This window comes from Saccharopolyspora antiqui (genome assembly GCF_052246905.1).
In the GTDB taxonomy this organism is placed as follows: domain Bacteria; phylum Actinomycetota; class Actinomycetes; order Mycobacteriales; family Pseudonocardiaceae; genus Saccharopolyspora.
Genome location: NZ_JBQQBO010000008.1, coordinates 114035 through 170497, shown reverse-complemented (window position 1 = coordinate 170497; position 56463 = coordinate 114035). Strand labels below are relative to the sequence as shown.

53 protein-coding genes and 1 pseudogene (2 of these 54 only partly in view) are annotated in these 56463 nt (G+C 68.0%); 21 read left to right on the top strand and 33 right to left on the bottom strand.

The window, feature by feature from the left end; all coding sequences use genetic code 11:
* Nucleotides 1-337: the final stretch of an allophanate hydrolase gene (gene atzF, locus ACTWQN_RS15710; RefSeq protein ID WP_443204206.1), read on the top strand. The gene continues 1301 nt to the left of window position 1, outside the view; the window shows 337 of its 1638 coding nt (coding positions 1302-1638); its start codon lies beyond the left edge, outside the window; its stop codon occupies nt 335-337.
* On the opposite strand, the gene ACTWQN_RS15705 is transcribed toward atzF, so the two are convergent.
* Both ACTWQN_RS15705 and ACTWQN_RS15700 read right to left on the bottom strand, forming a co-directional pair.
* Nucleotides 319-864 carry a hypothetical protein gene (locus ACTWQN_RS15705; protein WP_443204205.1) on the bottom strand — a complete coding sequence of 182 codons (546 nt, stop codon included), beginning with the start codon at nt 862-864 and terminating at the stop codon, nt 319-321. The two genes, atzF and ACTWQN_RS15705, sit on opposite strands and share 19 nt — an antisense overlap.
* A 109-nt stretch (nt 865-973) precedes the next feature.
* Entirely contained in the window at nt 974-1549 is a 576-nt protein-coding gene (locus ACTWQN_RS15700; protein ID WP_443204204.1) for an HhH-GPD-type base excision DNA repair protein, read from the bottom strand.
* Between the two features lie 142 nt (nt 1550-1691).
* Between ACTWQN_RS15700 and ACTWQN_RS15695 the strand changes: the two genes are divergently transcribed.
* On the top strand, nt 1692-1994 hold the full coding sequence (locus tag ACTWQN_RS15695; protein WP_443204203.1) for a hypothetical protein: 303 nt from the start codon (nt 1692-1694) through the stop codon (nt 1992-1994).
* On the top strand, nt 1991-2317 hold the full coding sequence (locus tag ACTWQN_RS15690) for a hypothetical protein (protein ID WP_443204202.1): 327 nt from the start codon (nt 1991-1993) through the stop codon (nt 2315-2317). The genes ACTWQN_RS15695 and ACTWQN_RS15690 overlap by 4 nt, the downstream gene beginning before the upstream one ends.
* A 436-nt stretch (nt 2318-2753) precedes the next feature.
* On the opposite strand, the gene ACTWQN_RS15685 is transcribed toward ACTWQN_RS15690, so the two are convergent.
* Together ACTWQN_RS15685 and ACTWQN_RS15680 are read right to left on the bottom strand one after the other, a co-directional pair.
* Nucleotides 2754-3725 (bottom strand): zinc-binding dehydrogenase, encoded by a 972-nt coding sequence (locus ACTWQN_RS15685; protein WP_443204201.1) that lies wholly within the window; start codon nt 3723-3725, stop codon nt 2754-2756.
* 192 nt (nt 3726-3917) lie between these two features.
* Nucleotides 3918-4502, bottom strand: a complete 585-nt coding sequence (locus tag ACTWQN_RS15680; protein WP_443204200.1) for a hypothetical protein — start codon at nt 4500-4502, stop codon at nt 3918-3920.
* 150 nt (nt 4503-4652) lie between these two features.
* On the opposite strand from ACTWQN_RS15680, the gene ACTWQN_RS15675 reads away from it, so the two are divergent.
* The 3 genes from ACTWQN_RS15675 (at nt 4653) to ACTWQN_RS15665 (ending at nt 7921) form a co-directional block, all read left to right on the top strand.
* Complete coding sequence (locus tag ACTWQN_RS15675) at nt 4653-6218, top strand: DUF7782 domain-containing protein (protein WP_443204199.1); 1566 nt, start codon at nt 4653-4655, stop codon at nt 6216-6218.
* Nucleotides 6215-6640 (top strand): D-aminoacyl-tRNA deacylase, encoded by a 426-nt coding sequence (gene dtd, locus ACTWQN_RS15670; protein WP_443204317.1) that lies wholly within the window; start codon nt 6215-6217, stop codon nt 6638-6640. The genes ACTWQN_RS15675 and dtd overlap by 4 nt, the downstream gene beginning before the upstream one ends.
* Before the next feature lie 309 nt (nt 6641-6949).
* Nucleotides 6950-7921 (top strand): sigma-70 family RNA polymerase sigma factor, encoded by a 972-nt coding sequence (locus ACTWQN_RS15665; protein WP_443204198.1) that lies wholly within the window; start codon nt 6950-6952, stop codon nt 7919-7921.
* A 497-nt stretch (nt 7922-8418) separates the two neighbouring features.
* Here the strand turns inward: ACTWQN_RS15665 and ACTWQN_RS15660 are convergent, their stop codons facing one another.
* Nucleotides 8419-9141 (bottom strand): tyrosine-protein phosphatase, encoded by a 723-nt coding sequence (locus ACTWQN_RS15660; RefSeq protein ID WP_443204197.1) that lies wholly within the window; start codon nt 9139-9141, stop codon nt 8419-8421.
* Between the two features lie 290 nt (nt 9142-9431).
* On the opposite strand from ACTWQN_RS15660, the gene ACTWQN_RS15655 reads away from it, so the two are divergent.
* The gene (locus ACTWQN_RS15655) at nt 9432-11084 is read left to right on the top strand and encodes a fumarate hydratase (protein WP_443204196.1); all 1653 of its coding nucleotides are present in this window, start codon (nt 9432-9434) and stop codon (nt 11082-11084) included.
* 312 nt (nt 11085-11396) lie between these two features.
* Here ACTWQN_RS15655 and ACTWQN_RS15650 read toward each other — a convergent pair whose 3' ends face one another.
* Nucleotides 11397-11738 (bottom strand): hypothetical protein, encoded by a 342-nt coding sequence (locus ACTWQN_RS15650; protein ID WP_443204195.1) that lies wholly within the window; start codon nt 11736-11738, stop codon nt 11397-11399.
* Between the two features lie 280 nt (nt 11739-12018).
* Between ACTWQN_RS15650 and ACTWQN_RS15645 the strand changes: the two genes are divergently transcribed.
* Nucleotides 12019-13266 carry a YeeE/YedE family protein gene (locus ACTWQN_RS15645; RefSeq protein ID WP_443204194.1) on the top strand — a complete coding sequence of 416 codons (1248 nt, stop codon included), beginning with the start codon at nt 12019-12021 and terminating at the stop codon, nt 13264-13266.
* Nucleotides 13267-13314: 48 nt separating this feature from the next.
* On the opposite strand, the gene ACTWQN_RS15640 is transcribed toward ACTWQN_RS15645, so the two are convergent.
* From ACTWQN_RS15640 to ACTWQN_RS15625, 4 genes are all read right to left on the bottom strand, one after another.
* Nucleotides 13315-14244: an alpha/beta hydrolase family protein gene (locus ACTWQN_RS15640; RefSeq protein ID WP_443204193.1), complete on the bottom strand. Its 930-nt coding sequence runs from the start codon at nt 14242-14244 to the stop codon at nt 13315-13317.
* A 118-nt stretch (nt 14245-14362) separates the two neighbouring features.
* Nucleotides 14363-17047: a bifunctional acetate--CoA ligase family protein/GNAT family N-acetyltransferase gene (locus ACTWQN_RS15635; RefSeq protein WP_443204192.1), complete on the bottom strand. Its 2685-nt coding sequence runs from the start codon at nt 17045-17047 to the stop codon at nt 14363-14365.
* A 10-nt stretch (nt 17048-17057) separates the two neighbouring features.
* A complete protein-coding gene (locus tag ACTWQN_RS15630) occupies nt 17058-18233 on the bottom strand; it encodes an acetoin utilization protein AcuC (RefSeq protein ID WP_443204191.1) in 1176 nt (391 codons plus the stop codon).
* 154 nt (nt 18234-18387) lie between these two features.
* Nucleotides 18388-19239, bottom strand: a complete 852-nt coding sequence (locus tag ACTWQN_RS15625; protein WP_443204190.1) for a sulfurtransferase — start codon at nt 19237-19239, stop codon at nt 18388-18390.
* Nucleotides 19240-19361: 122 nt separating this feature from the next.
* Between ACTWQN_RS15625 and ACTWQN_RS15620 the strand changes: the two genes are divergently transcribed.
* The 3 genes from ACTWQN_RS15620 (at nt 19362) to galE (ending at nt 22279) form a co-directional block, all read left to right on the top strand.
* Entirely contained in the window at nt 19362-20057 is a 696-nt protein-coding gene (locus ACTWQN_RS15620) for an iron-dependent transcriptional repressor DtxR (RefSeq protein WP_443204189.1), read from the top strand.
* Nucleotides 20054-21232, top strand: a complete 1179-nt coding sequence (galK, locus tag ACTWQN_RS15615; RefSeq protein WP_443204188.1) for a galactokinase — start codon at nt 20054-20056, stop codon at nt 21230-21232. The genes ACTWQN_RS15620 and galK overlap by 4 nt, the downstream gene beginning before the upstream one ends.
* Nucleotides 21233-21316: 84 nt before the next feature.
* A complete protein-coding gene (galE, locus tag ACTWQN_RS15610) occupies nt 21317-22279 on the top strand; it encodes a UDP-glucose 4-epimerase GalE (RefSeq protein WP_443204187.1) in 963 nt (320 codons plus the stop codon).
* 38 nt (nt 22280-22317) lie between these two features.
* On the opposite strand, the gene ACTWQN_RS15605 is transcribed toward galE, so the two are convergent.
* Together ACTWQN_RS15605 and ACTWQN_RS15600 are read right to left on the bottom strand one after the other, a co-directional pair.
* Nucleotides 22318-23433 (bottom strand): DUF4192 domain-containing protein, encoded by a 1116-nt coding sequence (locus ACTWQN_RS15605; RefSeq protein WP_443204186.1) that lies wholly within the window; start codon nt 23431-23433, stop codon nt 22318-22320.
* A gap of 202 nt (nt 23434-23635) precedes the next feature.
* On the bottom strand, nt 23636-25417 hold the full coding sequence (locus ACTWQN_RS15600) for a Xaa-Pro dipeptidyl-peptidase (RefSeq protein WP_443204185.1): 1782 nt from the start codon (nt 25415-25417) through the stop codon (nt 23636-23638).
* Between the two features lie 152 nt (nt 25418-25569).
* On the opposite strand from ACTWQN_RS15600, the gene ACTWQN_RS15595 reads away from it, so the two are divergent.
* On the top strand, nt 25570-25872 hold the full coding sequence (locus ACTWQN_RS15595) for a hypothetical protein (protein WP_443204184.1): 303 nt from the start codon (nt 25570-25572) through the stop codon (nt 25870-25872).
* A 20-nt stretch (nt 25873-25892) separates the two neighbouring features.
* Here the strand turns inward: ACTWQN_RS15595 and ACTWQN_RS15590 are convergent, their stop codons facing one another.
* The 5 genes from ACTWQN_RS15590 to ACTWQN_RS15570 all read right to left on the bottom strand — a co-directional run bounded on the left by ACTWQN_RS15590 (nt 25893) and on the right by ACTWQN_RS15570 (nt 31121).
* Nucleotides 25893-26651 (bottom strand): SDR family oxidoreductase, encoded by a 759-nt coding sequence (locus ACTWQN_RS15590; protein WP_443204183.1) that lies wholly within the window; start codon nt 26649-26651, stop codon nt 25893-25895.
* A gap of 218 nt (nt 26652-26869) precedes the next feature.
* The gene (locus tag ACTWQN_RS15585) at nt 26870-27898 is read right to left on the bottom strand and encodes a methyltransferase (RefSeq protein WP_443204182.1); all 1029 of its coding nucleotides are present in this window, start codon (nt 27896-27898) and stop codon (nt 26870-26872) included.
* Nucleotides 27899-28448: 550 nt separating this feature from the next.
* Nucleotides 28449-29648, bottom strand: a complete 1200-nt coding sequence (locus ACTWQN_RS15580) for an MFS transporter (RefSeq protein ID WP_443204181.1) — start codon at nt 29646-29648, stop codon at nt 28449-28451.
* A gap of 76 nt (nt 29649-29724) precedes the next feature.
* Complete coding sequence (locus ACTWQN_RS15575; RefSeq protein ID WP_443204180.1) at nt 29725-30321, bottom strand: TetR/AcrR family transcriptional regulator; 597 nt, start codon at nt 30319-30321, stop codon at nt 29725-29727.
* Nucleotides 30322-30362: 41 nt separating this feature from the next.
* Entirely contained in the window at nt 30363-31121 is a 759-nt protein-coding gene (locus ACTWQN_RS15570) for a nucleotidyltransferase domain-containing protein (protein ID WP_443204179.1), read from the bottom strand.
* A 157-nt stretch (nt 31122-31278) separates the two neighbouring features.
* Here ACTWQN_RS15570 and ACTWQN_RS15565 point away from each other — a divergent pair, with 157 nt between their 5' ends.
* Nucleotides 31279-32211: an NAD-dependent epimerase/dehydratase family protein gene (locus ACTWQN_RS15565; RefSeq protein ID WP_443204178.1), complete on the top strand. Its 933-nt coding sequence runs from the start codon at nt 31279-31281 to the stop codon at nt 32209-32211.
* Between the two features lie 27 nt (nt 32212-32238).
* On the opposite strand, the pseudogene ACTWQN_RS15560 reads toward ACTWQN_RS15565, so the two are convergent.
* Nucleotides 32239-32974: pseudogene (locus ACTWQN_RS15560) on the bottom strand (helix-turn-helix transcriptional regulator).
* Nucleotides 32975-32980: 6 nt separating this feature from the next.
* Here ACTWQN_RS15560 and ACTWQN_RS15555 point away from each other — a divergent pair.
* Nucleotides 32981-33748 (top strand): saccharopine dehydrogenase family protein, encoded by a 768-nt coding sequence (locus tag ACTWQN_RS15555; protein ID WP_443204177.1) that lies wholly within the window; start codon nt 32981-32983, stop codon nt 33746-33748.
* Between the two features lie 205 nt (nt 33749-33953).
* Nucleotides 33954-34595, top strand: a complete 642-nt coding sequence (locus ACTWQN_RS15550; protein ID WP_443204176.1) for a TetR/AcrR family transcriptional regulator — start codon at nt 33954-33956, stop codon at nt 34593-34595.
* Between the two features lie 434 nt (nt 34596-35029).
* Here ACTWQN_RS15550 and ACTWQN_RS15545 read toward each other — a convergent pair whose 3' ends face one another.
* A complete protein-coding gene (locus tag ACTWQN_RS15545; RefSeq protein WP_443204175.1) occupies nt 35030-36031 on the bottom strand; it encodes a hypothetical protein in 1002 nt (333 codons plus the stop codon).
* A 270-nt stretch (nt 36032-36301) separates the two neighbouring features.
* On the opposite strand from ACTWQN_RS15545, the gene ACTWQN_RS15540 reads away from it, so the two are divergent.
* A complete protein-coding gene (locus ACTWQN_RS15540; RefSeq protein ID WP_443204174.1) occupies nt 36302-36874 on the top strand; it encodes an HNH endonuclease signature motif containing protein in 573 nt (190 codons plus the stop codon).
* A gap of 196 nt (nt 36875-37070) precedes the next feature.
* On the opposite strand, the gene ACTWQN_RS15535 is transcribed toward ACTWQN_RS15540, so the two are convergent.
* Together ACTWQN_RS15535 and ACTWQN_RS15530 are read right to left on the bottom strand one after the other, a co-directional pair.
* Complete coding sequence (locus tag ACTWQN_RS15535) at nt 37071-37259, bottom strand: transposase (RefSeq protein WP_443204173.1); 189 nt, start codon at nt 37257-37259, stop codon at nt 37071-37073.
* A 105-nt stretch (nt 37260-37364) separates the two neighbouring features.
* Nucleotides 37365-37538 carry a hypothetical protein gene (locus ACTWQN_RS15530; RefSeq protein WP_443204172.1) on the bottom strand — a complete coding sequence of 58 codons (174 nt, stop codon included), beginning with the start codon at nt 37536-37538 and terminating at the stop codon, nt 37365-37367.
* Between ACTWQN_RS15530 and ACTWQN_RS15525 the strand changes: the two genes are divergently transcribed.
* The gene (locus ACTWQN_RS15525; RefSeq protein ID WP_443204171.1) at nt 37522-39507 is read left to right on the top strand and encodes a Shedu anti-phage system protein SduA domain-containing protein; all 1986 of its coding nucleotides are present in this window, start codon (nt 37522-37524) and stop codon (nt 39505-39507) included. The two genes, ACTWQN_RS15530 and ACTWQN_RS15525, sit on opposite strands and share 17 nt — an antisense overlap.
* Before the next feature lie 93 nt (nt 39508-39600).
* On the opposite strand, the gene ACTWQN_RS15520 is transcribed toward ACTWQN_RS15525, so the two are convergent.
* The 4 genes from ACTWQN_RS15520 to ACTWQN_RS15505 form a co-directional block, all read right to left on the bottom strand.
* Nucleotides 39601-39879, bottom strand: coding sequence for a hypothetical protein (locus ACTWQN_RS15520; RefSeq protein WP_443204170.1), 279 nt, complete (start codon nt 39877-39879; stop codon nt 39601-39603).
* A 161-nt stretch (nt 39880-40040) separates the two neighbouring features.
* Nucleotides 40041-42860: a vitamin B12-dependent ribonucleotide reductase gene (locus ACTWQN_RS15515; RefSeq protein WP_443204169.1), complete on the bottom strand. Its 2820-nt coding sequence runs from the start codon at nt 42858-42860 to the stop codon at nt 40041-40043.
* Between the two features lie 163 nt (nt 42861-43023).
* Nucleotides 43024-43518 carry a transcriptional regulator NrdR gene (gene nrdR, locus ACTWQN_RS15510; RefSeq protein ID WP_443204168.1) on the bottom strand — a complete coding sequence of 165 codons (495 nt, stop codon included), beginning with the start codon at nt 43516-43518 and terminating at the stop codon, nt 43024-43026.
* A 268-nt stretch (nt 43519-43786) separates the two neighbouring features.
* Nucleotides 43787-44248: a LysM peptidoglycan-binding domain-containing protein gene (locus tag ACTWQN_RS15505; protein WP_443204167.1), complete on the bottom strand. Its 462-nt coding sequence runs from the start codon at nt 44246-44248 to the stop codon at nt 43787-43789.
* A 213-nt stretch (nt 44249-44461) separates the two neighbouring features.
* Here ACTWQN_RS15505 and lexA point away from each other — a divergent pair, with 213 nt between their 5' ends.
* Nucleotides 44462-45184 carry a transcriptional repressor LexA gene (gene lexA / locus ACTWQN_RS15500; RefSeq protein WP_443204166.1) on the top strand — a complete coding sequence of 241 codons (723 nt, stop codon included), beginning with the start codon at nt 44462-44464 and terminating at the stop codon, nt 45182-45184.
* Nucleotides 45185-45287: 103 nt separating this feature from the next.
* Here lexA and ACTWQN_RS15495 read toward each other — a convergent pair whose 3' ends face one another.
* The 5 genes from ACTWQN_RS15495 to ACTWQN_RS15475 all read right to left on the bottom strand — a co-directional run bounded on the left by ACTWQN_RS15495 (nt 45288) and on the right by ACTWQN_RS15475 (nt 50628).
* Nucleotides 45288-46295 carry an NHL repeat-containing protein gene (locus tag ACTWQN_RS15495; RefSeq protein ID WP_443204316.1) on the bottom strand — a complete coding sequence of 336 codons (1008 nt, stop codon included), beginning with the start codon at nt 46293-46295 and terminating at the stop codon, nt 45288-45290.
* A gap of 47 nt (nt 46296-46342) precedes the next feature.
* On the bottom strand, nt 46343-47710 hold the full coding sequence (gene hflX, locus ACTWQN_RS15490; RefSeq protein WP_443204315.1) for a GTPase HflX: 1368 nt from the start codon (nt 47708-47710) through the stop codon (nt 46343-46345).
* A gap of 284 nt (nt 47711-47994) precedes the next feature.
* Nucleotides 47995-48837, bottom strand: coding sequence for a diaminopimelate epimerase (gene dapF / locus ACTWQN_RS15485; protein WP_443204165.1), 843 nt, complete (start codon nt 48835-48837; stop codon nt 47995-47997).
* Nucleotides 48838-48846: 9 nt separating this feature from the next.
* Entirely contained in the window at nt 48847-49761 is a 915-nt protein-coding gene (gene miaA, locus ACTWQN_RS15480) for a tRNA (adenosine(37)-N6)-dimethylallyltransferase MiaA (RefSeq protein WP_443204164.1), read from the bottom strand.
* Between the two features lie 126 nt (nt 49762-49887).
* Entirely contained in the window at nt 49888-50628 is a 741-nt protein-coding gene (locus ACTWQN_RS15475) for a class III extradiol ring-cleavage dioxygenase family protein (protein ID WP_443204163.1), read from the bottom strand.
* A gap of 358 nt (nt 50629-50986) precedes the next feature.
* On the opposite strand from ACTWQN_RS15475, the gene ACTWQN_RS15470 reads away from it, so the two are divergent.
* Nucleotides 50987-52312 carry a DUF349 domain-containing protein gene (locus tag ACTWQN_RS15470; protein WP_443204162.1) on the top strand — a complete coding sequence of 442 codons (1326 nt, stop codon included), beginning with the start codon at nt 50987-50989 and terminating at the stop codon, nt 52310-52312.
* 56 nt (nt 52313-52368) lie between these two features.
* Here ACTWQN_RS15470 and ACTWQN_RS15465 read toward each other — a convergent pair whose 3' ends face one another.
* From ACTWQN_RS15465 to miaB, 3 genes are all read right to left on the bottom strand, one after another.
* Entirely contained in the window at nt 52369-53085 is a 717-nt protein-coding gene (locus ACTWQN_RS15465; protein WP_443204161.1) for a tyrosine-protein phosphatase, read from the bottom strand.
* A gap of 219 nt (nt 53086-53304) precedes the next feature.
* Nucleotides 53305-53766, bottom strand: coding sequence for an Rv2732c family membrane protein (locus tag ACTWQN_RS15460; protein ID WP_443204314.1), 462 nt, complete (start codon nt 53764-53766; stop codon nt 53305-53307).
* Between the two features lie 5 nt (nt 53767-53771).
* On the bottom strand, nt 53772-55247 hold the full coding sequence (gene miaB, locus ACTWQN_RS15455) for a tRNA (N6-isopentenyl adenosine(37)-C2)-methylthiotransferase MiaB (RefSeq protein WP_443204160.1): 1476 nt from the start codon (nt 55245-55247) through the stop codon (nt 53772-53774).
* Nucleotides 55248-55495: 248 nt separating this feature from the next.
* Here miaB and ACTWQN_RS15450 point away from each other — a divergent pair, with 248 nt between their 5' ends.
* Together ACTWQN_RS15450 and ACTWQN_RS15445 are read left to right on the top strand one after the other, a co-directional pair.
* Nucleotides 55496-56224, top strand: a complete 729-nt coding sequence (locus ACTWQN_RS15450; protein ID WP_443204313.1) for an amino acid ABC transporter ATP-binding protein — start codon at nt 55496-55498, stop codon at nt 56222-56224.
* Between the two features lie 29 nt (nt 56225-56253).
* Nucleotides 56254-56463: the 5' portion of a glutamate ABC transporter substrate-binding protein gene (locus ACTWQN_RS15445; RefSeq protein ID WP_443204159.1), read on the top strand. The gene runs 690 nt beyond the window's last position; 210 of the gene's 900 nt are visible here — the first part of the coding sequence; it begins with the start codon at nt 56254-56256; its stop codon lies beyond the right edge, outside the window.

Genomic DNA, 56463 nt, shown 5'->3' with positions numbered 1-56463 from the left:
GCCGCTCAACCACCAGCTCACCGACCGCAACGCCAGGTTCGTGCGCACCACCACGACGGCCCCGACCTACCGGCTGCACGCACTGGACGCGGTGCCCTCGAAGCCGGGCCTGGTGCGGGCGAATTCGGGCGCGGCCATCGAGGTCGAGGTGTGGGAGCTGAGCACGGCCGCATTCGGTTCCTTCGCCGCTACCGTGCCCGCGCCGATGACCATCGGCGTGGTCGAACTCGCCGACGGCAGCACGGTCCGCGGTTTCCTCTGCGAACCGGCCGCGCTCGACGGCGCCCAGGACATCACCGCGCACCGGGGCTGGCGCGCCTACCTGGTGGCCGACTGAGCAGCCGTGGTGGATGGCGGCGAAGAGGAGGTGGTCGGCGAGCCGGACCTCGGCGACGTCGGCGGTGGACTGGTGGGCCGCTGGCTCGTCGATGGCGACGTGGTGGTCGCGGCTGGCGGGCTCGGCGTTTCTTCGCCGGTAGTGCCCACCGGAGGGTCCGGGTAGCTGCTCGTGGCGCCCACCGGCGGGTCCGCCGGGTAGCCGTAGCACTGCTGGGAGGTCCACCCGGCACATGGATCGGTGCTGGTCAGCGAGTCGGGTGGCGGTGCGGCCTCGGGCTGGTCGACGATCTGCCGCTCCCGCGAGCTCGCACTGCCGTGCGCACCGAGACGTCCGGGGCCGACCGCGTCGCGCGGGCGCTCGGTTGCTCGCGGAACCGCCGTTGCGCGCGCGGCCATCTTGGCTGGCAGCGGCATCACCGATTGCGCGACCCGCGGCGGCAGCAGCTTCGGCGGGGCCGGGGCGCCGCACGCCCCGACCGCGAGCGTCAGACCCGACACGACGACGACAACGGCACAACGACTCATGCGCTTCCCCCGGTGCACAGGGCCCGTGCGATGCCACGAGCCGACGCCATGGGTTCCGCGTTGACGTTGCCGCGCGTTATCCGACTACCGCCCGTAGTTCCCGGTTCGGCTAGGCCTTGGCGGCTTTGGCGGCGGCTTTCTGCTGCTTCTTCCAGGCACGCACTTCGTCGAGGGTCTGCTCGTCGACGACGTCTGCGATCGAACGGCGGGCGTCCGCGTCACCGTAGGCACCGGCGGCCTCGCGCCACCCCGCTGGCTGGACGCCCCACTGCTTGCCCAGCAGCGCCAGGAAGATCCGCGCCTTCTGATCGCCGAAGCCGGGCAGCGCTTTCAGGCGCTTCAGCACTTCCTTGCCGTCCGCCTCGGCCCACAGCCGCTCGACGTCACCGTCGTAGTGCTCGACCAGGTACTGGCACAACGCCTGGATGCGCTTGGCCATCGAGCCGGGGAACCGGTGGATCGCCGGCGGCTGGGCGCAGATCGCCGCGAACTCGTCGGGATCCATGACCGCGATCCCGTGCGCATCCAGTTCACCGAGCCGCTCCACCAGCGTCTTGGGACCCGAAAACGCCTTCTCCATGGCGATCTGCTGATCCAGCAGCATGCCCGTGAGCAGGGCGAACGGATCATCGGAGAGCAATTTGTCGGCGTCGGCGTCGCCGGTGAGGTGCAGCGTCTTCGACATGGACACATCGTCGCACGTGCGTCCGTCGGCATCGTCCGGAAGGTGTTGCCCGCCTACACTTCGCCGCTGTGTCTGAGCAACGTCATGCGGCGCCGGTCGACGACGTAGCGCGACCGTGGTGCATTGTTCTACAATGTGCTACATGCTCGATGAGCTGTGGTGGGATGACGAAGACGCCACCCACATCCGCACCCGCTCGGCCCGCTACCCCGGTGCGACCGACATTGAACCCGCGTGGACGTTGGAGGCTGCCACCGACCCGCACTGCATCGTGCGCAACCCTGACCCCAGGAGCCATGTCGGCTACACCCGGATCATCGGGTACTCGGCGAGTGCCGGATGCGTACTGACCGTGATCGTCGACCCCGAGGACAGCTCCGGAGTGACCGCGTGGAAGACCCGCGGAGCCGATCTCCGCGAGTACATCGAAGGCAAGGAGGCATGACCATGACCGACCCCGCCAAGTCGGCCCGCCGTGCACGACACGACGCCATCCGCGCTCAGGTCGCCGACGAAGAAATTGAAGCGACTGAAGCCGAGGTAGCCGAAAACGCCGCTGCCCTCGACGTTTCACTCCACCTGCGCATCAGCCAGTCCCTCGACGCCGAGTTGCGACGCCGGGCGGCCGCCGAGCACATTCCCACATCCGCACTCGTTCGACGGCTCCTCACTCAGGCCGTGCACCGGCACGACTCCGGTGGCCTCACGTCCACTGAGGTCGAAGAGATCGCCCGCCGCGTCGCTCGCGAGGAACTTCAACGAAGCTGAAACCCGCACCGAGAGTCACGTTCGGCATCAAGGCAGCCGCATCAGTCGACCTGACACCGACGAGATCGTCGATGCCTGCGGGGGGGGGAACGCGTCCGTACCGGGGTGATGCTCGATGCCCGACATCGCGATTGTGTTCACGGGGCGGATCCTGTTCCCCTTTGATCCATTCCAGTCATTTACGAGATCGCCGCAAGTCGGCTGTAGCCGAACCCGCCTCCCCACTTACTTCAAGTGTGTCACCCTCTGCTGATCCAGCAGCATGCCCAGCAGCAGGGCGAGCGGATCGCGCGAGAGCAGCGCGTCGGCCTCGACGTCGCCGGTGAGGTTGAGCTTGTTCCGCATAGCAACATCCTGGCACGCGAAGGCATCACCTGCCCCGGCGATGTGCGAGTGCCCCGGAAGGGAGGGCTGGTCGGAGTGGCGCTGGCCAACTTCAGATCAGCAGCAGGGTCTTCCCCACGGCGGTGCGGTTTTCGACCGCGCTGTGCGCGTCGGCTGCCCGCTCCAACGGGAAGGTCTGCCCGATGATCGGCCGGACCAGTCCCGCTGCCGCCTGAGACATCATCCGCTCCGCCCACCTCGACACATTCGCTCCGAAATCGAAGAGCTGCTCGATACCGACCACCTCCACACCCCGGTGGCGCGCCTCCGCGGGATCGATGAGCGTGGCCTCGCCGCTGGCGGCGCCGTGCACCGAGAACCGGCCACCGCGGGCCGTCACCTCGAACGCGGCCTTCCCGATCTCGCCGCCGACACCGTCGAACACCACGTCCGGTCCCGCCCCACCGGTCGCTTCGAGCACCTGCTTGGTCCAGCCGGGTTCGGAGTAGTCGACCACGGCGTCAGCTCCCAATTCCCGGATCACATCGAGCTTCCGCGATCCGCGAGCGGCTCCGATGACCCGCGCGCCCGCCACCCGCGCGAGCTGCACGAGCAGGCTGCCCACTCCACCGGCCGCCGCTTCGACCAGCACCCAACCACCGGGATCGATCCTGGCGTTTTCAACCAGACCCAGGGCCGTGCTGCCGTCGCTGTGGAGGGCCGTGGCCTCCGACATGCCCAAGCCCCCGGGCACCGGGAACAGTTCCCCGACCGCGGCCACCGCCCGCTCGGCGAAACCCCCGGTCTCTCCCGTGCCAGCGACGACACGCCGCCCCAGCCAAGCCGGATCCACCTGCGCACCGACCGCGCTCACGCTCCCGGCCACCAGACCGCCCGGCACGTACGGCAACCGTGGCCGTTCATGCCACCTGTCGGTGCCACGCCGGATCTGCGTCTCGACGAACGTCATGCCCGCCACCGCCACATCGATCACGACCTGGCCGGGACCAGCCACCGGATCCGGCGCCTCGCCTGGAACCAGCACCTCGGGACCCCCGAAACCGATCACCCGGACCACTCGCATACCACTCGCTCCCATCCGTTCGCCGACGCGAACACCCGGAGCGTGCAACCTCAAGCATGGTCGAGGTCAACGGCCCGCACCCTTGGCGAGACCGGGATCTCACGACCCAACCGCACCAGGTCGTCGTCCGAAGTACCACCGGAGGTCCGCTCAATCGATCGGACTGCCGGTGCGCGCTGGGGCGAGAGTCGATCAGTCGCGGCTGTTCCGGAGCCAGTCGTCGATCAGTTCGGTGATGTGCGCCGCAGCGGTTCCTGCCTTGATCAGCGAGCTCATCCGCTGCGCCTGCGGGGCGCTGGGCAAGAATCCCACCAGCAGGGCGGGCAGCAGCAGGCGGCGGGCCAGCAGCTCGTTCGCCGAGGTCACCTGCGGTCGGCGCAGCACCGAGACGTTGACGCGGATCGCGTGTTCGTTGCCCGGCGGGACGCCCGGTCGATCGATTTCGATGGCGGCGTACCGGAAGCCGTGGGCGCGATCGCACGCCGCACAGCCCATCGGGCCACGGCCGAGACGATTGGCACAATCTCCGCAGGTCAACCGGTCCATGGCAGCGTCAACAACCCGCCAGTCGTGCTGGTCCGGCTCCGCCACCACGAGCCCGGCGACCTCGGCCTCCGACTCCCCCGTCCACCGGTCGCGGTGCCAGCGGCGCTGCCATTCCGCTTCGACGATGCCGTCCACCAGTTCTCGGCATCGGCGGCAGTCGGGCGCACCGCCGTACTCGTACTCGCCGCAGGCATCGCAGCGGTGCAAGGCCGCGCCGACCTCGGGTCTCATCGCCTCATGGTCTCCCGGACACGACGATCAGCGCGAGCGATTTTGAAGGCGCAGATCGGGCTCGGCGGCACGTGCTCGGTTCTTACCGCGACGACCACTCGCGAGTGCCAGGCGCCAAGCACACCAATCCGCTGGCTGTTGCGTCGGTCGATGGCTGTGCGCGGTGGGTGCGGGTTTCGGCGGTCGTGTGAGGATCGAGGTGTGATTCCAGATCTGTCCCAGGACCGCATCGACCGACTTCGCGACGCCTTCCAAAAGGCGGGCTACCACGCCGACGGGGTGGTCGAACTCCTCGGCGCCGAGGCGCACGCCGCGTTGGGGCGGGGCGAACCCGTGCCCGCGCTGCGTGCCACCGCCGACGCAGGTTCCCTCGGCACCCTGGTCCGGCTTTTCCTGCTGGGCCGAGCCGAACCGCAAGCGGCCGTCGAGGCCGCGCTGGACCCGCTGCCGGTGCCCGAAGCGGTCGCCGCCGGAGTGCTCGTCGCCGACGGCGACCAGTTGCGCGCCGGGCTCGACGTCCGCCCGCACGGCGCCGACGACGACTCGTGGTGGGTGGTCTCGGACCTGGACTCGGATCTGCGCGGCGGCCGACCGGTGGACGCCGATCACGTGCTCGGTGTCGGGCACGCGTCGCTGAGCCTCGTTCGCGCGACCTCTCGGCGCCCGGTTGGCTCGGTTCTCGACCTGGGCACCGGCTGCGGCGTGCAGGCGCTGCACGCGAGCACGCACGCGCAGCGGATCACCGCGACCGACGTGTCCAAGCGGGCGCTGGCGCTGGCCGAGGCGACCTTCCGGCTCAACCGCGTCGACGTCGAACTCGCCGAGGGCGAGTGGTTCGACCCGGTGCGGGGCCGCAGGTTCGACCTGGTGGTGTGCAACCCGCCGTTCGTGGTCGGCCCGCCGCGCACCGACTTCACCTACCGCGACTCGGGGCTGGCCGGTGACGACGCGAGTGCCCTGGTGGTGCGCCAGCTGCCCGGCTTCCTGGCCGAGGGCGGTACCGGGCAGCTGTTGGCGTCCTGGGTGCACCGCGACGGCGAGGACTGGCAGGACCGGGTGTCCCGGTGGCTGCCACCGGGCGCCGGGGTGGACGCCTGGTTCGTGCAGCGAGACGTCGCCGACCCGGCCCTGTACGTGGGCACCTGGCTGCGCGACGCCGGGTACGACCTCCGCAGTCGGGAAGGCCTGCGGAAAGCGACCGAGTGGCTGGACTGGTTCGAGGCCAATGACGTGATCGGCGTCGGTTTCGGCTTCGTCACCCTGCGCCGCACCGACGCCCGCGGCGAGGTCGTTTGCGAGGACCTCCGGCACGCCTTCGACGACCCGCTCGGCCCGGAGTCCGACCAGTGGCTGCGTCGGATCGACTGGCTGCGCGCGCACGACTCCGCCGCGCAGCTGCTGGCGGCCCGACTGGTCACCGCGGACAGCACCGTGCTGGAAGAGGTCTCCGAACCCGGCGACGAGGGCTGGCACACGCTGGTTCGCCGACTGCACCGCACCGACGGGCCGGGCTGGCAGCACGAGATCGACGAGCTCGGGGTGCGGCTGCTCGCCGGATGCCGTGGCGCGCTCCCGCTCGGCGAACTGCTCGAATTGCTCGCCATGGGCTACGGCGAAGACGTCGAAGAACTGACCCGCGCGGCGATCCCGATGGTGCGCGAACTCATCCGGCACGCAATGGTGTTGCCGGTGGAATGGGCGGGCGGCGACCAATGAGAGCAATCGTCGCCCGGGTCACGCGTGCCTCAGTAACTGTCGATGGTGTCGTCACCGGCAAGATCGAAGAACCCGGACTGTTAGTGCTATTGGGTGTGACGCATTCCGATGGGCCGGAAGAAGTCAGCAAAATGGCGCGCAAACTGCACGAGATTCGGGCACTGCGCGACGAGGAGTCCTGCGCCACCACCGGGGCGCCGCTGCTGGTCGTCAGCCAGTTCACGCTCTACGGTTCGACGAAGAAGGGACGCCGCCCGTCTTGGACCGAGGCGGCCCGGCCGGAGCAGGCCGAACCGCTGGTGGACGCCGTCGTGGCGGCGTTGCGCGAGCGGGGCGCGCGGGTGGCCACCGGGGTGTTCGGCGCGATGATGTCCGTCGAGAGCGTCAACGACGGCCCATTCACACTTTTGGTTGAGGTCTAAAAGTAACGACGGCTCTCAGCAAATCCTCAGACTTGCGGAGCAACGGATGTGACCGCCATGACGTCTCCCAAGCGAGAACTTCGGGAACGAATTCGGCAGCCCGGTCGTTTTCCAGGTAACGAAGCTTCGACGGCCGTGCCGACCGCGTGCCGACACAGCGCTGACGTAGTGCTGATGCACCGATCGACAACACCGGCGAAGACGTCGACGCGGAAGCCCGTACCACGAGCGTACGCGTCTTCCACACCGCGCAACGGCGCGCAGGTGTGAATTAGCGCCCGCCAAGCCAGCCCGCCAGGGAGGGAGCTCATGACCGTCCCGCAGACCACCAAGCCAGACGTCACCGTCGCCGAAGACCTCGACACCCAAGGCCCGTCGGCAGACCTGGTGCGCGTCTACCTCAACGGCATCGGGCGCACCGCGCTGCTCACCGCACAGGAAGAGGTCGACCTCGCCAAGCGGATCGAGGCCGGGGTTTTCGCCATGCACCTGCTGGAGACCAGCAAGAACCTCTCCCCCGAGCGGCGCGCCGACCTCGGTGCCGTGGTCCGGGACGGCCGTCGGGCGAAGAACCACCTCATGGAGGCCAACCTCCGCCTGGTCGTCAGCCTCGCCAAGCGCTACACCGGCCGCGGCATGCCGCTGCTGGACCTGATCCAGGAAGGCAACCTGGGCCTGATCCGCGCGGTGGAGAAGTTCGACTACACCAAGGGCTTCAAGTTCTCCACCTACGCGACCTGGTGGATCCGGCAGGCCATCACCCGTGGCATGGCCGACCAGAGCCGCACCATCCGGCTGCCCGTCCACCTGGTCGAACAGGTGAACAAGCTGGCCCGGATCAAGCGCGACCTGCACCAGCGGCTCGGCCGCGAAGCCACCGACGACGAGCTCTCCGCAGAGGCCGGTATCCCGGTGGAGAAGATCCTCGACCTGATGGACCACTCGCGCGACCCGGTCAGCCTGGACATGCCGGTGGGGGCCGAGGAAGACGCGCCGCTTGGTGACTTCATCGAGGACTCCGAGTCCGCCGATGCCGAGAACGCGGTGATCTCCGGGTTCCTGCAGGACGACCTGCGCCGAGTGCTGGCCACCCTGGAGGAGCGCGAGCAGGCGGTCATCCGGATGCGCTACGGCCTCGACGACGGCCAGCCGCGCACCCTGGACCAGATCGGCAAGTCGTTCGGGCTGTCCCGCGAGCGGGTCCGCCAGATCGAGCGCGAGGTCATGGCCAAGCTCCGCCAAGGCGACCGAGCCGACCGGCTGCGGGCGTACGCGAGCTGACCGCGCGTTCTTTGGGCGAGGTGTGTCCGCGGAAAGCGCGGACCACCCGCGCGGTCAGATGATTTTGCGGGGGCCGAGCCCCCGCAGACCCCCACGGTGCGGTGATCGCGTTCGGGAGTGCTCCTTTCGTTCTTGAGCGTTCCCGGCCTGCTCACCGACCAGCCTTCAGGTATCTCCTCCTCCGGGACTCTTCAAGTATGGCGGTCTTCGGAGCGCTGCCCACAGGTGGTTGGTGGTTGGGGCTTGAGCGTGCTTTTGGTGGGTTTGTGTTGGGTGGTCGGGTTAGGTGTACCCGGTTGGCTCTTTGATTGGTTGGGGTTGCGGAGTCAACATCTTTTCTTGCGTCTTTTCGGTCTTGGCTTTGGCGGCGGGCTTCCGCCGCCTTCTCCGGGAGGCCGAACTCGTCGTTTGGGCGGGTCCGGCCTCCCGACCTTTTTTGCCCAACTCGCCTGACGATCAGCCAACGCGGACGCGCACATCGGAGCCGCATGGCGCGCTCACGGCAAGAACTTCTGATGCCAGCGCCGCAGTTCCTCGTTCGTGGCGCCGTGCGAGCGCAACCAGCCCAGGGCGCCGTCTTCGTGGGCCGCGAACGCGGTCAGGACGCTCTCGATCGCTTCTGTCGGCGTTGACATGAGGTCCTGGACCTTCTCTTCGTCAACGCCCGGTGGCAACACCGGAGCCACGTCCAAGCGCCGCAGCACCCGGAACATGTTGCGGTCGGTGTGCAGGTAGTCGGCCACGATGGCATCGCGGCGCACCCCGACCGCGCTCAGCAACAACGCCGACACCACGCCGGTTCTGTCCTTACCCGCTGCGCAGTGGATGAGCGCGGGACCGTCCGCGTCCAGGACGATGCGGAACACCTCGACCAGTTTCTTCGATGCCCCGTTGATGATCGACTGGTAGAACGCCGTCAGCTCCTGGACGGCGTCGTCGAATTCGAGATCGGTGTCCTGGAGCTCCTCCAGCAACGCCACGTGACGCACCGCGGCGACCGCCGCCAGCGGGTGCTCCCGGTCGCCCACCTCCGCCGAATCGCGCAGGTCCACTACGACTTCCGGCGGCCACCGCAGCATGTGCTCGGGTGCCCGGTCGTCGATGTGCGGAGCATCACTGCGATACACCACGCCCTGTCTGGTCACCACGCCGTTGCCGGTGGGGTGCCCGCCGAGATCGCGCAGGTTCACCAGCGCATCGATCGGGTCCGTCGTCGGCAAAACAACCTCCGCGACTCGGGCACCGGTTCTGAGGTGCGACGACAACTCCGGCCGCCAGCCTCGCAGGTGCGCTCCCGGCCTGCCAACGCCAACCGGGCGACGATCCGATTGGCGATCCGTCACACCTGGGCCACCCCCGTGGACGATCTGATCCGACACGCGGTTTTATGGGTCATCGCGTAACCCGAACGCGCGCAAAGGAGCCGCGACGTGACCACCACCTTTGATTTCGCAAAAGGGCGGCAAGTGCCCCTCGCAGCCAAGCGTTCGACGCTGAGGGAGGAGGGGCGATGACCACGTCATTCGATTTCACCGAGGTGCTGCCCCTCGGGCCCGACGACACCGACTACCGCCTGGTGACCGACGAGGGCATCCGAGTCGTCGAGGCGGCCGGGCGCCGATTCCTCGAAGTCGAGCCGACCACGCTCACCGCCCTGGCCACCGAGGCGATCAAGGACATCCAGCACCTGCTGCGGCCGTCGCACCTGGCGCAGCTGCGCGCGATCGTCGACGACCCGGAGGCCAGCGCGAACGACCGGTTCGTGGCGACCGACCTGCTGCGCAACGCCTGCGTGTCGGCAGGGGGCGTGCTGCCGATGTGCCAGGACACCGGCACCGCGATCGTCATCGGCAAGCGCACCGAAACCGTGCTCACCGGCGGTCACGACGAAGAAGCGCTGGCCCGCGGCATCTTCGACGCCTACCAGGACCTCAACCTGCGGTACTCGCAGATGGCGCCGCTGAACTTCTGGGACGAGCGCAACACCGGCAGCAACCTGCCCGCGCAGATCGAGCTGTTCCACAAGCACGGCACCGACCCGAGCTACGAGTTCCTGTTCCTGGCCAAGGGCGGCGGCAGCGCGAACAAGACGTTCCTGTACCAGGAGACAAAGGCGCTGCTGAACCCAACGCGGTTGGGGCGGTTCCTGGAGGAGAAGCTGCGCTCGCTGGGCACCGCCGCGTGTCCGCCTTACCACCTGGCGATAGTGGTCGGCGGCATGTCCGCCGAGTTCAACCTCAAGGTCGCCAAGCTGGCCTCCGCGCGCTACCTCGACGAACTCCCGCGCACCGGCTCGGCCTCCGGGCACGCGCTGCGCGACGTCGAGATGGAGCAGCAGGTGCTGGAGATGACGCGGCAGTTCGGCATCGGCGCGCAGTTCGGCGGCAAGTACTTCTGCCACGACGTCCGGGTGATCCGGCTGCCCCGGCACGGGGCGTCGCTGCCGGTCGGGGTCGCGGTGTCCTGCTCGGCGGACCGCCAGGCCAAGGCGAAGATCACCCCGGAAGGTGTGTTCCTGGAGCAGCTGGAGCGCGACCCGGCCCGCTACCTGCCGGACGTGGTCGACGAGCAGCTCTCCGACGAGGTCGTCCAGATCGACCTGAACCGGCCGATGGCCGAGATCCGCGCGGCGCTGTCCAAGCTGCCGGTCAAGACGCGGGTGTCGCTGACCGGTCCGCTGGTGGTGGCGCGCGACATCGCGCACGCCAAGATCGCCGAGCGGCTGGACGCCGGGGAACCGATGCCCGACTACCTGCGCGACCACCCGGTGTACTACGCGGGCCCGGCCAAGACCCCGGAGGGCTACGCCTCGGGTTCGTTCGGTCCCACCACCGCGGGTCGCATGGACGCCTACGTCGAGCAGTTCCAGGCCGCGGGTGGCTCCCTGGTCATGCTGGCCAAGGGCAACCGCTCGGCCAAGGTGACCGAGTCCTGCCACGCCCACGGCGGTTTCTACCTCGGTTCCATCGGCGGGCCCGCCGCCCGGCTCGCCCAGGACTGCATCCGCAAGGTCGAGGTGCTGGAGTACCCCGAACTCGGCATGGAAGCGGTGTGGCACATCGAAGTCGAGGATTTCCCCGCCTTCATCGTCGTAGACGACAAGGGCAACGACTTCTTCGCCAACGCCACTCAACCGACCCTGCAGATCTCCTTCGCCCGCTGAAATGCCGTGTCTACCGCAGGAGCCCCACCCCCTGCGGTAGACACGGTTTCCCGGTTTCAGAGTTCTTGCTGCGGGAACAAAACAGGCGCACCGAGCCCGTCTCGGAACTCGTTCCGCACAATTGATCCGGTAACGGACCTCAGACGACCGTCCCGACTAAGCAGCTCGATCGACGCATGGCGCCGCGACTGCCTTTGCGGGACGGCGTCGGAGCGACCGCGAAAGCGCGAATTGCGTGCGTGTTGGAAAGCGGCTGATGTCGCTTTCCCGACGCCGAACTCGCGATGGCAGGCCGGATCGAGCAATCCCTTTTTACCGAGGAATCTTCACATCTCGTTGTTCCAGCACGACCTTGCGTGCGTCCAGTGGCGCATCGAGCCGAACCGCCACCGGCGGATAGCGCAGGTCCATCGTGCAGATCCCCGGCGGATCCGGGGTTTCCTCGACGAACACGACCCTGACGTGGTCGGGGGTCTGCTCGCCGAGTTCGGCGTGCACCTTGCTGCAGCCACCCTCCTGGCCGGTGGCCACGACGACCATTCCGTTGTCCTGCGTCCAGACCTTCTTCGGATAACCCTTGGGAAGCAACGACGCGTCGATCGCGCTCTCGGCGACCGGGGTTCGTTCCTGTTCCGGTTTCGGTTGCACCGGCACCTGTTGCACCGGACCGGGCGGCGGCGCCGGTGGCTGGCCGCCGAAACCCACCTCGTTGGATGGCTGTTGGGCGCAGGCTGCCAACGCTAGGAGCAGAACCCCTGCGCCCACTGTGGTTTGTAGGCGTCTCATGCCCTCTAGACGGATCCGCCGCGGCGGCCGGTTGCGCGAATGCCGCGTCGGATCAATAAACACCTTTCCCACATTTCGGAACTGCTGGTGCTCGATGACCCGTGCGTGGTTTCGTCAACGGAATCCGCTTCGCGCCCTGGAGTGAGAAATGGCCACCACCGCCACATCTGCCACACCCGTCGCCGTGCCCCCGGAAGCACCGCAGAGCAAGCCGCAGTGGGCAACCCTGACCATCGGGGTGATCGCGGCCGTAGCACTCGTGATCGCAGCGGCCGTGGTGGTCGGTGTGAAATCGGCTGTGCTGGCCGCTCTGGGCCTGGCGCTCGGGCTGACGCTGTTCCATTCCCGCTTCGGATTCACCTCTGCCTGGCGGCAACTCGTCTCGGTGGGACAGACCTCGGGAATGCGGGCGCACCTGCTGATGCTCGCCACGGCGTCGATCCTGTTCGCCCCGATCCTGGCTGGCGGCGTGGCGTTCTTCGGTGCCCAACCGGAAGGAAACGTCGAACCGCTCGGCCTCGGGCTGGTCGTCGGCGCGGTGCTGTTCGGCGTCGGGATGCAGCTCGGCGGCGCCTGCGCATCGGGCACCCTGTTCGCCGTCGGCGGCGGAAACACCCTGATGGTGGTGACGCTCTTCTTCTTCATCTGCGGATCGGTGCTCGGCGCACTGCACCTTCCACTGTGGACATCGGACGCCATCACGCTCGGTTCCTTCTCGCTGGCCGAGGACACCGGCCTCGGCTACTTCGGCGCGTTGATCGTGCAGCTCGCCGTGCTGGGCGCGATCGGCTTCGCCGCGACCCGGTGGACCCGGCGGCGGGGCGCTCCCCCGGCTGGTCGCCCGCCAACGTCACGCGGGTGGTGGCGGATTCTGCGCGGCTCCTGGCCGCTGTGGGTCGGCGCGATCGCGCTGGCCGTGCTGAACGCGGTGGTGCTGCTCACCCGCGGCACCCCGTGGGGCATCACGTCGGCGTTCGTGCTGTGGGGTTCGAAGGCGCTGCAGGCGGTCGGCGTCGATGTGGCGAGCTGGCCGTACTGGCAGGGCGAGCGGGCCGCATCCCTGACGAATCCGGTGCTGGCCGACTCGACCTCGGTGCTGGACTTCGGAATCATCGTCGGCGCGCTCGTGGCATCAGCCGCATCCGGCGCGTTCGTGCTGGCCAAGCGCCTGCCCGTGAAGGTCGTGCTGGCGGCGGTGATCGGCGGGCTGCTGATGGGCTACGGTGCGCGGCTGGCCTACGGCTGCAACATCGGCGCGTACTTCTCAGGTATCGCCTCGTTCTCCCTGCACGGCTGGGCTTGGGGGCTGCTGGCATTGGTCGGCACCTGGATCGGTCTGAAGCTTCGGCCGCTGTTCGGTCTCGACGTCCCCAAGCCGAGCGACTCGGTCTGCTGATCGGGCTCGCCGCTGAACAGGGCCGCGTTTCCGCGACAGCCCGCGCACCTAGATTCGTACCGAGGGGTCGAAGACGCCGACGATCCAGTCCCGGACCCAGCGGGACAGTTCACCGCCGCCCCGCACCCAGCTGAAGTGCCCGAGGTCGGTCGCCCCGGACACCGCTCGCGTGTAGTGCGTGGCGGTGCGCGGCGCTCGCCCCGCCTTGCCCGCCAGATGGTCCACTGAGGACTGCGGGGCCAGCAGGTCTCCCGCGATGCTGATCGTCAGCAGCGGTTGCCGCAGATCACGAAGCGCCGCCTCGTAATCGGTCGTCGAGCCGGTCAGCCGGTACCGGCCGGTGCGGGACTGCCTCGCCCAGTCCCGCATCAGATCAACCGCCTGACGGCCGCCGAAGCCGAGTCGCCGGCCCGGCCAGTAGCCGAGCAGCGTGGACAGCAGCGCAACCACCTGGGTCCCGAGCAGAATGCGGAACTTGTGCAAGCCGGGGAAGCTCCGGAACCACACGGAACCGGAAGCCACCAGCGCCACCCCCTGCACCCGGCCGGGGCGGCTTGCCGCGTGCAGCAGCGCGATCTGACCGCCGAGGCTGTGCCCCAGCAAGAACCGAGGCCCCTGCGGAAAGGTCGACTCGACCAGGTCGACAACGGCATCCACGTCGTCGATGAGGCTTTGGTAGCCGAACCGCACTCCCCGAGCCGCCAGGGGCGTGCTCTCGCCCTGACCGCGCAGGTCGAAGGTCACCACCACGAGCCCCTGCCGGTGCAGGTCGGCGACGAAGGGCCGGTAGTACCTGGCTGGCACGCCCATGGCCGGGAGCAGGACGACCACCGGGCTGGCCGGGTCGTCCTGCGGCGCGGCGTGCACCGTGAGCCGATGGGTGTCGGTGGGGACCACCCCGAGCACGACGGAAGCCTGGGCCTGCCCGGCTGCGGAGGAGCCGGGCTCGGAGGTGTTCTCGGTGGTGTCCTCGTCCACGCCGCCCAGATTAACGGAACCGGACAGTTTCACAAGCCTCCCGGCGGTGCCAGTTTTGGGCAGCGTGCCAGTTTCGACAGTGCGCCAGTTTCGACAGGGCGCCAGTTTCGACAGGGCGTCAGCGCAGACGGCGCGGCCCGGCGTCCAACGCCGCTGGCGACGCCCCGATGCCCACCCTGGCACCGGCGACCACGGCTCCCGTCGGAGAGGCGAGCACCGGTTGCAGCGCCAATTCACGCACCTCCGGCAGGTCCTCGGCCAATGTGGCCACCCGCAGCACCAGGTCCTCCAAGGCCGCGAGGTCCGCCGGTTCAGCGCCCCGGTATCCGGCCAACAGCGGCGCGGCCCGCGGCTCGCGCACCAGTGCGGCAACATCCACATCGGACAGCGGAAGCGCGCGGTATGCCTTGTCGCCCAACAGCTCGCTGGCCACCCCGGACAGCCCGAACGAGACCAGCGTGCCGAACGACGGATCGTCCAGCAGATCGATGACGCACGACGTGCCCCGAGCCGCCATCCGCTGCACGTACACCTCGTCGAGCCCGGACACCCCGTGCACGTCCGCGTACGCCGACCGCACGGCCTCGGCGCTGCCCAGGTCGAGGCGAACACCCACCAGGTCCGCGCGGTGCCGCAGCTGATCGCGCACCGATTTCAGCACAACCGGATAACCCAACTCCTCGGCCGCCGCTACCGCCGCCACCACCCCGGTGACCAGCCGGAACGGCATCACATCGATGCCGTAGCAGCCGAGCAGGCGCACCGCCTGATCGTCGCTGAGCCCGGTATCGCCCGCGGCCAACCAGCCCTCGACCAGCGCGCGTGCCCGGTCCGCGTCGACCTGCGACGGCCGCACGAAATGCCCCTTGGGGGCAGCGCGCCACCGCGCGTACCGGGTGACTCGCGCGAGCGCCAACACCGAGCGCTCCGGACTCGGGTAGGAGGGCACCGATCCTCTGCCGGTCGTGCCCTCCGGCCCCGGCACCGCGAGCTCGTCGGGCACGCCTTCGGCGGCCAGGAACGTGGTCACCACCGGTTTGGAACGCGCGCTGTCCGCCTCCTGCAAGGCCTCGCGCAGGGCGCGCGCGTACGCCGCGCCGGGCACCGCCACCGGCGGCGCGAATACCGTCACCAGCGCGTCGACGTCCTCGCGCAGGGCGGCATCGCGAACCGCCGCGGCGAACTGCTCCGGCCCCGCTGACGCACCCACATCGACCGGATCGCCCGCCAACTTCAGCGCCTGCGCCTGCGCCACGTCGGCGGCGATCATGCCCAGCGCGGCGGAGTTGCCCACGATCGCGATCCGATCACCCTGCGGCAACGGCTGATGCGCCAGCAGCAGGGCGGTGTCGAACAGCTGCGCGACCGACTCGACCCGGATAACGCCGGACTGCTCGAACAACGCCTGCACGCTGGTCTCGTCGATCTGCACGGATGTGGCGGCCAGGCCAGGTCGTACCGCGTTGCGGCCCGACTTCACCGCCACCACCGGTTTGCTGCGCGCCAACCGGCGCGCCAGGCGCCCGAACTTGCGCGGATTGCCGAAGGACTCCAGGTAGAGCAGCACGACGTCGGTGGCCGGATCGGTCTGCCAGTACTGCAACAGGTCGTTGCCAGACACATCGGCGCGGTTGCCCGCCGAAACGAACGTCGACAACCCCAGCCCCCGTTCGGTCGCGGTGGCCAGGATCGCCACCCCGAGCGCGCCGGACTGGCAGAAGAAGCCGGCGCGACCGCGACCGGGCAGCTGCGGCGCCAGGCTCGCGTTCAACCGGAACTCCGGATCGGTGTTGACCACGCCCAACGCGTTGGGGCCGACCACTCGCATGCCGTGCGCGCGCGCCGCCCGCACCATCTCGCGTTCCACCGCGCGGCCCTCCGGGCCGCTCTCGCTGAACCCGGAGCTGACGATGACCAGAGTCTTCACCCCCTTGGCCAGGCAGTCGTCGAGCACCGCGGTCACGCTGGCGGCCGGGATGGCCACCACCGCGAGGTCGACCTCGTCGGGGATGTCGAGCACCGAGGCGTAAGCGCGCACCCCGTGCACCGAGTGGTGCTCCGGGTTCACCGGGTAGACCGGACCGGCGAAGTCCGCGGTGAGCAGGTTGGTCAGCACCGCATGACCGATCTTGGCGTGATCGGTGGACGCGCCGATCACCGCGACCGACCGCGGCCGCAGCAGGTTGTGCACGCTGCGCGCCTCGGCGGCCTGCTCGCGGGCGCGAGCCACTGCCACCGACTCCTCGGTCGGGTCGATGTCGAACTCCAGGTGCACCACGCCCTCTTCCAGAGCACGGCTGACCTGGTACCCGGCGTCCCGGAACACCCGCACCATCGTCGAGTTCTCGGCCAGCACCTCCGCCACGAAGCGTCGCAGCCCGCGTTCCCGAGCCGCCGCGGCCAGATGTTCCAGCAGGATCGAGCCCAGGCCGCGGCCCTGATGCTGGTCCTGCACCACGAACGCGACCTCGGCCAACTTCTGCTCGCCCAGTCGGTCGTAGCGGCCCACCGCCACGATGTCGTCGCCGAGCAGCGCGACCAGCGCCACCCGGTTGACGTAGTCGACGCGGGTGAACCGCTCCACATCGCGCTGCGGCATCCGCGGATACGGGGCGAAGTAGCGGTAGTACCGGGTCCGATCGCTGAGCCGCCCGTGGAAGGCGACCAGTTTCTCGGCATCCGCAGCGGTGATCGGCCGCAGGTGCATGGTGCCGCCGTCGGAGAGCACCACGTCGGCTTCCCACCGCCGCGGGTAGTCGTCCGCTGGGTAGGCCTCCTCATGATCCCGCGCCACTTCGTCCACTTCGGACTCCTCAGTCGCGGGTATCGGCCGGATCGAGACCGTGCAGCGGAAACACCGCGTGCCGGGTATCGCGAATCGCGGTGTCCACTGAGGACGTGGTCACACCCGCCCACGGCTGGAAAGCCGGGTCGGCCCCGTCGGTCATCGAAGTAGGCAGCGGCACGTTGTGCGCGACGCGCACCGCGTGCGCCATCCAGTCCCCCGGGATGGTGGTACCCGGTTCGAGGTCGCGGTTGAGCAGCGTCGCCAACAGGTGCGTCCAGGCACGCGGCACCACCCGGAACAGCGAGTAGCCACCGCCGCCCAGCGCCAGCCACTTGCCGCCCGCGCAACGCTCGGCCAGCTGCCGCAGGTTCTGGTAGACCGCGCGCTGTCCGTCGACGGTCATCGACAGTTCCGCGAGCGGATCCTCCCGGTGCGGGTCGGCGCCGCACTGGGTCACCAACACCTGCGGCTGGAACGCCTCCAGCACCGACGGCACCACCGCGTGGAACGCGCGCCGCCAATCGGCGTCACCGGTCCCCGGCGGCAGCGGGATGTTGACCGCAGTGCCCTCGGCCGCGCCCGAGCCGATCTCGGTGGAGAACCCGGTGCCCGGCCACAGCGTGTGCGGGTGCTGGTGCAGCGAGATGGTCAGCACCCGCGGGTCGTCGTAGAACGCCGCCTGCACGCCGTCTCCGTGGTGCACGTCGATGTCGAGGTAGGCGATGCGCTCCACGCCCTGTTCCAGCATCCAGGCGATGGCCACCGAGCAGTCGTTGTAGATGCAGAACCCCGACGCGTGATCAGCCATCGCGTGGTGCAGCCCACCGGCGATGTTGACCGCCCGGTCGGCCCTGCCGGACACGATCTGCTCGGCCGCCCGGATCGAAGCGCCCGCGATCAGCGCCGATGCTTCGTGCATCCCGTCGAAGATCGGATTGTCCCCGGTACCCAACCCGTGGCCGATCTCCCAGCCCACCAGAGGCGCCTCCCGCACCGCCGCCAGGTACTCGGGCTTGTGCACCCGCTGCAAGTCCTCGTCGGAGGCGGGTTCGGGCTTGATCATCTCGACGCCGTCGAGGACACCTAACGAGCGGGCCAACCGCATGGTCAGCTCCAGCCGGATCGGATGCAGAGGGTGATGCCCGCCGAGATCGTAGTCAAGCACCGACTCGTCCCACACCACCGCACACTGAGAACCCATGCCCCGGACGCTACCCGGCCTGTGGCAACCAACACAGCGCAATCGCCCACACCGCGGAGACGCCTACGGATGGGTCCGCAGGCGGTCAGCAACCAGCGGAACGCCAGAACCCACCTCGACTACCGGTGCCGGAATTGCGGCCCGTCCAGATCGTTCATCCAGCCTCCGATCCGGTCGCGGCCGGTCGGTTCGGATCTGCCGACCAGTTCGACCACGACCCCGCGTACAGCACCGCCGGACGCTGCGGATCGGTCACGCCCGCGTGCTCCAGCGCCAGCAGGACCGAGCACGCGGTCACCCCCGAGCCGCAGTACGCCCCGACCGGAGCGGTGCTGTCGACGCCGAGGTCGGCGAAGTGCTTGGCCAGCTCCTCCGGGGAACGCCACCGGCCCGATTCCGCCACGTGCGCGGCGAACGGCGCGTTCAGCGCTCCCGGAATGTGCCCGGCGCGCGGATCCATCGGCTCGACGTCACCTCGGTAGCGCTCCGGTGCGCGGGCATCCAGCAGGGTGCCCGCGCGGGCGAGCCGGGCGGCCGCGTCCGCGTCCACCACCGGCATCGACCCCGGCCGGACCCGGAAGCTCCCCTCCGCTGGCTGCGGTCGGTCCGCCGTGGTGGGCCGGTGCTCGGCGGTCCAGGCCGCGTAGCCGCCGTCGAGCACTGCCACCGACTCGTGACCGGCCCAACGCAGCAACCACCAGGCGCGGGCGGCGGCCGAACCGTTGTCCGCGTCGTAGACGACCACTGGGCGGTCCCCGTCGACGCCTGCCCGGCGGAGCACCGCCTCCAACTCGGCCGGGTCAGGCAGCGGATGGCGCCCCGCCGGGCCCGGTTCGGCGGCCAATTCGGTGTCCAGATCGACGAACACCGCACCCGGCAAATGGTCCTTCTCATAGGCCTCTCGACCCGGCGGCCCGAGCAACGACCAACGGACGTCGAAAACGGTCGGGTGCGGCTCCTGCCGCAAGGCGGCCATGAGATCATCGGTACTGATCAAAGGATGCATGACGGCCCTTTCGTAGCCCCGCGACGAGGCCTGTCGGAAATCCTGGAAGTCAACTTCTCGACCGCTGACCGCTGTCGGCTGGGACGACTAGCATCGTGGTTGGGACTGAATGGGGAGCCGACGTGAACGATCTCATCGATACCACTGAGATGTACCTCCGCACCATCTACGACCTCGAAGAAGAGGGCGTGGTTCCGCTCCGGGCCCGGATCGCCGAACGGTTGGAGCAGAGCGGCCCCACGGTGAGCCAGACGGTAGCCCGCATGGAACGCGACGGACTGCTGACCGTCGCCGAAGATCGCCACCTCGAACTCACCAAGGCCGGTCGTGCCCGCGCCATCAGCGTGATGCGCAAGCACCGCCTCGCCGAACGGCTTCTCGTCGACGTGATCGGTCTCGAATGGGAGCACGTCCACAATGAGGCGTGCCGCTGGGAGCACGTGATGAGCGAAGCAGTCGAGCGCAAGCTCGTCAAGCTGCTCGGTGGTCCCACCACCTCTCCCTACGGCAACCCGATCCCGGGCCTCGACGAGCTCGGCGTGGACCACGTCGAGGCACCGGCCGACGGTGATCTGCAGCGGGTCGACGAGATCGCCCGCAGCGGCGGCGGTCGCGCCGTCATCCGCCGTATCGCCGAGCACGTCCAGCTCGACCCGGATCTGATGACCGAGTTGAAGCAGGTCGGTGTCGTGCCCGGCAAGGAGGTGGAGATCCTGTCGGTGATCGGGCCGAACAAGCCGATCGAGGTCCGTGGCGACAACGGCAGCACCGAGCTGTCGGTCGGCATCGCACACGCGGTCATGGTGCGCTCGAAGTGACGGCGGCGGACCGCGCGGCGGCGTTGTTCGCCGAGAAACACGGCGGCGCGTCGAGCGCGGTCTGGTCTGCGCCTGGCCGGGTGAACCTGATCGGGGAGCACACCGACTACAACGACGGGTTCGTGCTCCCGTTCGCCCTGCCGCACCGCACCACCGTCGCGATCGGGCCGCGCACCGACCGGCAGTTGTCCGTCGCGACCCTCGGTAGCGACGGGCATCTGCACGACGGTCCCGTCGTGGCCATCGACGAGCTGCGCCCCGGAAACCCGACCGGTTGGGCTGCCTACCCGGCCGGTGTCGCGTGGGCACTGCGCGACACTGGGTTCGAGCTCGGTGGCGCCAACCTGATGATCGTCGGCCAGGTGCCGACCGGCGCCGGTCTGTCCTCCTCGCACGCCCTGGAATGCGCGGTGGCGCTGGCTCTGCTGAACACCGTGCACCATGCGCCTGGCGAGCCGGGCGCGCCGAGCCTTGGTGAGATCGCGCGCCTGGTGCAGCGGGCGGAGAACGACTTCGCCGGGGCTCCCACCGGCCTGCTCGACCAGACCGCCTCGCTGGCCTGCACGGAAGCTCACGTGTTGTTCTTCGACGTCCGAACCGGCGACGCCGAGCAGATCCCGTTCGATCCCCGCAGCGTCGGTTTGGAGCTGTTGGTGATCGACACACGCGTGAAGCACTCGCACAGCGAATCCGGTTACGGACAACGGCGGCGGGGCTGCGAACGCGCGGCGGAGCTGCTGGAGCTCAAAGCACTTCGCGATGTAGCCAGCGATGACTTGGCGGCGACCTTGGCGAAGCTTCCGGAAGACCTTCGGCCACTCGTGCGGCACGTGGTCACCGAGAACGACCGGGTGCGGGCCACTGTGGACCAGCTCCGCGCCGGACGGTACGCCGAGATCGGCCCGCTGCTGACCGCTTCGCACGTCAGCCTCCGCGACGACTACCGGGTCTCCAGCCCCGAGCTGAACCTCGCGGTGGACACCGCACTGGACACCGGCGCCCTCGGGGCCAGGATGATCGGCGGCGGTTTCGGCGGTTCGGCGATCGCGCTGGTCCCGGTCGCGGACCGGGACCGCGTCGAGCACGCCGTCCGGGACGCGTTCGAGCGGCAGCACCTCGCCGCACCCCGGTTGTTCACAGCGGTACCCTCCGCCGGTGCGGGACGGGACCGGTGACCACCGGGTCATCGACTGGGGCACCCCAGCCGCCCGCTCGTTGACGGCGACCGAAGAAGATCTCCCACGGAAGGCAGTACGCAGGTGAAGCTCCTCGTCACAGGCGGCGCAGGCTACGTCGGAAGCGTGTGCGCGGCACGCTTGGTGGAAGCAGGCCACGAGGTCGTCGTGGTCGACGACCTGTCCACCGGGCACTCCGACGCGATCCCGGACGGCTGCAAGTTCGTCGACGCCGACATCGCGACGGCGGCCAGCGGCCTGCTTGCGGAGTCGTTCGACGGTGTGCTGCACTTCGCGGCCAAGTCGCTGGTCGGCGAATCCATGCAAGATCCGGAGAAGTACTGGCACGGCAACGTGGTCACCTCGCTGCGGTTGCTGGACGCGATGCGCGAGCACGGCACGCCTCGACTGGTGTTCTCCTCCACCGCCGCGACCTACGGGGAGCCGGAGGTCACGCCGATCACGGAGGACACCGCGACGCGCCCGACGAACACCTACGGCGCGACGAAGCTGGCCATCGACCACGCGATCACGTCGTATGCGAGCGCCCACGGCATCGGCGCGGTCAGCCTGCGGTACTTCAACGTCGCCGGTGCACACGGGACATTCGGCGAGCGGCACACCGTGGAAACGCACCTGATTCCGATCGTGCTCCAGGTCGCGCTCGGCCAGCGGGAGCAGGTGCAGATCTTCGGGGACGACTGGCCCACCTCCGACGGCACCTGCATCCGGGACTACATCCACGTCACCGACCTGGCCGACGCCCACCTGCTGGCCCTGGACCACGCCACCCCCGGTCAGCACCGGATCTACAACCTCGGCAACGGCACCGGCTTCACGGTCAAGGAAGTGATCGACACCTGCCGGAAGGTGACCGGCCACCCGATTCCGGCGCAGGTCGCGCCACGCCGGGCTGGTGATCCGGCGACGCTGGTGGCGTCGAGCCAGCGCGCGCGGGAGGAACTGGGTTGGCAACCGCAGCGCGCCGACCTCGATGTGATCGTGCGGGATGCGTGGGAATTCACCCGACTCCGCCAGCAATCCTGAACGCCGCCAAGGCGTTTTCGCATTCTCGTTGCGCATCATCACCAAGCTCCGTCCTCTTCGAGCATCATTCGGGCGTCTTCGGCGGCGTCGCGGGCGATGACAGCCAGGTCGGTCGGCGGGATGCCCGCCTCCATGGCCTGTCGGAGCAGGAGCCCAAGCCGGTGCTCCGGTTGGGTCTGCTCGATTCGCTCCAGTGCGACGCCTGCCAGCGCTCCCTCACCCCGCAGGTAGGCGGAGAACGCCAGTAGCGCGGCGACCTCGGCCAATTCCGGGTCGGGCGCCTTGCGGACCAGCGCAAGCCAGAGCTGTTCGGCTGCCCTGGCCGCATCGCCGAGGGCAGTGCCCAGGGCGATGTCGCGCACTCTGGTGTCGGACACCGCGAGCAGCACGCGAAGCTGATCGTCTTCGGTCAACGCGGCACCGCTGGCGGTGCGTTCGATGGCCGCGAACACGGTCCGCAGGTCTCGGATCACCTTGTTCGGGTCGTAGCCGTCGGTGAGTTCCTCGGTCAGCAGGTCGAGCTTCGCCGAGCAACGCGCCACGGTTTCGGCGGACTCGGGCGCGACCAGCGCCCGGAGTTCGTCCCTGCTGCCGAAGGTCACCGATCCGGCCGCGGCCATCGCCGCCGCGATGGCCGCGGCCTGCGGGTCGGCGATCTCACCTAGGCACTCGGGGTCTCGGTAGCACTGCCATTGAGCACCGGCTCGGATCTCCGGCACCCACAGCGCGTGGGCGGTTGCGACACCGGCCCGGCTGAAGGAGTCGCAGATCATGTCGATCAGCTCGGCGTGCGGCGGCCCGGTGTCACATTCGTCCACAGTAGATCGGTTGAACGGCGGTCCTTGGCAGGCACCGGCGCAGGCGTCGCCGCAGGCGTCGACGTTCGGCTTCGCACCGACCACGATCAGGATCACGGCCTCGGCGTGCTGTCGACCGAGTGGACCGGTGATCAGGTACTCGCCGAATCCGCAGATCCGCATCGGGCAGGGCAGATCGGTGCGCAGCGTCACGCCGAATCTCGGCGTGTGGGCCAAGTCGTGGACCGTGAGCACCACGAGCGAGTCCGTCGGGTGGAATCCCAACATGTGCGGCACCGCGGCCAGCAGGTCGGCGGGATCGGTCAGCGAAATGGTGGTGTTGAGTCGTGTTGTCATGCCGCAACGATCGGCCCCGAAAAGGCACCGGCGAAAGGGCATTTTCGAAATCTGTGGACATACCTGTCCGGTGTGGACAACTCAACCGCAAAAGTCCGCAAAATCCACTATGGAGTGACGATCGGTCGAGCTATCCTGGCCGTCCTTTCGGTGCTAACGCTCAGTTTCCGCCCCGCGAAAGCGAATTTGCGTCGCAGTTGACCTATCCGATGGATCCGACCAGCGGCAGCTGGATCCGGGTGCGGGACAGATCGAGTTCCAGCCCGACGCCGGGTTTCGGGCGCAACGTGAAGTCGTGATCGCTGGACAGCACGACGATCCCGAGCCGGTGTCCGGGCGCGAAAACGTAGTCATCCGGCTGCATGAACACGTCGATCGAGTAGTTCTTCCCCAGTTCGACGGGCGAGGTCCGGTCGATCGCGTGCCGGTTCTGCGGATCCGCCCAACCACGCGTGATGACCGAGACCGTACCGTCCGGAGCCTGGTCCACCAGCAACGCCGTCACGTTGGCGGCCGGTCGGTCGAAGGTCAACGCCAACTCCGCGCGCACCGTGCCGCTGACCCGGGCCGGAGCCGTCAGCGGAGCGCTGAGATATGCGAGTCGGTTCGGTGAACTCGGCGCCGCCGCGAGGTCTTCGGCCAATTGTCCGGCGTCATCGCGCAACGCCTCCACCACTCGACCCGACGCCCGCGCCGCGGTGAGCCCACCTCGCTCGCTGCCGCCAGGCGTAGGCCGCAGTGCCACCTCACGCGCTTCCGGGGCTGGCCACTCGGCTTCCTCGACCCAACTGCCGTCCTCACGTTGCACGGTTGCCCTCGGCTCGCCCTCGACGCCGTTTGGCACCTGGTAGAGATAACGCGTGAACCAGCGGTTCAACGTGCGCAACCACTCCTGCTCGCGCAGCCCGATCGGGTCGGTGTGCCCCGCCTGGTGCCACCAGATCTTGTGCGGCACGTCGCGTTCCCGCAGCGCCGCGTACCACTGCGCCGCCTGCCGGGTCTTGACGTTCCAGTCGTTGAGCCCGTGCACGGACAACACCGCGGCATGGACCTGGTCGACGTCGTTGAGGTAGTTGCGCTGGTCCCAGAACGGGCTGTAGTCGCCGGTGAGCCGGTCCTGATCGGCCGTGAGCTGCTCGATCAGCCCGCGGCACGGCTCACGATCGGCCCGGGTGTGCACGAATTCGGCCAGCACATCGGCGTCTTCGCCCTGGTAGCCACCGGGCGCCACGATCGCGCCGTCGGTGCGGTAGTAGTCGTACCAGTTCGAGATCGCGCCGATCGGCACGATCGCCTCAAGGCCTTCGACGCCCGTGCTGGCCACCGCGTTCGGCAGGGTGCCGTTGTAGGACACGCCCATCATGCCGACCTTGCCGGTCGCCCAACCCGCCTCTATCGGACTGCCAGCCGCATCGTGGCCGGGTGCGCGCGAGTTCAGCCAGTCGACCACCGACTTGGCGCCGATCGTCTCGTTGGCGGCCCCGGTGGTCGGGCACCCGGTGGACTGACCGGTGCCCAGCGACTCCGCGTACACCACGGCGTATCCCCTGGCCAGCAGGTATTCCTCGTACGCCCAGTCTATTTCGGCCGCTACCGCCATCCGTTCGTCGCGCTCGGCGGTGCGCACCGTCCGGTTTCCGGGCTGCTCGGGGACGTACAGTTCGGTGTCGACGTTGTGGTTGGCCACGTCGTTACCGCCGGAGAAGTACGGACTGGCCTGGTACACGACCGGAACCCGCAGTCCCTGCGCGGTTTCCTTCGGCCGCACCACCTGGACGTGCACCCGGTCGTCCTGCCCGTCGCGGTCGCTGTCCACCGGGGCGGTGACGAACAGGTCTTCGCGCAGCGCCTGCGCCGGGTCGAACACCGGTTGCGCCTCACCGTCTTGGAAAACCGGGCCCTGCGGCGGCTCCGCAGACGCTGGCAACCCGGTCAGCGGAAGGACGAACACCGCCGCCAACAAACCCATCCGAACGCGCCGCATGCAGGCTCCCGAGACCGAAGGAATCGACACCAGCACTTTTCTCAGCGCCGAACGCGAAGTCAATCACCCACCCGGCAGGTTCGCGCCAGAACACGCTTCGGGCGACGCAGTAGAGTCGAAGCGGATTAGGCACCGACCCGCTAGGAGCGAGCATGACCATTCCCTCCAGCCTGCTGACCTCGGCCGGTTTGATCGGTGGCTTCGCGGTCGCCCGTGCGACCAGGCACCGGCACTGGGGTGGAGTGGTGGCGGCCGGCGCGGGACTGGGTGCGATGGAGGTTTGCCGCCGCCGGACTGGCGTGCTCCCGGCCCTCGCTCTCGGTGCCACCTACGCCGGCGCGCTGGCCGGTTCGCACCCGCTGGCCAAGAAGATCGGCGCCTGGCCATCGGTGTTCGCCGTCACCGGTGCGACCGCTGCCGCCGCTCACCTGCTGACCAAGCGCCGCCGCGGCTGACAGAAGAACAAGCTGCACCTTCACCTCTGCTCGGCCAGGAACTCGTCGAACGTGATGCGGCCAACCGCCCGGTTCGGGACCAGGTTGTCGCCGCGGCGATAACCAGCGAACGCAGCTCCCGGCAGCCGGATCGACAGCACCAGTCGGCGTCGCCCCGTCGAGTTCAGGTAAGCCCGCGCCAGGTCGCGATGGCTGCGGATCTCCGGCCCGCCGATGTCCGGGACCCGGCCAGCCGGTGCCCCACCAGCGAGTTCGGCCAACCGCTCTGCGACGTCCCGTACATCGATGGGCTGGAACCTCACCCCGGAAACCGTCCCGATCACTGGCGAGAAGCGCTGCACCGAGGTAATCCTGGCGAGCAGGTCGTGGAACTGCGTGATCCGCTGGATCGTCCACGGCAGTCCGGAGTTCGCCACGAGCCGTTCCGCTTCGAGCTTCGCGCGGTAGTAGGGCAACGGCACCCGATCGATGCCCACGATCGAGCTGAAGATCATGTGCGGATCACCGTTGCGGCGTGCAGCCTCGACCAAGCGTCGCGTCACCACCACGTCCTTGCGCCCGAGCGTGGTTGCGCAATGCACCACGACATCCACTTCGGACGTTGCGGCATCGATTCCCGCCCCGGTCCGCAGGTCGCCCGTCGCCCACCCAAGCGGTGCCTGGGCGGGCGGCGGGCGACGGCTCAGGATCCGCACGTCATGACCCGCATCGAGCAACCGACGCACCACGACACGCCCCAGCGTGCCCGTGCCACCCGTGACCAAGATCGACTTCGACACCCGCCCACCCCTTTCCGCAGGTACGACGAGACAGGTCACCCCAGTGTGACAACCACCTGTCCGACGGGTGCCACGGCCGCAGCCGCCGCACCCAAACCAGGACCGCACGCCGGTACTGCTCGTAGTCGGCTCCGAACCGATCCCGGTGCGGCGACGAAGAACAAGGCGCTGCCGATGATCCGCGCACGCCCCACCGGCTCCTCCAGCTGTCCCCGGGGCTACGTCCGGTCCACGCCATTCCCAACCACCACGAGTCGCCACAGGGACGTGATCTCGGCGGCGCGTGCCGCGTGGAACGGGTCGCTCGGATCGGCGGCTCTGGGATGGCTGGGCCGCGCGTCCAACCTCGCGGCGACGCCGAGTCCGGCCGTGCGGATCGCTGCGATCAGTTGCGCTCGGGTGCGCAGTCCGAGACGTTCAGCGAGATCCGACAGGACCAGCCATGCTTCACCACCTGGTTGCAGATGTGCCGCCAGACCAGCGAGGAAGTCCAGCAGCATCCGGCTTCCGGGGTCGTAGACGGCGTGGTCCAGCAGGGAGTGGGGTTTCGCCGGGAGCCACGGCGGATTGCAGACGATCAGCCGCGCACGGCCAGCGGGGAAGAGATCCGCCTGCACAGCCTCGATTCGCCCGGCCAGCCCGAGGCGTCGGACGTTCTCCTCGGCACACCGGATCGCCCGCGCCGAACTGTCCGTCGCCACCACGCGTTCGATGCCACGCCGGGCGAGAACCGCGGCGAGCACGCCAGTCCCAGTGCCGACGTCAAAAGCCAGTTGTGTTGGGGGCAGCGGACATTCCGCGACCAGGTCCACGTATTCGCTTCGAGTAGGTGCGAAAACGCCGTAGTGCGGGTGGATGCGCGCACCCAAAACTGGGATCGGAATGCCTCTCTGACGCCACTGATCTGCGCCGATCACGCCGAGCAGCTCGCGCAGCGAAACCGCGCACCGGGTGTCTGTCGGGCCGTACACGTCGTGGCAAGCCGTCCGAACGTCAGGTGCGCGCCGCAGCGGCACCACATGACCGGGGTCGAGCGGAACCAGAACCAGCGCCAGCATCCGCGCTCGGCGTGACTGCTCCCGCCGATGCAGCCGGAAGGCCTGCGCGGTTGGCGAATCGGCCTGACGTCCGGGCCGCGGGAGGCGGCGCGACAGCGCGCTGACGAGTTGGCGCGCGTTGTGGAAGTCTCCGCGCCAGAGCAAACCGGTTCCGCGTGACACCAACCGGTACGCCTCGTTCGCCGACATTCCATCGTCCACGTCGACGACACGCACCGGTGGTGGGGAGCCATTCGCCGAAAGCCAGCGAAAAGCGCCTTGCTGCGACACGATTTGCCGCGTGTCGGCAGCGTCGATATCTGGAGGAATCATGAAACCCGCTCCTGGTGATGTGGCCGAACGCAGGTGCGGCGACCTGCGCGGGGTGCGAATTGGTCGGTCTCGGCCCCTCTGCTTGCGGCGGGGAATCGGCAGCTCTGCCGAGTCGACGCGAATGCTCCTGGCAACCTGCGAAATCAGTTGCGGGCAGCGTCAATCCGCCGGTAGGGGCCGGAGTTCGGCCCTAAACGACCACGAGAGCATGAACGGGTGTCACCACGTCGAACAGTCTAGCGCTGCACACATTTCGGCGCGATCACGAAACAGACCCCCGGCCTATTAGTATTTCGGCAAAATTTGAATTGATCTAGGAAGTGCCGAGGTTCTGACCCCGCTGTACGCCGGAGCGGCACGCGGTACGAATTCGGCAGCAGGTCGTTTGCGCGGGGAGTCGGCCAGTGCGACCGACTCCCCTGTCGCGCTACCTGTTGTCCGCGTGGCTGGCCAGGCTCGGCCCAGTCGGGACCGGTTGCGTTGCGCTGGCGGTCCGGCGACGGATGAGATCGGGCAGCAGCGTGAAGATCCCGATCGCGGCCAGCGCAGCACCCAACCAGAGCGGGGCCCGTAGGCCGAAGCTGCTGATGGCCAGTCCGCCGATCGAGGATCCGATGAGGACGCCGAACGTGATGAAGGAGGAGTGCACCGTGTTGACCAGCGGCCGCGCGTTGCCGGTGCGCTGCACGCGGGTGATCATCGCCGGGTTCATGGTGACGCCGACCAGGCCGATGCCGAGCATGAAGATCACCGCCGGGATGCTGAGGTGGGCGAGCAGCCCGAACCCGACCAGGAAACCGAGGTTGAGGACCAGGCCGACGAGTAGGACGGGGACGGTGTATCGGTCGGCGAGACGTCCGACGACGGTGTTGCCGATGACGGTGGCGGCGCCGTAGGCGACGAGCAGTAGCGGGACGACGTCGGAGCTGAACCCGCTGACCTCGGTGAGGATCGGGTTGAAGTAGCTGAACGCGGCGAACGTCGCTCCGATGATGAGCGTGCTGGTGGTCAGCACCAACCACAGCTTGGGCTTGCGGAAGGCACCCAACTCCTGCCGGAAGTCGCCGCCGTCGCCAGCGCTTTCCAGTCGCGGCACACCGACGCTGGTGCACAGCGCGGCGACCACCGCGAGTGCGGCGATGGCCCAGAAGGCGGCCCGCCAACCCAACCGCTCGCCGACCAATGTGGACAGTGGCATCCCCAGCAGGGTGCCCAGCATCAGCCCGTTCATCGCCACCGCGATGGCTCGGCCGCGCACCTCCGGACGCGTCAGCTGGGCGCACAAGGACAGCGCGATGCCGAAGAAGGCTTGCGAGGCCACCCCGGTGATGATCCGGGCTACCAGCATGACGCCGTACCCGGACGCGGTGGCCGCCAGCAAGTTGCCCGCCAGGAAGATCGCGAACAGCGACAACAGGGCTGGCTTCGGACGCACTTTCAGCAGCGCGACGGTCAGGAAGGGCCCGCCCAGCGCCATCGCCGCGGCGAAAGCGGTGATGAGGTAGCCGATCTGCGGGATGCTGGCGGCCAGCCCGTCGGCCATCTGCGGCATCAGTCCCGCGACGACGAATTCGCTGGTCACCATGGCGAAAATCCCCAAGGCGAGGATGTACACGGCGCGTGGCATTGACGTACTCCCGGTTTTGAATTGATCAGTTCAAAATTTGGGCACAACTCGGCACCAGCGCCGAGTACGGCTTGTTTCAGGAGGTCAGCGCGTCCAGAGCTGGCACGGCAATCGACTCCAGGACGGCACGATCGGCGCCTGCCTGCCCGGAAACCCGCATCCCACCGATCACCGCGTTGACGAAGCGGGCGAGCGAGTCCGCGTCGCGGGTGGAAGTGATGTCACCGTCACGCTGCCCCGCCTCGATCACCGCTCGCATGCTGGCCAATCGGCGCTCGTTGTCGCGGTCCAGCACCTTGGCAGCCTCCGGATCACGCCCGGCGAGCTCCACGGTGGAGTTGACCGTCAGGCAACCGAAACTGCGTCCACCGCGACGGTTCTCCAGTTCGGCGTCGATGATCGTGGCCAGCAACGCACGGATCCGCTCCAGCGCTGGCAACGCCGAGTCCTCCAGGATGGCGAGCTGGGTGGCCGTGGTGGTGTTGATGTAGCGGGTCAGCGCCCGCATGAACAGGTCGTGCTTGTTGCTGAAGGTGTTGTAGATGCTGCTGCGACCGAGACCGGTCGCCGCGCACAGATCCTGGGTCGAGGTCGCCTCGTAGCCGTTCGCCCAGAAGGTGCGCATCGCCGCTTCCAGCGCTCGGTCCTCGTCGAACAACCTCGGTCGCGCCATGGCGACAACCCTAACAGTTTTTGGAACGATCTGTCCAATATTTACTCGACGCGTTGGGCAATGGCCGCCAGCTCGCGCAGCGGTTGTGCCAAGACCACGGCGAGCTCGGCGTCGGTTTCGCGCAGCTCACCCAGAAACGCAACGGTGGCCGCACGCAGGGCGCGGTCGAGTTCGCCGACGTAGAGGCCACCGACCAACGCATCGCGCACTGCTGCCGTGACGTCGGGCGGCAACTCGTCCGCGCCCTTGGCATGCGCCGCAGGTAGACCCAGCCGAAGGCAAGCGAGGGCCAAGACATGGTCGCGAACGCCGCTGATCCAGTACTCCGCCTGCCATGCGGCGCCGCGTTCGATAGAAGTCCGGGCGTGCAGCAGGTGGTGCCAGGCCAGCCCGATCAAGTGGGCCGCATTGGCGGATCCGGGTTGCCGCCGCACGGCCTCGCCGAAGACGACCTGGAATTCACCGTCGCCGAGCGGCCGGAAATCGGCAGCAGGGGCGAAGCCGAGATCGATCTCCAGCAGGCCTGGAAGCAGGAAGGCCCGATAGGTCACCAAACCCGCCTGGAGATCGAAGTGGTGCACCGCGCCGAGGTCCCGGTAGACGAACGCGCCCCAATCCCCCAGCACGTCCGCGACCGCATTGCCTTCGGCCACGCCGAAGAAGAGATCGATGTCCGACCAGCGGTCCTCGGTGCCGCGCGCTGCGGAACCGGTGATCGCCGCACCGGCGATCCGCTCGTCCTCGCGAGCTCGCGCGAGCAGCTTCGCCCGCACCCTCTGACGTCGATCCGCCGTGAACATCGCACTCCGATCTTCGATCTCCAATAACAATACCGGTATTGCTATTGGGGCCCGGCGGGCCACGGCCGGGCAATGACTGTCACGTCCTCCCAACGGACTTCGTCTGGTACGTGGATGGGCCGCGCCGCCCGATCGACAACCACCACGGAGGCATGCGATGAAGATCCTGCTCGCCGGGGCCACCGCGACGATCAGCTCCGCACTGCTACCCCAACTGCACGCCGCCGGACATTCGATGATCGGACTCACCCGCAGCGCCAGCAGCGCTGAGCGGCTGCGGGCCGCCGGGGTCCAACCCGTGATCGCCGACATGATGGACGCCGACGCACTGCTGACCGCCCTCGACGGACACAGCGCGGACGCGGTGATCCACCAGGCCACCGCGCTCACCCGCACGCCGATGTTCCACCGCCATCTGTTCGCCACCGACGCGCTGCGCGAGCAAGGCACCCGCAACCTGCTGCGTGCGGCGACCAACCTGGGCGCCCGCCGTTTCCTCACCCAGTCGTTCTTCCTCGGCTACGGCTGGCGGGACCACGGCCCGGCCCACCTCACCGAAGACCAGCCATTCGGCCAACTCGGCCACGGCCCCTTCGGCCGCCACCTGCGATCGCTGCGGTCCAATGAGGACCAGGTCCTCGGCGCGGCAGGCATCCACGCCGTCGCCCTGCGCTACGGGCTGTTCTACGGACCCGAGCGGTCCACCTTCACGATGATGAACCTGGCGCGACGACGGCGACTGCCCGTGCCGCGTCCAGCGGCCACCCTGCACCTCGTCCACATCACCGACGCGGCCTCGGCCACCGTCGCCGCGCTCGACCGCGGTCGAGCCGGTCAGGCCTACAACATCGTCGACGACCAACCCGTCGCAATGGACCGCTACCTCGACGTCTTGGCCGCCGCCGCAGGCGCACCGACCCCGCGGCGGATCCCCGCTTGGCTGCTGCACGCCACGCCCTACCTGCACGCGCTGCTGGTCCGCACGCACATCCGCCTGGACAACAACAAGGCCAAGCGCGAACTGGGGTGGGCGCCGACGTACCCGACCTACCGCGAGGGGCTGCCATCCGCAGCCACCGCGCTGCGCTGACCGACGATCATGCCAAGACCCGGTGGTCTATTCAGGTCGCCGGTAACGGCCAGGCGCCACGCCGAACTCGCGCTTGAAGGCCTTGGCGAAGGCGAATTCCGAGGCATAGCCGACCCGCACGGCAATCGAGCCCAGCGGTGTGTCGGATTCCCGCAACAGGCGTGCCGCAGTGGTCATTCGCCACCACGTCAGATATGCCAGCGGCGCTTGCCCGACCAAGGTGGCGAAGCGTCGAGCGAAGGCTGCTCTGGACAGCCCGGCCTGCGCGGCCAACTCCGCCACCGTCCACTTCCGCGCGGGCTCCTGGTGCATGGCCCGCAATGCCGCGGCTGTCGCGGGATCTCCCAGCGCAGCGGCCCAACCCGTGTGCGCGTGCCCGGCTTGCTGATCCAGCCAGGCCCGCAGGATGTAGAGCAGCAGCGTGTCGAGCAGCGCGGGCACGATCGCGTCCGCGCCAGGACGAGGATCGCCGAGCTCAGCGCCGAGCAGGTCCACCGCCGCGCGCAGCGACGGATTTCCACCGACCTCGGCCGGAACGTGGACGAACTCGGGAAGCTCCGTCAGCAGCGGATGCATCCTCGCTTGATCCAGCAAATACGCGCCGCACAACAGGACCGTGGTAGCTCGAACCCTGCAACACCACGTGGAACCCCGCTCCCGCGAAGGAGCCGAAACGCATTCCCCAAGGCGCGGTTTTGGGAGTACGCGACGAATGCGGCTTGCCGCCCCGCATCGTCAAGATCGCGTCGCTGAGCACGTCCACCCGGCCATGGTATCGGCAACACCGCGCACCCACTACGTCGACACAGCTGGCGAGCAGGGCTATCTCAAGCAGGTTTTCGACAGCTTCTCGACGGCTGCCGAACACGCCGGGGTGACCGTGATCCCGGGTCTGGCCGATGATGGCGGACCCGGCGACCTCATCGCGCACCTCGCGGCCGAGCGCGTTGCGCAGATCGACGAGCTGACCATCGCCGACCTGCGCAAGCCCTCCGGAGCCACGCGCGGCACGGCGCGCTCCATGCTCTCGGTGCGCCAAGAAGACCACCTCGTGTACCGAGACGGCGAATGGGTGCGAACCAGTGCGGCAAGCCGCTCGTCCATCGCGGTACCGGGCCTGTCCGAGGCAGTCCCGACGATCGAGTTCGCGCTGCCCGGAGTTGTCACCATTCCCAGGCATGTTGAAGTTCGGCGGGTGACCAGCGTGCTCCGCGACGAGGTCGCAGCGGCGTTCAACAGCATCACCCCGGAGCTGGTGGAAGCGATGCCCGAAGGGCCTGCCGAGGACGCCCGCCGCGCTGCGCGGTGGCTGATGGCGGTCGAGGTCGTCGGCGACGACGCGCAACGCGCGGCAGGCGTTGCCAAGGGCGTTGACGGCTACGGAACGACCGCGGTGATCGCGGTCGAAGGAGCGCGCCGCCTTGTCGTGGACGGGGCGAAACCGGGAGTGCTGGCCCCAGCCCAGGCATTCGATCCGGCGAACTTCCTCGACTTCCTGGCGCCGTTCGGAGTGACCTGGTCCGTCGAGTCGCGCTGACCGCGAAATACCTTCCAGGCTGGTCACGAACTGCGAGCTTGGACGGAATGCGCCCGCGCTGCGCGGGAAAGCAGGTAACGGAGGGTCGCGTGCTGGACGGGCACGAGCATCGGCCACAGGATTCGACTGGCGCGGCGGTGGTGTTCGACGAAGGTAGCGAGAAAGTACGTCTGCTGCGAGACATTCGTCAACTAGTGTTTCGGACATGGGACCACGAAGGCGGTTGACGCCTGATCAGCGTCGCGCCGAACTCCTCGACGTCGGTGCGCAGTTGTTCGCGACGCGGCCCTACGACGAGGTGCTGATGGAGGAGGTCGCCGAACGGGCCGGGGTGTCACGCGCCAACCTGTACCGCTATTTCTCGACCAAGCGCGACTTGTTCGCCGCGATCTACCGGCGCGCGGCTGACGATCTGCTGGCGGTGGCGAAGATCGATCCCGCCGGGTCGATGATCGAACAGGTATCGGCTGGCCTGGACGCCCACATCGACTACTTCGTCGCGAACCGGCAGACCGTGTTGTCCGCGAACCGGGTGCTGTCCGGCGACCCGATGATCCAAGCGATCATCTCCGACGAGCTGGGGCAACTCCGGCAGCGCCTGCTCAAGTCGTTGGAGCTCGACGGTCTGCACCGCGACGTCGCATCGGCAGCACTGCACGCTTGGCTGGTGTTCGTACGCGCGATCAGCGTGGCATGGCTGGCGCATGAAACGTTCTCCCGCGCCAAGCTCCGAGACGTGTGCCTCGGCGCACTGCGGGGCGCGTTGAGTTCCGCTGCCGATCGCGTTGAGCCGCATGCGAACGAACCTCCTCGACCAGCCGAGGCACCATCCGGACGAACGCGTTGATTCAGCGGACCGACGTTCGCTGTCCTACGACTTGCGCTTCGCACTGGCCTCGAAGACACCGGCAAGCTCACCAAGACGCATTCGCTGGCCATCGAATCGAACTCCCCAGCCAACGCAGGTGGGCGAGCCGAACGGTTTCGACTCCCGACCTGACCTTTCGGTGGTCACCAAGCCAGTGTGTTGCCCACGCCAACGCTGACGCCATGGAATTTCCGATCAACATCCGGGTTCGGCCGGTCGGATGTGGATTCGGGTGCTGATCCGAAGACCAGCCCCGGATTCGGGGCTATACCGCGAATCACCGCTCTGCTGTTGGAGTGCCGTTATTTGAGCGGTACTGCCCTCCGGCGTCCCGGTAGCAGGCGCCGAAAAACCAACGATTCGCTACGTGCACGCAGGTCAGCACGCCGATTCGTGATCTTGATGTTGGTGGGCTAGGTCCCGGCCAGCGGTACACCGATCTGGATGTCGAGGGACGACACGTGATCGTCACCATCGACGAGGCCCCGGCGCGCGTCGACGATCACGACCGTCCCGGCCACGATTCCAGCGAAACTGGTACCAGAAAGACGGCAATCCTCGATGCGCTCGGTGACCGGGCGGCGAACCTCCTCCGTCAGGAATGTGAGCCCACGCGGAAACTCCTCGCTGAGCGGATGCCGTTGCCTGCCCGACTCGATCCAACTGCCGATGCCGAACCTGGCCGAGACGATCTGGTCACCACGGAGCGAAACCTCAAAGTACCCGTTCGACTCGACGCGGTTGCAGGCCTGCTGCGGTGGATAGGCGCAGTCGTATCCGCCAGCCCGGAGATCGTCGACGGCGGAGCTCATCGGCATCGCGTAGTGCTCGGCACCGAACGGCCAGCGGCGCACCGAGGTGTCCCGGGCGGTGACGACCAGCCCGTCGACGGCGGAAAGGATGTAGTCGGCATGTCGGTCCCGCCACGCCGTCCGCAGGATCTCGGGGTCACTTCGCCCCGCCCGCTGTCTGCGATCATTCTCGAAATCGTCGCTCTCCCGCAGTACCCGGTCACCGGCGTCAGGCCAGATCGCGGCTAGCGCTGGCACCGCAGCGGCGGTGATCAGATCGTCGCTCCCGGTGCCCATCGAAGTGCGTGGGAACCACACCCAGGCCAGCTGGTCGTCGTGGTCGAGCACGAACTGCGCCACCTGCGGAGCAACCCCGTTCGTCACGTCCCGGTGACCGACCCGGCACCACAGGGCACGACCCTCCGCATTGGCCCGGACCTGCGCGCAGAACCAACCGGCGTCGACCAATGGCGTTGTGATCAACTCGGCCGTACCGCCGGGTGGGATCGGTTCGGCCCACGAGCTCTCCCCCGCCGCATCGTGTTCGTACACTCCGGCGGGCGGTAACGTCGGCGGCTCGACCGACCCGGTGCAACCGGTCAACGCGACCGCACCCAGAGCCATGCCTGACAAAGCAACCACGATCAGTCGAGCGGTCGCCCAACATCGGCGCGCGGGTGCGGACAACGATCGAGGCATGGAGCTCATCCAAGCAGGTGGACCAGATGAACCACCGGTTGACTGCGGGAAAGCGTCGCGCTGTGACACGTGTTTGGCAGGGCTGATTTTCGACGCGTGCTACCGAACCGCACGAGTCCAGGTGCCAGCTGGCACCCATGCGTAACGCAAGCGCGGTCGCGGCCGACTTGACGGGCGAAAACCCGGAGGACACACATGGGCGCCAGCCGTGAAGAGATCGTCGACTACTGGGCAAAAGTTGAGGATGAGTGTGGCATGGCATTCGAGTGGAGCGAAGCCCACGAACGGTGTTGGCGCTGTGGATACAGATCCCAACTGGAGAAGTGCCATATAGTCCCCACGTCACTCGGCGGAAGCGCTTCGGCGGACAACCTCGTGTTGTTGTGCGGTCGGTGCCATCGCGAAGCACCGAACCACCAAGATCCCCAGTACATGTGGAGATGGTTGCGAGCAACGTGCGTCCCGCTCTACGACACCTACTGGACGATCCGTGGCTGGGAAGAATTCGAGATCATGTTCGGCAGAAAGCCACTTGAATGCTTCCTGGAAGCCGGGATCAAGGGCCGCGCTCTGGCAGACGACTACCGTGATCTGATGGAGGACGAGTTTGCGAGAACCATCATCCACTTCGGCGAAGGTCGCCTCAACCCGTCAACCATTGCCTGCGTTATCGCAGAGATCGAGAAGAAACTGGCCCGCCGCCACGGCATCACGCTCTCAGACACACCGGCGACGCGAGCACGTCAAGGGATCATGGAGACTCGTTGAGCGTGACTCCCGAAAACGGAACACCACAGTAGTCGGTCCGGTTTCGCTTCGCCCATGCCGTTCACTGGATAGCGTTGCCAACAGTTGTGCCAGTGAGGCCGACGAGGACGGACGCCAGCAGGCCAGCGGCGAGTGCGAGGTGAGCCGTGTTCCGGCCCGGTCTGCCCTGGGTTTCGCGGAGTCGCGTTTCTGGATCTCATGACACGACGGCCGTCTTCTCTAACCCCATCGGCGTCAGCATGCTAAGGCTGCTGCGGCGGCGCTGCCGTCGCCACGTGTAGATCGTCTGGTCACTGATCCCCAGGTCCCTGGCCACGTCGGCGATCTTGCGGCCTGCCTCTATCAGGTCCAGTACCTTACGGCCGGAACTCCGGCGGGTACCCATGTGCCCATGCCACCCTTTCAAGATCGAGTGGCACAAGAACCCAAGAATCTGTCTCCGGAGAGAACCCAGGGGGCACGCTGGGAACTCCACCAAAGCCGGGGCCGTTCAGCCGGATAATGAACGGCCGACGATGAAGAACTGGGCGCCCAGTGCGTCGCCGACGGAGAGCCCGCCGAGCGAGTCGTATGCGAGGTCCAGACACGCACGTGCATGCAGAACAATGCGCATCAGCTGCGATCTGTCTTGTGAGGTAGCAGTGACGTTGACGAACGCGAACATCCCGCTGGGACCACTGGCAGGTGCTGAGCTGACGCTGTGGTGCACCAAGTCCGGCCGACTCTGGCACGGAGACGGCGACTGCCCCGGTCTGAAGCAGCAAGCGCGCGAGGTCGTTCAAGCTCAGCCCCGCAAGGGTTCCATCGCAGGCCTGGTGTCACCGGGGCAGGTGCATTGCGTCCCACCAGGCCCGCTGGCGGACCATTTCGCTGCGGGCCAAGCGCTGGTCGAGTTCGACGCTCGCACCGACTCCCTCATCCAACGTCTGGAACAGGGCAAGATCGACCTGACCGCGTTCGACCTCGCCACCGTTCGACAGAAACACCCGAATGTGGTCAAGGCACCGCTCGCCAAGGTGTGGAGGCAGTGCCGCGAGCGCAGAGAATCGTTCCTCGAAAAGCTCTCCGACGAGCTCACCGACCGGCTCCCGGTGATGGTCGCGGCCGCGTGGCTGCGCACCAACAAGCGATCAATGCAGGACGTCAAACGTTGCAAGTACGCCAGGTTCAAAGACGTCGCTGCACGAGAGTTCAATCCAATAGACCGGCTCTCAGAATGGGACGTGAGGGACCTGGCAGGTCGACACGTACTCCCCAAGTTCCTCGATCTGGTCAAGGAGGGCGAACACCCCGGCTCGGCAGCGGCGAAAGTATCAGCCGAGCAAGCGGGATGGGCACGCCGAGCGATCGAAGAGATGCTGCCAGATCTCCCAGATCAATCCGACGAGGGGTGGACGACTCTCCCAGATCAAGTCCACGAAGCGTGGAAGAAAACGACACAGCTTTGGATCGGACTCCTCGACGGAATCTGCACGGCGCACCACGGTGAGACCTTTGCTCTCTTCCACGAAGGTCAGCTCCCATTGCCGACGTACGCGATCCACCGCTTGTTTCCCTGTGCCCGAATCAGAACGACCATGTTCACCTGGCTCGCGGGACGCATACCGGCGATCTTCCGGTTGTTCCTGCAGGAGCGCATCGTCGGCCTGATCGGGCTGGAAGTGGACCACGAGCATCCGCACGTCTACGACGACAACAGGCCCGCACTGTTCCTCAAAAACCTCTTCACATGGCACGGGTTTCCAGAGCTAGCGAAACATGTGGAGACCGTCGTGTCGGATCCGCCTCGGCGGCCTCCGGTCGACACGAGCAACATCAACGATTACTTCCACGGCTTCGGCTCCGGCATTCGCGACAACGGGCTCACACGCGCACAGTGCAACTACGCGGCCAGCGCGGTGTGGAGGGATCGACGACTGCGCAAGGGGTGGCAGTTCGAGGTCGATGACGAGCCAGACGAGCCCACCATCTCCGTCAAAGATCTTCCCTCCGCAGTAGTTCGCCTACTGGAACAGGGAGACGCGGCCGAACTGCTGTCCGCGATCCAGCTGCACGTCCGGCGAGACCAGTTGGCCACCGTACGTCAGGCCGTGCAGAAACCCGGCAGTCTGGAGGGGGACATCCAGACTGCGCTGAGCAACGCGTGGTGGATGTTCGGCGGCGAGTTCGTCGGGGAGGCGGTGCGACGCCGCTTGGTGGACACGATCGAGCTCGACATCCCGCTGCTCCAGCCGGATGGTGTGCTACACGTCGTGGAGCTGAAGCGGGCCGATGTCCCGGTCGTGCGACGCCATCGCAACGGCCTCATCGTTGCAGCCGTGGTGCACGAGGCGGTTGGCCAGACGATGAACTATCTGACCCTGCTGGACGAACAGCGCGCCAACTTGCTGAACGAGTTCGGTATCGATACCCGCCGGGCGAGCGCGACAGTCGTCGTTGGGTATCCCGATTTCCAGCAAGATCTGACTGCCGTGGAGATCCACGAGACGTTGCGCATCTTCAACAGCCATCTCAGCCGGGTCGAGGTCATCACCTACCAGCAGCTGCTCGACCGTGCGGAACGCGTTCTCGACCTGGTGGGAAAGCCTGACGGAGTCTCTGCCCCAGCAGCAGACACCCCGTCAGGATTCTGAGTGCTGGTGGAATGCACTTATTCGTACCGTGCGGTACCCCGGGGTCCGAGCCGATCGCTGGACGGCCCGCGCAGCCTCCTGGTGCGACATTTTCTACGCGGATCGCTCCAAACCCGTGCTGTTCTTCATGGTTAAGCCAGACGAGAACTTGGTGTCATACGTCTGCCACGGGTACAGGTTCGAGAAATCGGCCAACCGACGTACGAGTTCCAGCCGACGCTTAACTGTCTCTGGCTTGAGAAACCAGACCCGCTGCTGCCGCGCCCAGCCCTCCAGCATTGCCTCGAACACCGCCGACGGCGGATCGAAAGGGACAACCCCGTCAGCGAGCACCAGATGTGCCGCTCCAGGCAGATCAACTCGCCGCTCCACGACGTTGCATCAAATACAACATCGTTGAACCCAGTCCAGGCTTCGCAGGCCAACGCACCCGAAGGGGGAGCCAACCTGGACGGCCGACTCCCCCTTCACCAGCACCTTCACGCCTCTGCGTCAGGTGCCCAATGTTGCGTTAGATGCGATAAATCCCAATCTCAGCTGCAGCCCGAGGTGGAGCCGCATCCCTCGCACAGGTAGCAGGAACCCGATGGGCGCATCTTGGTGCCGCAGGTCATGCACAGCGGTGCGTCCGCGGCCTTGCCGAGTCGCAGCTCCAGCAATTCGGTGGAGCTACCCGCCCGTCGCTCCTCGTCCTTGTCCGCGGACTTCGTGTAGTCCACTGTGGAGCGCAGCGTGTCCAGGTCGACCTCGCTGACCTGGCTCGGCGTCACCTCCGTGCCGTTGACCTGTGCTTCCCGCTCGTCGACCGTGAAAACACCCAGCTGGGCCCGCTTTTCGTACGGCAGGTAGTCCAGCGCCAGTCGACGGAACAGGTAGTCCAGCACGCTGCTGGCCATCCGGATGTCCGGGTCGTCGGTCATCCCGGCAGGTTCGAAGCGCAGGTTCTGGAACTTCGAGACGTAGAACTCCAGCGGGATGCCGTACTGCAGGCCCACCGAGATCGACATCGAGAAGGCGTCCATGACACCAGCCAGCGTCGAACCCTGCTTGCCCAGCTTGACGAAGATCTCGCCCAGCCCGTCGTCCGGGTACGAGCCCGCGTGCAGGTAGCCCTCGGCACCGCCAACCGTGAACGACACCGTCTGGCTCGGGCGCTTCTTCGGCAACCGCTTGCGGACCGGGCGGTACTCGATCTGCTTCTCGACCGCCTTGTCCTGCTCCCCCTTGTCGCCCTTGCCCACCGACAGCGGCTGGCCGACCTTGCAGTTGTCGCGGTAGATCGCCAGCGCCTTCAGGCCCAGCTTCCAGCCCTCGAAGTAGAGCTGCTCGACCTCCTCGACGGTCGCCCCCTCAGGCATGTTCACCGTCTTGGAGATGGCCCCGGAGATGAACGGCTGCACCGCGGCCATCATCCGCACGTGGCCCATCGGCGCGATCGAACGCTCGCCCATCGCGCAGTCGAAGACCTCGTAGTGCTCCGGGCGCAGCCCAGGAGCATCGATCACGTGGCCGTGCTCGGCGATGTACTCGACGACGGCTTCGATCTGCTCTTCCTGGTAGCCCAGTGCCTGCAGTGCCCGCGGCACCGTCTGGTTGACGATCTGCATGGAGCCGCCGCCGACCAGCTTCTTGAACTTGACCAGCGCCAGATCCGGCTCGATCCCGGTGGTGTCGCAGTCCATCATCAGACCGATGGTCCCGGTCGGGGCCAGCACCGACGCCTGGGCGTTGCGCCAGCCGTTGCGGGCACCGATCTCCAGACCTTCCTGCCACACCTTCGTCGCCAGCTTGTGCACGGCGGCGTCGTTGCGGTGGTAGGTGCGGACCAGGTCGTTGGCCGCCGCGTGCTTGCGCATCACCCGCTGGTGGGCCTCGGCGTTGCGGGCGTAGCCGTCGTACGGGCCGACCACCCCGGCCAGCTCCGCCGACCGCTTGTAGGCGGTGCCGGTCATCAGCGAGGTGACCGCAGCCGCCAACGCCCGGCCACCGTCGGAGTCGTAGGCGTGGCCGGTCGCCATCAGCAGCGCGCCCAGGTTGGCGTAGCCGATGCCCAGCTGCCGGAACTTCCTGGTGGTGTCACCGATCGCCTCGGTCGGGAAGTCCGCGAAGCAGATCGAGATGTCCATCGCCGTGATGATGAACTCGACGGCCCTCTCGAACAGCTCGGCGTCGAAGGTCAGGTCATCGCGCAGGAACTTCAGCAGGTTCAGCGAGGCCAGGTTGCAGCTGGAGTTGTCCAGGTGCATGTACTCGGAACACGGGTTGGACGCGGTGATGCGGCCCGTCTCCGGCGAGGTGTGCCAGTCGTTGATCGTGTCGTCGTACTGGATGCCCGGATCCGCGCACTCCCAGGCCGCCTTGGCCATCTTGCGGAACAGTTCCCGGGCCTGCACGGTCTCCAGGACCTCGCCGGTCATCCGGGCACGCAGCCCGAACCGGCCGTCGCTCTCCACCGCGCGCATGAACTCGTCGGAGACCCGCACCGAGTTGTTGGCGTTCTGGTACTGCACCGAATTGCTGTCGGCGCCACCGAGATCCATGTCGAAACCGGCGTCGCGCAGCGCCCGGATCTTGTGCTCCTCACGCGCCTTGGTCTCGATGAACTCCTCGACATCCGGGTGGTCGACGTCCAGGACCACCATCTTCGCCGCGCGACGGGTCGCCCCACCGGACTTGATGGTGCCCGCCGACGCGTCCGCGCCGCGCATGAACGACACCGGACCGGAGGCGGTGCCACCGGAGGACAGCAGCTCCCGCGAGGAACGGATGCGGGACAGGTTCAACCCGGCCCCGGAACCGCCTTTGAAGATCAGGCCCTCTTCCTTGTACCAGTCGAGGATCGACTCCATCGTGTCGTCGACGGACAGGATGAAGCACGCCGACACCTGCTGCCTGGAGCTGGTACCGACGTTGAACCACACCGGGGAGTTGAAGCTGAACACCTGGTGCAGCAGCATCCAGGTCAGCTCGTGCTCGAAAATCTCGGCGTCGGCATCGGTGCTGAAGTAACCGTGCTCGACACCCGCGGCAACGTAGGTCGACACCACTCGATCGATGAGTCGGCGAAGGCTGTTCTCGCGGGCTTCGGTGCCCACCGCGCCACGGAAGTACTTGCTGGTGACGATGTTGACGGCGTTCAGCGACCAGAAGTCGGGAAACTCCACCCCACGCTGTTCGAAATTGACCGAACCGTCCCGCCAGTTGGTCATCACCACATCGCGGCGCTCCCACTTGACCTCGTCGTAGGGGTGCACCCCCTCCGTGGTGTAGACGCGTTGCACCCGGATGCCCTCACGGGCACCTGTGTCCGACTCCCCCGATGCGCCGGCCGGGCTACCGACGGTCTCTGTCATGACCTGACCCTCTTCCTTGTCACTCGCTCGTCGTGCTTCGTCGGCCCCGTCCGGGCTCCCCGTCCGGTTCGGTCGTGACTCTGTCCTCAGCGGCGCCCCACCCCGGGACGTCGGCTGACGTTTTGTGTTTCCGGCCCCGTGGCGGGGCGTGCGCCGACGCGGCTTACTCACGGCTGCTCTCCGCGCTCTGCTCGGCACCGTCCTGCGCGGCGCGGCGGGCCGCGCGGAGGTCGGCGATCTCCTTCTCGAAGTCCTCCACCGAGGAGTACGCCCGGTATACGCTCGCGAAACGGAGGTAGGCGACCTCGTCCAGCTCCCGCAGCGGGCCGAGGATCGCCAGCCCCACTTCGTGGCTTGGCAGCTCGGACACGCCGAGCGACCGGACGGTCTCCTCCACCTGGTGCGCGAGCTGCTGCAGCGCGTCTTCCTCGACCGGCCGCCCCTGGCAGGCGCGACGCACGCCGCGAACCACCTTCTCGCGACTGAAGGGTTCGGTGACGCCGGAGCGCTTGACCACCGAAAGCACGAGTTCCTCGATGGTCGTGAACCGCCGACCGCACGTCGAGCACGATCGCCTGCGCCGGATCGCCTGGCCTTCCTCGACCTCCCGCGAATCGACGACCCGGGAGTCCTCGCCGCGGCAGAACGGGCACCGCACCGGCTCTCACCCCCTTCCCCAGTTTGGTCGTGACCGGCCGTAGGCAGCCAGCGACCGACTCACCCTCCACGGGTACTCGAACATCTAAAGCCCAACCTGTGGACTAAATACACGGGCGTAACTACTAGATGTTGTGGTCGACTCTAATCCGCACCGCACCGCTACGCAAACTCGACACACCGGCGCGGCACGACCGGATGACACCGACTTCCCCGCAGCGGCAGGAACCCCCAGGTCGCCACCGAACCACCGATCGCGAGTCCCCCGATCAGTCGCCGATCGGCACCTGCAGTAACCGGCCGGCCTCCACCGCGGGCTCGTCCAACCCGTTGAGCTCGACGATCCGCGCGACCACGGCGCGCGGATCGTGCTCCGGCGCCACGCGGCCCGCGATCTCCCAAAGCGTGTCCCCCGCGTGCACTTCCACCACAGCCGTATCGCCCGGCAGCGGCGCGTCGCCGAGTCCGAACAGCCCCACCAGCATGACAATGAGGAAAGTGAAGATCGCCACCGAGGTCAGCCAAAGCCACTCGCCGCTCCGGCGCGCCCGGCCGCATGCGGCGACCTCTCCCGCCCGCACACCCGACCCGCGTGCGATGACGCGGCCGGGCGCGCGTCGCGCACCCTCGCGCGGCCGGGGCATCGCGACCGGATCGCCCACCCGTCGCCGCGCGGCGACCTCCCGCTCGGCCGGACGTGCCCGTCTCGCCGCATCGATGAACGTGGTCATGATGCCTCCCGCACCGAAATTCATGATCGAATGGATGTTCGATCGAACCTGCGTGCGATTGTGTACTACGGGTACCCCACAAGGCGAGACCCGTGGCTGAAAATTAACTCGAACAGGTGTTTGATCTCTACGTTTCTCCCGTCTACTGTGGAAACCGGGCGGACCGAAGTCCCCCGCGACCAGCACCGCAGTTCGGACGGACAGGAGGCAGCGGTGGCGGATAATGCGACCGGCTCGATCAAGGGCCGCGTAACGGACGTCAAGGACGACACCCAGGCCGACGTGCACACCCTGCCCGAACCGGCCAGTGGGGCCGAAGAACTCAGCGACCGCCAGCTCAGAGTGCTGGAGGCCATTCGCAAGTGGATGCGCGAACATGGCTATCCGCCCAGCGTTCGCGAGATCGGTGATGCCGTCGGGCTCACCTCGACCTCGTCGGTGGCGTACCAGCTCCGCGTGTTGGAACGGAAGGGCTACCTGCGGCGGGACCCGCATCGACCACGCACCGTCGGGGTGCTGGTCGGCGGCGAGCAGGAAGGGGCGGAACCGGCCGGGCAGACCAAACCGGCGTACGTGCCGGTGGTCGGTCGCATCGCAGCCGGTGGCCCGATCCTGGCCGAGGAATCGATCGAGGACGTCTTCCCGCTGCCGAAGGAGATCGTCGGCGACGGCACGCTCTTCCTGCTGAAGGTGGTCGGCGACTCGATGATCGATCTCGCCATCACCGATGGTGACTGGGTGGCGGTGCGCCAGCAGCCCGACGCGGAGAACGGCGATGTCGTGGCGGCCATGATCGACGGCGAAGCCACGGTGAAGACGTTCAAGCGAACCGACGAGCACGTGTGGCTGCTGCCGCACAACCCGGCGTACGAGCCCATCCTCGGTGACGATGCCGCGATCTTGGGCAAGGTGGTCGCCGTGCTGCGACGCCTCTGACAGTCGGGACAGCCCCGACGGGATACACCTGAGTCGGGAATCCGCAGCGAGACGGCGTCCGCGGTACCGCTACCCGGGGCGCAGAACGGGTCGAAGGCAGGCTCTAACGGATTCGGCGGCGCAGTCGACCGGCGAGGAAGACGAGGACACCGGCCAGCGCGGCCGCGAGCAGCAGCGCTTGGCCGGTGGACATGCCGGACTGCTGGGTCGGCGGTTGCGCTTGGTCGGTCTCACCACCCGGTGGCGAAGCCGATCCACCGCCTCCAGTCGGCGTATCGGCCATTGCCGCTGCCGCGGCCCCGGGAATCCGGCGGATCGGTTGGTTGCCTTCGGAACCGGATAGCAGGGTGCCGTCCGGTTCCCATGCGATGGCCTCGCCCTGCTGCTCGTTGGGCAGCGGAATGCGCAGCGGTTCACGCTGGAGCGCTGCGACCAGATCGCCATCGGGAGCGCTGTACAGGTACGCCTCGGTGTAGGTGCGGATTGCGGCGAGCGTGCCGTCCTGACTGACCGATCCCCCGGTCGCCAGGACTGAACCGACCGTGCCGCTCATCGGACCGCCCGGAGTTTGGGTGGAGCGCAGCGAAATCGAGCCGACCTTTTCCAACGGCACGGTGCGGTCGGCCGCGAGTGCTCCAGTGGGGCGGTAAACGCCCGCCGAACCGATCGGCTCCTTCGTGATGATGTGAGGAACACCGGCCCGGTCGAGCAGCAATGCTTCGGCATCGTGCGGGCCGTCCGGGTAGGCGAGGCGGTACAGCGTCGCCCCGCCGCCCGGCGGCATGACGTGCAGGGCGATGTCGTCGCGGCGGCGACCGTTGTCCCCGGTGTCGGCCAGCCACAGCGATCCGTCACGCCCCAGCGCGAGGTCCTCGATGTCGTACGGGTTGATCGACGCCGTGCGCACCGCGCGGACCGAGCAGTCGGCCGGATCGAGGACGAGCACCCGCAGCGAACTGCCGCCATCGCCGACCGCGTACCAGGCTGATCCGTCCGATGCGAGCCCGGACAGCTCGGCGAGTCGATCGTCGTCGACGCGGCACTGCTCGACCGGCGCGGGCAACTGCTCGGCAGCGGCCCTCGGTGCTGCCGAGACCGTTCCCGACACCATCGACAGCAGCAGCGCGACTGCCGTCACGCCGCCCGCACCGGCGGAGCTCACCCAGTTCCCGCGAACGGCTGCAGCGCGCTGGCCAGATCGGATCGGACCTTGGCGCGGAGCCGGGTGCCGTCCGGGGTGTGCTCCTCGTCGACCACTTCGCCTTCGGCGTGCACCCGCGCGACCAGTTCACCCCTGGTGTAGGGCACCAGCGCGTCGACGAAGACGTCTGGTCGCGGCAACCGCTCGGCGATCGCCTCGCGCAGCGCCTCGATGCCCTTGCCGCTGTGCGCGGACACGAACACCGCGCCGGGCAACAGCTGACGCAGTTCCGCCATCCGAGTCGGGCCCACCGCGTCGATCTTGTTGACGACCAGCAGTTCCGGAGGCATCGCCGTCTTGTGGTCCGCGGCGATCTCGGAAAGCACCTCGCGCACCGCGGCGACCTGTTCGTGCGGCGCGGGATCGGAGCCGTCCACCACGTGCACCAGCAGATCGGCGCCGGTGACCTCCTCCAACGTCGAGCGGAACGCCTCGACCAGTTGGTGCGGCAGGTGACGGACGAAGCCGACCGTGTCGGTGAGCGTGTGGGTCCGGCCGTCCGGGGTGCTCGCCCGCCGGGTGGTCGGGTCCAGGGTGGCGAACAGGGCGTCCTCCACCAGCACCCCCGCGCCGGTCAGCGCGTTGAGCAGGCTGGACTTGCCCGCGTTGGTGTAGCCCGCGATGGCCACCCCGGCCACCGCATTGGCCTCCCGCCGACCGCGCTTGGTGCCGCGCACCGTGCGCATCGCGACGAGGTCCTTGCGGAGCTTGCTGATTCTCTTGTGGATGCGCCGTCGATCGGTCTCCAGCTTGGTCTCACCGGGACCACGGGTACCGACGCCGCCGTTGGCTCCGGCTCGGCCACCGGCCTGCCGGGACATCGCCTCACCCCAACCACGCAGGCGCGGCAGGAAGTACTGCAGCTGCGCGAGCTCGACTTGCGCCTTGCCCTCCTTCGACCGGGCGTGCTGGGCGAAGATGTCCAAGATCAGGGCGGTCCGGTCAACCACCTTGACCTTGAGCTTCTCCTCCAACTGCCGCAGCTGGCCAGGCGAGAGCTCGCCATCGCAGATGACGGTGTCCGCGCCGGTGGCCACGACGATGTCGCGCAGTTCGCGGACCTTGCCGGAGCCCACGTAGGTACCGGGGTCGGGGCGGTCGCGGCGTTGGATGATGCCTTCCAGCACCTGCGAGCCAGCCGTTTCTGCCAGCCGCGCCAGCTCGGCCAGCGAGGCATCGGCGTGCGCGGCGTCGCCGTCGGTCCAGACCCCGACCAGCACGACGCGTTCCAGGCGGAGCTGGCGGTATTCGACCTCGGTGATGTCCGCGAGCTCGGTGGACAGCCCGGCGATCCGCCGCAGCGACGCGCGGTCTGCGAGTTCCATCTCGCCCGTGGACGGTTCCGCAGTGAGGATGGGTTCGAATTCGTCGGCATCGACCGCATCGCGGTCGAGCTCGGCGGACCAGGTCAAAGAATTTTTCATATCAGTGTCATTGTCCCACGGGCCGCGACCCAATTTCACGCCTCGCGCCTGCCATGACCCGTTTGCGCTGGTGCGGTGCGCGTCAGCGGTGACCCGCCTGAACTCGGGGGCCAGCGGCGCCTTCGCGGCGGCAAGGGCGGACAGACCGAACGCCACCAGCCGCTTGAACATCGGCGCCCGTACCGCTAGGGCTGCTGCCACCAGGTCGGGTCGAGGTGTCCGCGGGCGACGAGCACGGCCGGGCCGGTCAGCGTGGAACTCGTCGCGGTGATCTCGACCTCGACGACGCCGCCCGGGACGTGCACCACTCGGCGGCCGGTATCGGCACCGGACGCACGCAGTGCGGCCACGGTGGCGGCGACCGTGCCGGTGCCGCAGGAGCGGGTTTCGCCGACGCCGCGCTCGTGGACGCGCATCTGCACGTGGTCGTCTCCGAGCGGCCGGACGAATTCGATGTTCACGCCGTTCGGGAACAGGTGGTGGTCGTGCGGTGGCGCGGTCGTCAGGTCGAGCTCACCGAGCTCGACCGTGCCCACGCAGGCCAGGTGCGGGTTGCCGACGTCGACGGCGACCCCGGCGAAGGTCTGGCCGGAGGCGCTGGTGGTCGACTCGCCGAAGATCTTGGCCGCACCCATGTCGACCGTGACCCGACCGTCGTCGTGGATCCGGACCGCCCGAACGCCCGCACGCGTTCCGACCAGCAGCTCGCCTGGTGCGGCCAGCCCCGCGTCGACGAGGTAGCGGGCGAACACCCGCACACCGTTGCCGCACATCTCGGCGATCGAACCGTCGCCGTTGCGGTAGTCCATGAACCACAGGTCCGCTGGCACGTCGGCCGGGGCATCCTCCAGCGCACCCGTACGGATCACCCGCAGCACACCGTCCGCACCCAGCCCGCGATGCCAATCGCACAGCGCCCGCACGCGTTCGTCGGTGAGCGTCAGCGCACCTTCCGGGTCGGGCAGGATGACGAAGTCGTTCTGGGTGCCGTGGCCCTTGACGAACTCGGGGCCCTGGGAGGAATCCACGAGGCCAGTCTACGTAGTCAGCAACGTCCGAACGTCGGACACCAGGTCCGGATCGGCGGCGTCGAACCAGTGGATGCGCGCGTCCCGGCGGAACCAGGAGCGTTGCCGCCGGACGAAGCGGCGGGTGAGCTTCGCGGTCTCGGCCGCAGCGGCGGCCATGTCGCCCGCGCCGTCGAACTCGGCGAGCACCTGTTGGTAGCCCAGTGCGCGGCTGGCGGTGCGGCCGTGCCGGAGCCCTTCCTTCTCCAGCCGCCGGACCTCGTCGACCAGGCCGGTGTCGAACATGCGGGTAACCCGTCGGTCGACGCGGTCGTCGAGGTCCTCGACGGGGCGGTCGAGGCCGATCAGCACCGCGTCGTAGCGAGGTGGTCCGGGTTCGGGCAGGTTCGCCGAGAACGGCCGACCGGTGATTTCGATGACCTCCAGCGCCCGCACGATGCGGCGCCCGTTGCTGATCAGGATCGCTTCGGCAGCCGCGGGGTCGAGGTCCGCCAGCCGCCGGTGCAGTTCGGCCGGGCCGATTCGAACCAGTTCCTGCTCGTACTTGTGCCGCACCTGCGGATCGGTGCCGGGGAACGACAGGTCGTCGACGACCGCCTGCACGTAGAGCCCGGAGCCGCCGACCAGCACCGGGGTTCGGCCGCGGGCGAGCACATCTTCGACGGCGCAGCGCGCCTGCCGCTGGTAGGCCGCGACGGAGGCGGTTTCGGTGACGTCCAAGACGTCGAGCAGGTGGTGCGGGATGCCGCGGCACTGCGCTGGGGAGAGCTTCGCCGTGCCGATGTCCATCCCGCGGTACAGCTGCATGGCGTCGGCGTTGATCACTTCGCCGTCGAACTCGGCGGCGAGCTCGACGGCGAGGTCCGACTTGCCGGTGGCGGTGGGACCGACGATCGCCACCAGGTGCGAAAGGGACGACGACACCCTTCGACCCTAGTGCCTGCTCTTGATCTTGCTTCCGAACCAGCGCGACCGCTCCGAGTTCACTCGACAGGGCGAGGTGAAGGGCACCTTCCACCAACTTACTTGGTGAAAGGTGTCCTTCACCCCTCATCCGAACGGAGCGGGGTGTGGGGCAGGTCGGGGGTGTCTGGTCCAGGTGGCTGCGTGGTACGTGACGCCGAATGGGGTGGCCGAGTACAGCAGGTCGCCGTGCCAGGTGCCGCCGGAAGCCGCCACGACGCCGGGTAGGACTTGCAGCGCGGCACGGCCGTCGACCCCGAGTTCCGCACACGCATCCGGTTGCAGGGCGAGCAGTCCGGCCGGGTCGGCATCGGCGAGCGCGGTGCGGATCCGCTCGTCCACCGGCTTGGCTCGCACATCGGGCGGGTACGGCGAACGCTCGTCCGACCTGTTGGTGCCGTCAGCCAGCACCAGCAGGCCCACGTCCTCGGCGGCCAGCACCGTGCCGAGCTGCTGGCATTCGTCGGTGGGGGTGTCCGGGGCCAGCAGGTGCATCGTCACCACGCGCACATCTGATTGCTCACGCAACCATCCGGCGATCAGCGCTGGCAGCGGCAGCAGCGGATCCGGGGGACTCGGGGTGGTGCCGCCGAACGTCACCCGAACGTCGACGCCGAATCCCTCGAAAGTGCCCACAGTGTTCGGTCCGAGCGTCAACGGTCCCGATTGATCTACGCCAACGGCCACCCATTCGGCGGCGGAGTCAGTCAGACTGGACACGGCGCGCAGACAGGCGCCCCGCAGACGTTCGGTTTCCGCGTCGGCCCGCACGGTCAACGCAGGAACCAGCAACGGCGGGTACGGCACCACGGCGACACGGGTGATCACACCTGTGCACGGTAGAGGTCACGGGCGAGTTGGCTGGAGCAGGGAGCCGCAACCAGCGGCGGCAGGAGATGGCGCGGGATCGTTGCCGCCCCCTGCTCGCTGCAACCGGACAGGTGCCTGATGACAATGAAGTCGTGCAGGTCACGCGTTCGGTTCAGGCGCTGCGCCGTGGTGTTCGCCGACTCGTCGGCGCGTCGATTTCGCGACGGAGTACCCATTCACGCCCTGACCTGTTTGAATGCGCCAGCGGAGGCCGGACCGCGGAACGGTTCGGGTCGACGTTTGCTGGGCCCCGCCGATGCGGGGCGCCCGTGCCGGACACGGGCATCGGAGCGGGCACGCAAGGAGGAAGCCGGCCATGACGCACCAGGACACGACCCCCGAGGCGGTCGCCAACAAGGCGGCCGTGGACTCGACCAGCAGCACCACCGGGTCCCGCACGGTTGCGCCCGCAGTACCGACCGCTTCCACCGATCCCGCCAAGTGGGGTCGAGTGGACGTCGACGGCACGGTGTACGTGCGCACGGCCGACGGCGAACGGGCAATCGGCTCCTGGCAGGCTGGTGACCCCGCCGAAGGGCTGGCCCTCTACGCGCGCAAGTTCGACGACGTGCTCACCGAGGTCGAGCTGCTGGAGACCCGGCTGGGCACCCATGCTGGCGAGCCGAAGCACACCCTGACCAGCGCCAAGCACCTGCAGGAGTCGCTGACCGATGCCGCGGTGATCGGCGATTTGGCGGCGTTGAGCGCCCGGATCGAGCACCTGGTGGCGCAGGCCGAGCAGGCCGTCGAGGGCGCCAAGCACGAGAAGGAGCGGGCTCGGGCGGACGCGGTCGCGCACAAGGAGGCGCTGGTCGCCGAGGCCGAGGAGATCGCCAACGAGTCCACGCAGTGGAAGACCGCCGGCGACCGGCTGCGCGAAATCCTCGACGAGTGGAAGAAGATCCGCGGCGTCGACCGCAAGACCGACGAGCAGTTGTGGCGCCGGTTCTCCAAGGCCCGGGACGCCTTCAGCCGCCGTCGGGGCTCGCATTTCGCCGAACTCGACCGCCAGCGCGCGGCGTCCAAGGCCCGCAAGCAGGAGCTGGTCGACGAAGCCGAGGCGCTGACCGAGTCCAACGACTGGGGCGAAACGGCGAACCGCTACAAGGAGCTGATGGCGGAGTGGAAGGCGGCCGGCCGCGCGCCGAAGGACAGCGACGAGGCGCTTTGGCAGCGCTTCCGCAGCGCGCAGGACCGGTTCTTCAGCCGCCGTTCCGAGGCGTTCTCCGAGCGTGATGCGGAGTTCGCGGAGAACGCGAAGCTGAAGGAGGAGCTGCTGGTCGAGGCCGACCAGATCGATCCGTCGGCAGATCTCAAGGCGGCGCAGGCGCATCTGCAGCGCATCCAGGAGCGGTGGGACGCGATCGGCAAGGTGCCTCGGGAGCGGATGCGCGAACTGGAGGGCAGGTTGCGCACGGTCGCTGACCGAGTGCGTTCGGCCGCCGACGCGCAGTGGCGGCGCACCGACCCGGAAGCGCAGGCCAGGGTGGACCAGTTCCGCGACCGGGTGGAGCAGTTCGAGGCGCAGGCCGAGAAGGCGCACGCGGCCGGTGATGACCGCCGTGCGAAGCAGGCAGAGGCGCAGGCCGCGCAGTGGCGGGAGTGGCTGGCCGCTGCGGAGCAGGCGATCGCCAGCCGGTAGCCGAGGCTCGCGGGTGGTCGTTCCAGCGACAACCGGGATTCTCGCTCACGAGGCGCTCAGTCCAGTGGCGTGAGCAGTCTGCCGCGCAGGGCCGCCAGGTCGCCGTCGGTGCAGCCGCCGGAGCGCAGGTGCTCCTCGGCGTCGAACGAGTCGAGCGTCGCGTGCAGCACCTCGTGGGCAGTGGTGCCGTGTTCCGCGAGTGCCGCTTCGATCAGCGGTTCCTGGTCGGGCCAGCCGAGCCTGCTGAACAGCGGCCGCAGTCGATCATGGCTGAGCAGGTGGTCGGCGATGATGTCGTCGACCGCTACCCCAGCGAATGCCAGCAGCACGAGCGTGATGATCCCGGTGCGGTCTCGGCCCGCGGTGCAGTGCACGAGGACCCCGCCGGGTTCGGCTTGCGCGATCGTGGCGACGACCTCGGCGGTGCGCTCCGGGAAGCGGTCCAGCAACGGTCGGTAGTACAGCGGCGTGCCGTGCAGCCGCCTGCCCCAGTAGCCCCAGAACTCGGTGTCGTCGACGGGGTTCAGCGGCAGTCGCAGGCTGGTCAGCCCCGCCGGACGCGATGCCGAATCCGAGAGCGCCTCGCCGTCGGTCAGGTCGATGACGGTGCGCACACCGTGCTGCCACAGCTGGTTCCAGCCGGTTTCGGTCAGGAAGGCCGGGGTCGCGGACCGCACCACCGCACCCCGGCGGATCCGCTGGCCCGCCGCAGCGGGCAGCCCACCGAGATCGCGAACGTTGTAGCCGCCGTCCCACCGGAGATCTCGTGACATGCCCGGTACGACGCGCGAACCAACGATCAGGTTGTCTGCTCGGGATGAGCAGAACGAGTTCCACGACACTCGAACCGCAGCCGCTCGGCCCGTGCACCCAACCGCGGCACCGCTGCGGGTTCACTCCGATGGGGACGGGTGAAGGGCACCTTTCACCAAGTTAGTTGGTAAAAGGTGCCCTTCACCTCTCACTCGAATGAATAACGGGGCTTCCTGGGATCAAGTGCGGGACCAGACGATGCGCATCCATTGGACGGCCAGCACCGCCATGCAGAGCACCGCGAGCACCAGGCCGATCGACGGGCCCGCGCTTCCGCTGGTCTGGCGCGACCAGATCGCGACCAGGCCTTCGAACGACACCACCACGCCTGCCAGCCCGGCCAGGAACGCGACCACCCAGCGCCGGGTGATCAGGGCCAGGGCACCGAGACCGATGCCCACGATCGTCGAGTTGATCGCGAACAGCCGCGGCAGCAGGCCGATCTTCAGCTGCGGGTCGGTCTCCCCGGTGAGCACCTGCCAGCCCGCCGCGCCGTCGACCCACGGCAGCACCGAGCACAGCACGAGCACCAGGATCACCGAGGCGATCACCAACGCGCGCGAGCCCGGGTCGAACCGGCGCAGGATCTCCCGCTCGCTCCTGGCCAGTTCGCGGCGCGACATCTCGTCCGGTTCCTCCACGCCGCTCAACACGCACACCCCTGCTGCGCGACGGGCTGCCTGGGCGGGCTGCCGAACGACGGCAGTCCGAGGCTGACGCCGGAGGTCTTGGGCCGCACACCCGCTTCCCAGTGATCACCCGCGGTGGTGCGGCGGTGGCCGCTGATGTCGGTGTCGGCGACCAAGTGGTGCGGTGCGGCTCGGGTGATCGTGGTGTGCACGACGTCGCCGGGCCGGATCTCGCCGTTGATCGCGCCGGTGGGGGTGAAGTGCACCAGCCGTCCGTCGCGGGCCCGACCGGACAGCCGGTGCGTCGCCGCGTCCTTGCGCCCCTCGCCCTCGGCGACCAGCAGTTCCACCGGGCGGCCGATGAGCTCCTTGTTCTCCGCCCAGGAGATCTCGTTCTGCAGCGCGACCAGCCGGTCGTAGCGCTGCTGCACGACCTGCTTGGGCAGCTGGTCGGGCAGCTCCGCGGCGGGTGTGCCGGGCCGCTTGGAGTACTGGAAGGTGAACGCGCTGGAGAACCGGGCCTGCCGCACCACCTCCAGCGTCGCCTCGAAGTCCGCCTCGGTCTCGCCGGGGAACCCGACGATGATGTCGGTGGTGATCGCTGCCTGCGGCATCGCCTCGCGCACCTTGCCGACGATGTTCAGGTAGCGCTCGCTGCGGTAGGAGCGGCGCATCGCCTTGAGGATCCGGTCCGATCCGGACTGCAGCGGCATGTGCAGCTGCGGGCACACGTTCGCGGTCTCGGCCATCGCCTCGATCACGTCGTCGGTGAAGTCGCGGGGGTGCGGCGAGGTGAAGCGAACCCGTTCCAGGCCTTCGATTTCGCCGCAGGACCGCAGCAGCTTGCCGAACGCGAAGCGGTCGCCGAACTCGACGCCGTAGGCGTTGACGTTCTGCCCCAGCAGGGTCACTTCGAGCACGCCTTCGGAGACCAGCGCCTGCACCTCGGCGAGGATCTCGCCGGGTCGGCGGTCCTTCTCCTTGCCGCGCAGCGCGGGCACGATGCAGAACGTGCAGGTGTTGTTGCAACCGACCGAGACCGACACCCAACCGGAGTAGGCCGACTCGCGGCGGGCGGGCAGCGTGGACGGGAACACGTCCAGCGATTCGAGGATCTCGACCTCGGCCTCGTGGTTGTGCCGGGCGCGTTCCAGCAGCGTGGGCAGCGAACCGAGGTTGTGGGTGCCGAACACGACGTCCACCCACGGGGCCCGCTTGACGATGGTGTCGCGGTCCTTCTGCGCCAAGCAGCCGCCGACCGCGATCTGCATGTCCGGATTCTGGTCCTTGGCCGGGCGCATGTGACCGAGGGTGCCGTAGAGGCGGTTGTCGGCGTTCTCCCGCACCGCGCAGGTGTTGAACACGACTACATCCGCGGTGTCCGAACCGGCGCGCACGTATCCGGCGTCTTCCAGCATGCCCGCGAGCCGCTCGGAGTCGTGCACGTTCATCTGGCAGCCGAAGGTTCGGATCTCGTAGGTCCTGGTGCGCACCGTTCCACGGTAGCCCCTGGTCAGATCGCGGATTCACCCACCTGGACAGGCAGCGGTTGCGGTGTGGTCCAGGGGCGCGCCAAGATCGGCGCGAGCCGGGACGTTGACTCCGGTGTGTAACCCACTTGCAACATGTGTTCGTCTGTTCCGTCTGGACTATCCCCCATCGGGGGCTTAGGTTTCGGCCAACGAATCCAATTGAGGCGTTCAGGGGAGAACGAATGGCCGCAGCTTCCACGGACGTCCCGATGATCCGGATGTCCGCGGTCGACAAGTTTTTCGGCTCTTTGCACGTGCTGCGGGCGATCGATCTCGAAGTGCCCAGGGGCCAGGTCGTCGTGGTCCTCGGGCCGTCGGGTTCCGGCAAGTCGACGCTGTGCCGCGCGATCAACCGCCTGGAGCCGATCAACTCCGGCCGAATCGAAATCGACGGGGTACCGCTGCCCGCCGAGGGGCGTGCGCTGGCCGAACTGCGGGCCGATGTGGGCATGGTGTTCCAGCAGTTCAACCTGTTCGCCCACAAGACGATCTTGGAAAACGTGACGCTGGGCCCGGTCAAGGTCCGCAAGCAGAGCCGGGACGCCGCCCGCGAGGACGCGATGCGCCTGCTGGAGCGGGTCGGCATCACCGACCAGGCCGAGAAGTACCCGGCTCAGCTCTCCGGTGGCCAGCAGCAGCGGGCCGCGATCGCCCGCGCGCTGGCCATGAAGCCGAAGGTGATGCTCTTCGACGAGCCGACTTCGGCGCTGGACCCGGAGATGGTCAACGAGGTCCTGGAGGTCATGACCGACCTCGCGGCCGAAGGCATGACCATGCTGGTGGTGACCCACGAAATGGGCTTCGCGCGCCGTGCTGCGCACCGCGTGCTCTTCATGTCCGACGGCGAGGTGGTCGAGGACGCCACGCCGGAAAAGTTCTTCAGTGCGCCGAACAGCGACCGCGCCAAGGACTTTCTCGGCAAGATCCTCACCCACTAGGACCCACCTTCAGAGAGGGGCAAAGCGAGATGCAAGGCAAGAGGATCCGGTTGGTCACGGTGCTGGCGGCCACGCTGGCGCTGGCGCTGACCGCCTGTGGTGGTGGCGGGGGCAACCAGCTCGGCGGTGGCGGCAACGAGGTGCAGGTCGACCAGAACGCGCAGTTCGAGCCCGGCACCACGATGGCCAACCTGAAGCAGGCAGGCACCATCCGCATCGGCACCAAGTTCGACCAGCCG

What these genes read in the sequence shown, in the direction of transcription:
- ACTWQN_RS15565 (WP_443204178.1), top strand. Translation starts at nt 31,279, where the DNA reads ATGAAGATCCTGCTCGCCGGGGCCACCGCGACGATCAGCTCCGCACTG.
- ACTWQN_RS15630 (WP_443204191.1), bottom strand. Translation starts at nt 18,233, where the DNA reads ATGGGTTCTCAGTGTGCGGTGGTGTGGGACGAGTCGGTGCTTGACTAC.
- ACTWQN_RS15695 (WP_443204203.1), top strand. Translation starts at nt 1,692, where the DNA reads ATGCTCGATGAGCTGTGGTGGGATGACGAAGACGCCACCCACATCCGC.
- ACTWQN_RS15515 (WP_443204169.1), bottom strand. Translation starts at nt 42,860, where the DNA reads ATGACAGAGACCGTCGGTAGCCCGGCCGGCGCATCGGGGGAGTCGGAC.
- hflX (WP_443204315.1), bottom strand. Translation starts at nt 47,710, where the DNA reads ATGGAACTCGCAGACCGCGCGTCGCTGCGGCGGATCGCCGGGCTGTCC.
- ACTWQN_RS15690 (WP_443204202.1), top strand. Translation starts at nt 1,991, where the DNA reads ATGACCATGACCGACCCCGCCAAGTCGGCCCGCCGTGCACGACACGAC.
- ACTWQN_RS15625 (WP_443204190.1), bottom strand. Translation starts at nt 19,239, where the DNA reads ATGCATCCTTTGATCAGTACCGATGATCTCATGGCCGCCTTGCGGCAG.
- ACTWQN_RS15450 (WP_443204313.1), top strand. Translation starts at nt 55,496, where the DNA reads ATGATCCGGATGTCCGCGGTCGACAAGTTTTTCGGCTCTTTGCACGTG.
- ACTWQN_RS15580 (WP_443204181.1), bottom strand. Translation starts at nt 29,648, where the DNA reads ATGCCACGCGCCGTGTACATCCTCGCCTTGGGGATTTTCGCCATGGTG.
- ACTWQN_RS15530 (WP_443204172.1), bottom strand. Translation starts at nt 37,538, where the DNA reads ATGTTCGCGTTCGTCAACGTCACTGCTACCTCACAAGACAGATCGCAG.
- ACTWQN_RS15575 (WP_443204180.1), bottom strand. Translation starts at nt 30,321, where the DNA reads ATGGCGCGACCGAGGTTGTTCGACGAGGACCGAGCGCTGGAAGCGGCG.
- ACTWQN_RS15705 (WP_443204205.1), bottom strand. Translation starts at nt 864, where the DNA reads ATGAGTCGTTGTGCCGTTGTCGTCGTCGTGTCGGGTCTGACGCTCGCG.
- ACTWQN_RS15555 (WP_443204177.1), top strand. Translation starts at nt 32,981, where the DNA reads ATGGTATCGGCAACACCGCGCACCCACTACGTCGACACAGCTGGCGAG.
- ACTWQN_RS15665 (WP_443204198.1), top strand. Translation starts at nt 6,950, where the DNA reads ATGACCGTCCCGCAGACCACCAAGCCAGACGTCACCGTCGCCGAAGAC.
- ACTWQN_RS15535 (WP_443204173.1), bottom strand. Translation starts at nt 37,259, where the DNA reads ATGGGTACCCGCCGGAGTTCCGGCCGTAAGGTACTGGACCTGATAGAG.
- ACTWQN_RS15675 (WP_443204199.1), top strand. Translation starts at nt 4,653, where the DNA reads ATGGCTGTGCGCGGTGGGTGCGGGTTTCGGCGGTCGTGTGAGGATCGA.
- ACTWQN_RS15595 (WP_443204184.1), top strand. Translation starts at nt 25,570, where the DNA reads ATGACCATTCCCTCCAGCCTGCTGACCTCGGCCGGTTTGATCGGTGGC.
- ACTWQN_RS15505 (WP_443204167.1), bottom strand. Translation starts at nt 44,248, where the DNA reads ATGACCACGTTCATCGATGCGGCGAGACGGGCACGTCCGGCCGAGCGG.
- ACTWQN_RS15680 (WP_443204200.1), bottom strand. Translation starts at nt 4,502, where the DNA reads ATGAGACCCGAGGTCGGCGCGGCCTTGCACCGCTGCGATGCCTGCGGC.
- ACTWQN_RS15570 (WP_443204179.1), bottom strand. Translation starts at nt 31,121, where the DNA reads ATGTTCACGGCGGATCGACGTCAGAGGGTGCGGGCGAAGCTGCTCGCG.
- ACTWQN_RS15685 (WP_443204201.1), bottom strand. Translation starts at nt 3,725, where the DNA reads ATGCGAGTGGTCCGGGTGATCGGTTTCGGGGGTCCCGAGGTGCTGGTT.
- ACTWQN_RS15470 (WP_443204162.1), top strand. Translation starts at nt 50,987, where the DNA reads ATGACGCACCAGGACACGACCCCCGAGGCGGTCGCCAACAAGGCGGCC.
- ACTWQN_RS15655 (WP_443204196.1), top strand. Translation starts at nt 9,432, where the DNA reads ATGACCACGTCATTCGATTTCACCGAGGTGCTGCCCCTCGGGCCCGAC.
- ACTWQN_RS15605 (WP_443204186.1), bottom strand. Translation starts at nt 23,433, where the DNA reads ATGACAACACGACTCAACACCACCATTTCGCTGACCGATCCCGCCGAC.
- ACTWQN_RS15600 (WP_443204185.1), bottom strand. Translation starts at nt 25,417, where the DNA reads ATGCGGCGCGTTCGGATGGGTTTGTTGGCGGCGGTGTTCGTCCTTCCG.
- ACTWQN_RS15540 (WP_443204174.1), top strand. Translation starts at nt 36,302, where the DNA reads ATGGGCGCCAGCCGTGAAGAGATCGTCGACTACTGGGCAAAAGTTGAG.
- ACTWQN_RS15585 (WP_443204182.1), bottom strand. Translation starts at nt 27,898, where the DNA reads ATGTCGGCGAACGAGGCGTACCGGTTGGTGTCACGCGGAACCGGTTTG.
- ACTWQN_RS15700 (WP_443204204.1), bottom strand. Translation starts at nt 1,549, where the DNA reads ATGTCGAAGACGCTGCACCTCACCGGCGACGCCGACGCCGACAAATTG.
- ACTWQN_RS15465 (WP_443204161.1), bottom strand. Translation starts at nt 53,085, where the DNA reads ATGTCACGAGATCTCCGGTGGGACGGCGGCTACAACGTTCGCGATCTC.
- ACTWQN_RS15545 (WP_443204175.1), bottom strand. Translation starts at nt 36,031, where the DNA reads ATGGCTCTGGGTGCGGTCGCGTTGACCGGTTGCACCGGGTCGGTCGAG.
- dtd (WP_443204317.1), top strand. Translation starts at nt 6,215, where the DNA reads ATGAGAGCAATCGTCGCCCGGGTCACGCGTGCCTCAGTAACTGTCGAT.
- ACTWQN_RS15550 (WP_443204176.1), top strand. Translation starts at nt 33,954, where the DNA reads ATGGGACCACGAAGGCGGTTGACGCCTGATCAGCGTCGCGCCGAACTC.
- ACTWQN_RS15495 (WP_443204316.1), bottom strand. Translation starts at nt 46,295, where the DNA reads ATGGTGTCGGGAACGGTCTCGGCAGCACCGAGGGCCGCTGCCGAGCAG.
- ACTWQN_RS15645 (WP_443204194.1), top strand. Translation starts at nt 12,019, where the DNA reads ATGGCCACCACCGCCACATCTGCCACACCCGTCGCCGTGCCCCCGGAA.